54 protein-coding genes, 1 tRNA gene and 1 pseudogene are annotated in these 51,026 nt (G+C 63.1%); 18 read left to right on the top strand and 38 right to left on the bottom strand.

The features are described from left to right. Positions 1-1,820: hypothetical protein (locus VMR39_RS26455; protein WP_325420854.1), on the top strand; the 1,820-nt coding region annotated here is incomplete at its 5' end. Here the strand turns inward: VMR39_RS26455 and VMR39_RS26450 are convergent. Beyond that, positions 1,805-2,263 carry a hypothetical protein gene (locus VMR39_RS26450; protein WP_325420852.1) on the bottom strand — a complete coding sequence of 153 codons (459 nt, stop codon included), beginning with the start codon at positions 2,261-2,263 and terminating at the stop codon, positions 1,805-1,807. The two genes, VMR39_RS26455 and VMR39_RS26450, sit on opposite strands and share 16 nt — an antisense overlap. Before the next feature lie 171 nt (positions 2,264-2,434). Between VMR39_RS26450 and VMR39_RS26445 the strand changes: the two genes are divergently transcribed. The 3 genes from VMR39_RS26445 (at position 2,435) to VMR39_RS26435 (ending at position 5,622) form a co-directional block, all read left to right on the top strand. Next, positions 2,435-3,106, top strand: coding sequence for a spermidine synthase (locus VMR39_RS26445; RefSeq protein ID WP_325420850.1), 672 nt, complete (start codon positions 2,435-2,437; stop codon positions 3,104-3,106). A gap of 78 nt (positions 3,107-3,184) precedes the next feature. Then, on the top strand, positions 3,185-4,813 hold the full coding sequence (locus VMR39_RS26440) for an alpha-D-glucose phosphate-specific phosphoglucomutase (RefSeq protein WP_325420848.1): 1,629 nt from the start codon (positions 3,185-3,187) through the stop codon (positions 4,811-4,813). Positions 4,814-4,938: 125 nt separating this feature from the next. Beyond that, positions 4,939-5,622, top strand: coding sequence for a DUF2490 domain-containing protein (locus VMR39_RS26435; RefSeq protein WP_325420846.1), 684 nt, complete (start codon positions 4,939-4,941; stop codon positions 5,620-5,622). A 49-nt stretch (positions 5,623-5,671) separates the two neighbouring features. Here the strand turns inward: VMR39_RS26435 and purQ are convergent, their stop codons facing one another. Together purQ and purS are read right to left on the bottom strand one after the other, a co-directional pair. Continuing rightward, positions 5,672-6,346: a phosphoribosylformylglycinamidine synthase subunit PurQ gene (gene purQ, locus VMR39_RS26430; RefSeq protein ID WP_325420844.1), complete on the bottom strand. Its 675-nt coding sequence runs from the start codon at positions 6,344-6,346 to the stop codon at positions 5,672-5,674. Between the two features lie 3 nt (positions 6,347-6,349). Next, positions 6,350-6,583 (bottom strand): phosphoribosylformylglycinamidine synthase subunit PurS, encoded by a 234-nt coding sequence (gene purS / locus VMR39_RS26425; RefSeq protein ID WP_325420842.1) that lies wholly within the window; start codon positions 6,581-6,583, stop codon positions 6,350-6,352. A 162-nt stretch (positions 6,584-6,745) separates the two neighbouring features. Between purS and VMR39_RS26420 the strand changes: the two genes are divergently transcribed. Further along, a complete protein-coding gene (locus VMR39_RS26420; protein ID WP_325420840.1) occupies positions 6,746-6,895 on the top strand; it encodes a hypothetical protein in 150 nt (49 codons plus the stop codon). 132 nt (positions 6,896-7,027) lie between these two features. Then, a complete protein-coding gene (locus VMR39_RS26415; RefSeq protein ID WP_325420864.1) occupies positions 7,028-7,387 on the top strand; it encodes a cytochrome-c peroxidase in 360 nt (119 codons plus the stop codon). 157 nt (positions 7,388-7,544) lie between these two features. On the opposite strand, the gene ettA is transcribed toward VMR39_RS26415, so the two are convergent. Further along, positions 7,545-9,230, bottom strand: a complete 1,686-nt coding sequence (ettA, locus tag VMR39_RS26410) for an energy-dependent translational throttle protein EttA (protein ID WP_325420837.1) — start codon at positions 9,228-9,230, stop codon at positions 7,545-7,547. A gap of 102 nt (positions 9,231-9,332) precedes the next feature. Between ettA and VMR39_RS26405 the strand changes: the two genes are divergently transcribed. Both VMR39_RS26405 and VMR39_RS26400 read left to right on the top strand, forming a co-directional pair. Beyond that, positions 9,333-10,706 (top strand): M20/M25/M40 family metallo-hydrolase, encoded by a 1,374-nt coding sequence (locus VMR39_RS26405; protein WP_325420835.1) that lies wholly within the window; start codon positions 9,333-9,335, stop codon positions 10,704-10,706. A gap of 156 nt (positions 10,707-10,862) precedes the next feature. Beyond that, positions 10,863-11,075, top strand: a complete 213-nt coding sequence (locus tag VMR39_RS26400; protein ID WP_325420833.1) for a hypothetical protein — start codon at positions 10,863-10,865, stop codon at positions 11,073-11,075. Positions 11,076-11,365: 290 nt separating this feature from the next. On the opposite strand, the gene VMR39_RS26395 is transcribed toward VMR39_RS26400, so the two are convergent. The 15 genes from VMR39_RS26395 to VMR39_RS26325 all read right to left on the bottom strand — a co-directional run bounded on the left by VMR39_RS26395 (position 11,366) and on the right by VMR39_RS26325 (position 24,472). Next, entirely contained in the window at positions 11,366-11,839 is a 474-nt protein-coding gene (locus VMR39_RS26395) for a hypothetical protein (RefSeq protein WP_325420831.1), read from the bottom strand. 128 nt (positions 11,840-11,967) lie between these two features. Beyond that, positions 11,968-13,170: a M48 family metalloprotease gene (locus VMR39_RS26390; protein ID WP_325420829.1), complete on the bottom strand. Its 1,203-nt coding sequence runs from the start codon at positions 13,168-13,170 to the stop codon at positions 11,968-11,970. Continuing rightward, positions 13,167-13,922: a hypothetical protein gene (locus VMR39_RS26385; protein ID WP_325420826.1), complete on the bottom strand. Its 756-nt coding sequence runs from the start codon at positions 13,920-13,922 to the stop codon at positions 13,167-13,169. The genes VMR39_RS26390 and VMR39_RS26385 overlap by 4 nt, the downstream gene beginning before the upstream one ends. Positions 13,923-14,341: 419 nt before the next feature. Then, positions 14,342-15,586: an FAD-dependent oxidoreductase gene (locus VMR39_RS26380; protein WP_325420862.1), complete on the bottom strand. Its 1,245-nt coding sequence runs from the start codon at positions 15,584-15,586 to the stop codon at positions 14,342-14,344. 5 nt (positions 15,587-15,591) lie between these two features. Further along, positions 15,592-16,794, bottom strand: a complete 1,203-nt coding sequence (gene pcaF / locus VMR39_RS26375) for a 3-oxoadipyl-CoA thiolase (protein ID WP_325420824.1) — start codon at positions 16,792-16,794, stop codon at positions 15,592-15,594. A gap of 4 nt (positions 16,795-16,798) precedes the next feature. After that, positions 16,799-17,569: a 3-oxoadipate enol-lactonase gene (gene pcaD / locus VMR39_RS26370; RefSeq protein ID WP_325420822.1), complete on the bottom strand. Its 771-nt coding sequence runs from the start codon at positions 17,567-17,569 to the stop codon at positions 16,799-16,801. Positions 17,570-17,571: 2 nt separating this feature from the next. Further along, positions 17,572-17,889, bottom strand: a complete 318-nt coding sequence (locus tag VMR39_RS26365; protein ID WP_325420820.1) for a 2Fe-2S iron-sulfur cluster-binding protein — start codon at positions 17,887-17,889, stop codon at positions 17,572-17,574. Between the two features lie 109 nt (positions 17,890-17,998). Next, the gene (locus tag VMR39_RS26360; RefSeq protein ID WP_325420818.1) at positions 17,999-18,646 is read right to left on the bottom strand and encodes a 3-oxoacid CoA-transferase subunit B; all 648 of its coding nucleotides are present in this window, start codon (positions 18,644-18,646) and stop codon (positions 17,999-18,001) included. Next, the gene (locus VMR39_RS26355) at positions 18,646-19,353 is read right to left on the bottom strand and encodes a CoA transferase subunit A (RefSeq protein ID WP_325420816.1); all 708 of its coding nucleotides are present in this window, start codon (positions 19,351-19,353) and stop codon (positions 18,646-18,648) included. Before VMR39_RS26355 ends, VMR39_RS26360 begins: the two co-directional genes overlap by 1 nt. Positions 19,354-19,364: 11 nt before the next feature. After that, positions 19,365-20,150, bottom strand: a complete 786-nt coding sequence (gene benD / locus VMR39_RS26350) for a benzoate diol dehydrogenase BenD (RefSeq protein ID WP_325420814.1) — start codon at positions 20,148-20,150, stop codon at positions 19,365-19,367. An 11-nt stretch (positions 20,151-20,161) separates the two neighbouring features. Then, a complete protein-coding gene (gene benB, locus VMR39_RS26345) occupies positions 20,162-20,677 on the bottom strand; it encodes a benzoate 1,2-dioxygenase small subunit (RefSeq protein WP_325420812.1) in 516 nt (171 codons plus the stop codon). Beyond that, on the bottom strand, positions 20,674-22,029 hold the full coding sequence (locus VMR39_RS26340) for a Rieske 2Fe-2S domain-containing protein (protein ID WP_325420810.1): 1,356 nt from the start codon (positions 22,027-22,029) through the stop codon (positions 20,674-20,676). Before VMR39_RS26340 ends, benB begins: the two co-directional genes overlap by 4 nt. A 24-nt stretch (positions 22,030-22,053) precedes the next feature. Continuing rightward, the gene (locus tag VMR39_RS26335) at positions 22,054-22,974 is read right to left on the bottom strand and encodes a dioxygenase (RefSeq protein WP_325420807.1); all 921 of its coding nucleotides are present in this window, start codon (positions 22,972-22,974) and stop codon (positions 22,054-22,056) included. 30 nt (positions 22,975-23,004) lie between these two features. Further along, on the bottom strand, positions 23,005-23,295 hold the full coding sequence (gene catC / locus VMR39_RS26330) for a muconolactone Delta-isomerase (protein WP_325420805.1): 291 nt from the start codon (positions 23,293-23,295) through the stop codon (positions 23,005-23,007). Positions 23,296-23,299: 4 nt separating this feature from the next. Further along, positions 23,300-24,472 (bottom strand): muconate/chloromuconate family cycloisomerase, encoded by a 1,173-nt coding sequence (locus VMR39_RS26325; RefSeq protein WP_325420803.1) that lies wholly within the window; start codon positions 24,470-24,472, stop codon positions 23,300-23,302. A 110-nt stretch (positions 24,473-24,582) separates the two neighbouring features. Here VMR39_RS26325 and VMR39_RS26320 point away from each other — a divergent pair, with 110 nt between their 5' ends. The 4 genes from VMR39_RS26320 (at position 24,583) to VMR39_RS26305 (ending at position 29,636) form a co-directional block, all read left to right on the top strand. After that, on the top strand, positions 24,583-25,506 hold the full coding sequence (locus tag VMR39_RS26320; protein ID WP_325420860.1) for a LysR family transcriptional regulator: 924 nt from the start codon (positions 24,583-24,585) through the stop codon (positions 25,504-25,506). Positions 25,507-25,632: 126 nt separating this feature from the next. Next, positions 25,633-26,961: an MFS transporter gene (locus VMR39_RS26315; protein ID WP_325420801.1), complete on the top strand. Its 1,329-nt coding sequence runs from the start codon at positions 25,633-25,635 to the stop codon at positions 26,959-26,961. Between the two features lie 11 nt (positions 26,962-26,972). Then, a complete protein-coding gene (locus VMR39_RS26310; protein WP_325420799.1) occupies positions 26,973-28,157 on the top strand; it encodes a benzoate/H(+) symporter BenE family transporter in 1,185 nt (394 codons plus the stop codon). Between the two features lie 39 nt (positions 28,158-28,196). Further along, the gene (locus tag VMR39_RS26305; protein ID WP_325420797.1) at positions 28,197-29,636 is read left to right on the top strand and encodes an alginate export family protein; all 1,440 of its coding nucleotides are present in this window, start codon (positions 28,197-28,199) and stop codon (positions 29,634-29,636) included. A gap of 22 nt (positions 29,637-29,658) precedes the next feature. Here VMR39_RS26305 and VMR39_RS26300 read toward each other — a convergent pair whose 3' ends face one another. Beyond that, positions 29,659-29,814 carry a hypothetical protein gene (locus VMR39_RS26300; RefSeq protein ID WP_325420795.1) on the bottom strand — a complete coding sequence of 52 codons (156 nt, stop codon included), beginning with the start codon at positions 29,812-29,814 and terminating at the stop codon, positions 29,659-29,661. A 237-nt stretch (positions 29,815-30,051) separates the two neighbouring features. On the opposite strand from VMR39_RS26300, the gene VMR39_RS26295 reads away from it, so the two are divergent. Beyond that, positions 30,052-30,128: transfer RNA gene (locus VMR39_RS26295), tRNA-Pro, on the top strand. 229 nt (positions 30,129-30,357) lie between these two features. On the opposite strand, the gene VMR39_RS26290 is transcribed toward VMR39_RS26295, so the two are convergent. The 7 genes and pseudogenes from VMR39_RS26290 to VMR39_RS26260 all read right to left on the bottom strand — a co-directional run bounded on the left by VMR39_RS26290 (position 30,358) and on the right by VMR39_RS26260 (position 39,690). Beyond that, positions 30,358-31,038 (bottom strand): hypothetical protein, encoded by a 681-nt coding sequence (locus tag VMR39_RS26290; protein WP_325420793.1) that lies wholly within the window; start codon positions 31,036-31,038, stop codon positions 30,358-30,360. 242 nt (positions 31,039-31,280) lie between these two features. Further along, on the bottom strand, positions 31,281-31,424 hold the full coding sequence (locus tag VMR39_RS26285; RefSeq protein WP_325420792.1) for a hypothetical protein: 144 nt from the start codon (positions 31,422-31,424) through the stop codon (positions 31,281-31,283). A 13-nt stretch (positions 31,425-31,437) separates the two neighbouring features. Further along, positions 31,438-32,049, bottom strand: a complete 612-nt coding sequence (locus tag VMR39_RS26280; protein WP_325420790.1) for an alpha/beta hydrolase — start codon at positions 32,047-32,049, stop codon at positions 31,438-31,440. A gap of 199 nt (positions 32,050-32,248) precedes the next feature. After that, positions 32,249-34,615, bottom strand: coding sequence for a glycoside hydrolase family 3 N-terminal domain-containing protein (locus VMR39_RS26275; protein WP_414712600.1), 2,367 nt, complete (start codon positions 34,613-34,615; stop codon positions 32,249-32,251). 31 nt (positions 34,616-34,646) lie between these two features. After that, complete coding sequence (locus VMR39_RS26270; RefSeq protein WP_325420786.1) at positions 34,647-37,838, bottom strand: family 78 glycoside hydrolase catalytic domain; 3,192 nt, start codon at positions 37,836-37,838, stop codon at positions 34,647-34,649. 294 nt (positions 37,839-38,132) lie between these two features. Next, positions 38,133-38,752: pseudogene (locus tag VMR39_RS26265) on the bottom strand (tyrosine-type recombinase/integrase). Between the two features lie 185 nt (positions 38,753-38,937). Next, entirely contained in the window at positions 38,938-39,690 is a 753-nt protein-coding gene (locus tag VMR39_RS26260) for an SDR family NAD(P)-dependent oxidoreductase (protein WP_325420784.1), read from the bottom strand. Positions 39,691-39,805: 115 nt separating this feature from the next. Here VMR39_RS26260 and VMR39_RS26255 point away from each other — a divergent pair, with 115 nt between their 5' ends. After that, on the top strand, positions 39,806-40,711 hold the full coding sequence (locus VMR39_RS26255; protein ID WP_325420782.1) for a LysR family transcriptional regulator: 906 nt from the start codon (positions 39,806-39,808) through the stop codon (positions 40,709-40,711). A 93-nt stretch (positions 40,712-40,804) separates the two neighbouring features. Here VMR39_RS26255 and VMR39_RS26250 read toward each other — a convergent pair whose 3' ends face one another. After that, entirely contained in the window at positions 40,805-41,254 is a 450-nt protein-coding gene (locus VMR39_RS26250) for an Rrf2 family transcriptional regulator (protein ID WP_325420780.1), read from the bottom strand. A gap of 87 nt (positions 41,255-41,341) precedes the next feature. Here VMR39_RS26250 and VMR39_RS26245 point away from each other — a divergent pair, with 87 nt between their 5' ends. After that, a complete protein-coding gene (locus VMR39_RS26245; RefSeq protein ID WP_325420778.1) occupies positions 41,342-42,121 on the top strand; it encodes a class I SAM-dependent methyltransferase in 780 nt (259 codons plus the stop codon). Positions 42,122-42,243: 122 nt separating this feature from the next. Further along, positions 42,244-42,570 (top strand): hypothetical protein, encoded by a 327-nt coding sequence (locus tag VMR39_RS26240; protein WP_325420776.1) that lies wholly within the window; start codon positions 42,244-42,246, stop codon positions 42,568-42,570. A gap of 423 nt (positions 42,571-42,993) precedes the next feature. Here the strand turns inward: VMR39_RS26240 and VMR39_RS26235 are convergent, their stop codons facing one another. Further along, the gene (locus VMR39_RS26235; protein ID WP_414712599.1) at positions 42,994-43,410 is read right to left on the bottom strand and encodes a DUF1905 domain-containing protein; all 417 of its coding nucleotides are present in this window, start codon (positions 43,408-43,410) and stop codon (positions 42,994-42,996) included. A gap of 217 nt (positions 43,411-43,627) precedes the next feature. On the opposite strand from VMR39_RS26235, the gene VMR39_RS26230 reads away from it, so the two are divergent. Both VMR39_RS26230 and VMR39_RS26225 read left to right on the top strand, forming a co-directional pair. Further along, on the top strand, positions 43,628-44,302 hold the full coding sequence (locus tag VMR39_RS26230; protein WP_325420772.1) for a hypothetical protein: 675 nt from the start codon (positions 43,628-43,630) through the stop codon (positions 44,300-44,302). Positions 44,303-44,431: 129 nt separating this feature from the next. Continuing rightward, on the top strand, positions 44,432-44,647 hold the full coding sequence (locus VMR39_RS26225; RefSeq protein WP_325420770.1) for a prolyl oligopeptidase family serine peptidase: 216 nt from the start codon (positions 44,432-44,434) through the stop codon (positions 44,645-44,647). Here VMR39_RS26225 and VMR39_RS26220 read toward each other — a convergent pair. From VMR39_RS26220 to gspG, 9 genes are all read right to left on the bottom strand, one after another. Next, positions 44,633-45,376 (bottom strand): A24 family peptidase, encoded by a 744-nt coding sequence (locus VMR39_RS26220; RefSeq protein WP_325420768.1) that lies wholly within the window; start codon positions 45,374-45,376, stop codon positions 44,633-44,635. The genes VMR39_RS26225 and VMR39_RS26220 overlap by 15 nt on opposite strands. Then, positions 45,373-46,095, bottom strand: coding sequence for a type II secretion system protein N (locus tag VMR39_RS26215; protein ID WP_325420765.1), 723 nt, complete (start codon positions 46,093-46,095; stop codon positions 45,373-45,375). The genes VMR39_RS26220 and VMR39_RS26215 overlap by 4 nt, the downstream gene beginning before the upstream one ends. Continuing rightward, entirely contained in the window at positions 46,092-46,580 is a 489-nt protein-coding gene (locus VMR39_RS26210) for a type II secretion system protein M (protein ID WP_325420763.1), read from the bottom strand. The genes VMR39_RS26215 and VMR39_RS26210 overlap by 4 nt, the downstream gene beginning before the upstream one ends. Next, positions 46,577-47,698 carry a type II secretion system protein GspL gene (gene gspL, locus VMR39_RS26205; protein ID WP_325420761.1) on the bottom strand — a complete coding sequence of 374 codons (1,122 nt, stop codon included), beginning with the start codon at positions 47,696-47,698 and terminating at the stop codon, positions 46,577-46,579. Before gspL ends, VMR39_RS26210 begins: the two co-directional genes overlap by 4 nt. Further along, positions 47,695-48,684, bottom strand: a complete 990-nt coding sequence (gene gspK / locus VMR39_RS26200) for a type II secretion system minor pseudopilin GspK (protein ID WP_325420759.1) — start codon at positions 48,682-48,684, stop codon at positions 47,695-47,697. The genes gspL and gspK overlap by 4 nt, the downstream gene beginning before the upstream one ends. Then, positions 48,677-49,390 (bottom strand): type II secretion system minor pseudopilin GspJ, encoded by a 714-nt coding sequence (gspJ, locus tag VMR39_RS26195; protein WP_414712598.1) that lies wholly within the window; start codon positions 49,388-49,390, stop codon positions 48,677-48,679. The genes gspK and gspJ overlap by 8 nt, the downstream gene beginning before the upstream one ends. A 5-nt stretch (positions 49,391-49,395) precedes the next feature. Next, the gene (gspI, locus tag VMR39_RS26190; RefSeq protein ID WP_325420755.1) at positions 49,396-49,794 is read right to left on the bottom strand and encodes a type II secretion system minor pseudopilin GspI; all 399 of its coding nucleotides are present in this window, start codon (positions 49,792-49,794) and stop codon (positions 49,396-49,398) included. A gap of 100 nt (positions 49,795-49,894) precedes the next feature. Then, positions 49,895-50,344, bottom strand: a complete 450-nt coding sequence (gspH, locus tag VMR39_RS26185; protein WP_325420858.1) for a type II secretion system minor pseudopilin GspH — start codon at positions 50,342-50,344, stop codon at positions 49,895-49,897. A gap of 198 nt (positions 50,345-50,542) precedes the next feature. Further along, the gene (gspG, locus tag VMR39_RS26180; protein ID WP_325420856.1) at positions 50,543-50,986 is read right to left on the bottom strand and encodes a type II secretion system major pseudopilin GspG; all 444 of its coding nucleotides are present in this window, start codon (positions 50,984-50,986) and stop codon (positions 50,543-50,545) included. Positions 50,987-51,026 lie beyond the last annotated feature (40 nt).

Below are 51,026 nucleotides of genomic sequence, written 5' to 3'. Positions count from 1 at the left end.
GCCGGCACGCGCTATCTCCGCGCGATCGAGGGGGGCGGCTCATGACCATGCGCCTGATCGTCGCTGCTATCCTCACCCTCACGGTGCTGCTGGCTGCGGTCCGCCTCATCCTCTGGCACCGCGCCACCGGCGAGCAGGCCTCGTCACTCCGCCTGACCTTGCTCCTGCTGCTCCAGCCGATCTGCGCCGGACTACTCTTTCTTGGACTCTTTCCGCCCGCCACCATCGGCGGCGGCGGCACGCTGCGCATCGCGACGGCCGGGACGCCCCGCCTGGCCGCTGCCGGCGCGCCGTTGATCGTTCTGCCCGAAGCCAGCACCATCTCCGGTGAAGCGGCACCCGACCTCGCCACCGCGCTGCGCCGCTATCCCGCCGCCAACAGCATCGAGATCGTAGGTCAGGGTCTCACGCCCCGCGATCTGGATGCTGCGCGCAGCGTCGCCGTCCGCTTCGCCCCGCCGCCATCGCCCAAAGGCGTCACTCATCTGGCACCACCTATGCCGACCGCACCGGGCGCAAGCTTCACGGCAGGCGCCACGCTCTCCGGTCTGCCCCATGCGACCGTCGAACTGCTCGACCCCGCCGGCCGCGTCACTGACAGCGCGACGCCGGACCAGGACGGTCATGTCCTCCTCAGCGGCACCAGCCGTACTGCCGGCACCGCCGACTTTACCCTGCGCGTCCGCGACGGCAACCGCACCATCGAACAGGTCAGCCTGCCCGTCATCACGCAAGAGGGCGCCAGACCGCGCCTGCTGATCCTGGCCGGTGCGCCGGGTCCGGAGGTCAAATATCTGCGCCGCTGGGCCACCGACGCAGGCTTTACGGTTTCCACCCAGATGAGCGCAGGCGGCGGCATCCAGTTGGGCGACGCACCCGTATCGATCGACGATGCGACTCTGCGCCGGTTCGACGCCGTGCTGGCCGATGACCGCAGTTGGGCCACACTCGGCAGCAGGCGCGGCGCCCTGCTTGGCGCGGTGCGTGACGGCCTCGGCCTCATCCTGCGCGCCAGCGGCCCGCTCGACAACGCCACCCGCAACCAGTGGCAGGCGCTCGGCTTTGCGCTCAAGGGCGGGAACGACATTGCCGCGCTCGCCCTGCCAAAGCCGCCCGCCGCCGCCATCACCCGCACGCGACAGGGCATAGCCGACCCCGACCGCCCCGACGACATGGCGCTCCCCGATGAGATGCTCCCCCAAGTCAGCCGTCTCGCCGCGACGCCATCAGGAGGTGATATGGTGCCGCTCATCCGGGATGCCGGCGGCGCGACGCTCGCGGCCTGGCGCGCATCGGTAACGGGTCGAATCGCGCTCTTCACTGGAGTCGACAGCTATGCGCTGACGCTGACCGGACACCAGCCGCTCTATGACCAGTGGTGGCGCAGCGTCCTTGGGGCCGTCGCCCGTCCGGCTCCTTCCACGACCATGATCGAAGGCGTCCACTGGGCAGGCGAACGCATGACGCTATGTGGTCTGACCGGAGAAGCGCAGGTCGTCCGTCCCGACGGCAACCCCGCCCGCCTGCTTCCCATCAATAGATGCGCCGCCTTCTGGCCAGCCGGCGCGGGCTGGCACATGCTAAGGGGCGAGGAAGGCGTAATACCCTTCCACGTTCAGGCAGCAGATGCACTGCCAGCCATGCGCGCCGCCCGCGATCGCACTGCGACGCTGATGCTGCGCGGCGAGGTTGCCGCCACGACGCAAGGCGAACCACGCCCCGGCCCGTCCTGGCCCTGGCTGCTCGGCTGGCTCGCGACCAGTGCCTTGCTCTGGTGGTTGGAACGCAGCCGGATCGGCCGCCGTCAGTCGGCTCTGTAAGCCATGTAGAAGTCGCGCAGCGCCCGCGCATCATGCAGGGCGTTATGCGGCACCCGGCTGTTCGCCGCCGCGCTGAATCCCGCCGCGTTGATCAGTTCCAGCCGCAGACCGAAGTCCACGCCCGCCATCTTTCCCGGCCCCGTCACCAGCAGAGCGCAGAAATGGGCCAAATCTTCCGGCCAGTCGGCGATGATCACCGGATCGCTGTCTCCCGCCAGATAGGCCGCGACCATGTCCGCCCCGTCCTCGCGCCCCAGTTCATGGTCGATCCCCGGAGGCACATGGCGCAGATAGGGGATGACGTTGTTCGCAACCCATGGTTCAATCTTATCCGGCAGCGGCAGGGAGAAATACAGTTCCTGGTCGCCATCCTCCGGCACCAGGGCCACGCTGATCAGCGTCCCGCCAAAGCCATTGAATTCGGTATCGAGAAAATAACGCATGGAGAAGAAGGCTACCTGTCCAGATTCGGGTCGCGGTCGGCAGGCCGATAGCATCCGCCGGGCGGATCGGCCAAGCGTCGGCCGATGCGCGCGACCGCCTGTAGCATTTGCGCGATGGAAGCCAAGCTGCCATGCGCCACATTGCCGATCGTTTATGTATGAAGGGGCAATATGACGCCGCGCGAATATCTGGGGTCCGCCGCCGTGCCGGGTGGGCAGGAACTGAAACTCTACCGGCGTGGCGGCGATTATATGATCGTCCTCGACCGCAACGAGCTGATGAGCAGCCGCATGAGCGGATCGGAAAAACAGCTTGCGCTGATGACGATCGAGCGGCTGCGGGGGCGCAAGGCCCCGCATCTGCTGATCGGCGGCTATGGCATGGGCTTCACCCTGCGCGCGGCGCTGGGCGCGCTCGATGCATCGGCCCAGATCACCGTCGCCGAACTGGTTCCCGAGATCATCGAATGGGCGCGCGGTCCGATGACGGAACTGGCCGACGGTTGTCTCGACGATCCGCGCGTACGGCTGGTGCTGGACGATGTCGTCAATGTGATCGCGGCGGGCCATGGCAGCTATGATGCGATCCTGCTCGATGTGGACAATGGCCCGGACGGCCTGACCGCCGCCGCCAATGACCGGCTTTACAATCGCAAGGGGCTGGACGCCGCCCGCGCCGCGCTGAAGCCCGGCGGCATCCTCGCCGTCTGGTCGGCCGGTTCCGACGACGCTTTCACCCGTCGCCTGCGCAGCGCCGGCTTCCTGGTCGAGGAGGTCGCCGTGCGCGCTCGCGACAATGGCAAGGGGCCGCGCCATGTCATCTGGTTTGCACAAAAACGCTGAACATGCTGCACTGCGATATAACGCCCGTCCGGGCGCTGTGAGATTTCCACCGACACGCTCTTTCAAAAGGATGCCGGAGTGATCCAGACCATCACCACCACCCCCTTCACCGACCAGAAGCCCGGCACGTCCGGGCTGCGCAAGAAGGTGCGGGTGTTCGCCCAGCCCCACTATGCGGAAAATTTCATCCAGTCGGTGTTCGACAGTCTGGACGGGTTTGCGGGCAAGACGCTGGTGGTGGGCGGCGACGGCCGCTATCTCAATCGCGAAGTCATCCAGACGGTGCTCAGGATGGCGGCGGCCAACGGCTTTGGCCGCGTGCTGGTGGGGGCCGGCGGCATCCTTTCTACCCCCGCCGCCTCGCACCTGATCCGATCGTCGGGCGCGTTCGGTGGCCTGGTCCTCTCTGCCAGCCATAATCCCGGCGGCCCTGACGAGGATTTCGGCATCAAATATAATATCGGCAATGGCGGCCCTGCGCCGGAAAAGGTGACGGATGCGATCAACGCCCGCACGCTGACGATCGACAGCTATCGGACTCTGGACGCTGCCGATGTCGACATCGACAGGATCGGCACCAGCCAGCTTGGCGACATGACCGTCGAGGTGGTCGATCCCGTCGCCCTTTATGCCGAGTTGATGGAAAGCCTGTTCGATTTCGCCGCGATCCGCGCGATGATCGCGGATGGCTTCACGCTCGCCTTCGATAGCATGAGCGCCGTTACCGGCCCCTATGCGGTCGAGATTTTCGAAGAACGCCTCGGCGCGCCCGCCGGCACGGTGATGAACGGCACGCCACTCCCCGATTTCGGCCATCATCATCCCGATCCGAACCTGGTCCATGCCAAGGAACTGTACGACCGGCTGATGGCTCCGGATGCGCCCGATTTCGGCGCGGCGTCGGACGGCGACGGCGATCGCAACCTCATCATCGGCCGCCATTGCTATGTCACGCCCTCGGATTCGCTCGCTGTGCTGGCGGCCAACGCGCATCTTGCGCCCGGCTATGCAGCGGGCCTCAAGGGCATTGCCCGTTCCATGCCGACCAGCGGCGCGGCCGACCGGGTCGCGCAGAAGCTGGGCCTGCCGCTCTACGAGACGCCGACTGGCTGGAAATTCTTCGGCAACCTGCTGGACGCCGGCATGGCGACCATCTGCGGCGAGGAAAGCGCCGGCACCGGTTCCGACCATGTACGCGAGAAGGACGGCATCTGGGCCGTGCTGCTGTGGCTCAACGTCCTTGCCGTCCGCAAGCAGAGTGTCGCCGATATCATGGCAGACCATTGGGCAACCTATGGCCGCAACTATTATGCCCGCCACGATTATGAAGCCATCGCCAAGGACAAGGCCGACGCGCTGATGGCAGCGCTGCGCGGCAAGCTCGCCAGCCTGCCCGGCACGTCCAACAGCGGCGGCACCGTGACGAGCGCCGACGATTTCGCCTATACCGACCCGACCGACCAGTCGGTGAGCCGCAATCAGGGCGTCCGCATCCTGTTCGAGGATGGATCGCGCATCGTGTTCCGCCTGTCGGGCACGGGCACAGAAGGCGCGACGCTGCGCGTCTATATCGAGCGCTATGTCGGCCCGGACGGCAACCTTGCCCTCGAAACCGCGACCGCGCTCGCTCCGCTGATCGCCGCTGCGCAGGAGGTCGCCGACATCAGCGGCTTCACTGGCATGGACAAGCCCAGCGTCATCACCTGACGCAATTCACGCTTGCGCGGGACACAAACTAACAGCCGGGAAACAGGATAGAAACGCACCGACCCTAGGAAGGACAGGTCGCCGCATCAGTCGGCACCTGTCCTTTTCCATTTCCAGGGAACTCCATGCGCCGCCTCGCTCTCTGCCTGTTCGCCTGCCTCGCCCTGCTCTCCGCTCCAGCCCGTGCCGCCACCAGCGAGGATGAGCAATTCTGGCTCAACCTGACTGCCATGGGATCGATCAAGGACGAACTGGTCTATTTCGCAGAGGTCCAGCCGCGCATCGGTGACGGTATCTCGCGCGTCGATCAGGCGCTGTTCCGCGGCGCGATTGGCTGGAAATTATCACCCTCGCTCACCCTCTATCAGGGCTTCGCCCATGTCGTCGTGCCGATCGAGGCCGGCAAGGACGCGAACGAGGAACGCAGCTTCCAGCAGATCAGCTGGACAATGGGCAAGCCCTGGGGCGGCGAATTATCCTCACGCACGCGGCTCGAACAGCGCTGGCGATCAGACGGCGACGACATGGGCTGGCGTCTGCGCGAGATGCTTCGGTACGAAAAGCCTCTCAAGGCGAACAGCGATGCAATCAACGCGCTGGTCTATGCTGAAGGTTTTGCGGCGCTCAACGACACCGATTGGGGCGCTCGCAGCGGCTTCGACCAGCTGCGCAGTTTCGTCGGCGCGGAACTGGGCCTGCCCGGCGCATCGACATTGGAGGTCGGCTATCTGAACCAGCTGATCAACCAGCGCGCCGGTAACACGCGCGTCAACCACGTCGCGTCGGTGACGCTCTTCTTCCGGCACTGAATCAAGAAACGATCAGGCCCCGATCATAGACGGGGCCTGACGAACATCCTCATGCGCGTGCGAGCAATCCTTCGACAAGGCCCTGGAACAGGCGCTTGCCATCGGTCGAGCCGTGCGCGGCTTCGATCACGCGCTCGGGGTGGGGCATCATGCCCAACACATTGCCGGCCTCGTTGAGGATGCCAGCGATGTTGCGAGCGGAACCGTTGACGCTTTCCGCATAGCGCAGTGCGACGCGACCTTCGCCTTCCAGCCGGTCGAGCGTGGCATCGTCGGCGAAATAATTGCCGTCATGATGCGCAACCGGATAGGAGATCGCCTCACCCGCCTCATAACGGCTGGTGAAGGCGCTCTGCGCGTTCTCCACCGTCAGGGCGACGTCGCGGCAGACGAAATGACCGCCGGCATTGCGCAGCAGCGCGCCGGGCAGCAGGCCGCTTTCGGTCAGTACCTGGAAGCCGTTGCAGATGCCGAGGACATAAGCGCCACGGTCGGCGGCCTTCGCCACTGCCTGCATCACCGGCGACCGTGCGGCCATCGCGCCGGAACGCAGATAGTCGCCATAGGAAAAGCCGCCCGGCACGCCGATCAGGTCGATGTCGTCGGGCAGTTCGGTGTCGCGATGCCAGATCATGGCAGGCTTGGTACCGGTCGCAGCATCGAACGCCACCGCCAGGTCGCGGTCGCAATTGCTGCCCGGAAAGACGATGACGGCGCTCTTCATGGCTCAGGCGACCTTTTCGATGCGATAGTTTTCGATCACCGTGTTGGCGAGCAACTTGCGGCACATGGTGTCGATATCCTCGTCGCTGGTGCCGTCGGCCAGATCCAGTTCGATCAGTTTGCCGGCGCGCACGTCATTCACGCCGCTGAAACCCAGGCCATCGAGCGCATGCTGGATTGCCCGGCCCTGCGGATCGAGGACACCGCCCTTGAGGGTGACGAAGATGCGGGCTTTCATGGGGTGCGGACTCCTTGGAATCGACGAATGCCGCGCTTCATGCGCGGGGGGATTGCGTTGCCGCACCCCCTAGGCGCGGTGGCGCGCGGAGGCAAGCCATTATGACTTTCTTAGCCGCTATTGCGCTATCGTGACAGCAAGGGACGCGGAGCGGGGTGAAACATGTCCGGGCTGGCATTGGCAATGTTCGTCGCTCTATTCGCCTGGGGACAACAGATCGTCGGTTATGATGACCCGCATGGGAAGGTTCAACTCGCCCTGCTCGCGACCTTCTGCTTCGGCCTGCTGATCGGCTATCGCGCCAATCGGTGACGGGCTAGCATAGCGACGATCATCGGTGGAGCGGCATCACTGGCGACGGGCGTGGTCGCCGGTGCGCCGGAATGGCCATGGCCCGCCTTTCCGGCAGGCATATCGGCACCACCCTCGCCCGCCGACAAAGGCATGAGCGCGGCGAAGGTCGCGCTTGGCCGCCGCCTTTTCTATGATCGCGCCTTGTCGCAGGATCGCAGCATGGCCTGCGCCGATTGCCACCAGCAGGCGCACGGCTTCAGCGATGGCCAGCAGGCCCATGTCGGCGTGACCGGCGAGATGCGCATGCGCAGTGTCGCAGTGACCGGCCCGTGGCTGCTTGATGGCCAGAGCGACAGTGTCGAGTCGGCGATTCGCCGTCACGCCGCGGCGCAATTGCCGGGCATCGACATGGCCGCGCTTTTGGCCTTCCTCGCTTCTCTTACCGATCAGGATTTCCTGAAAAACAGGGCATTTGGCCCGCCTCCAGCCACCTGTCCGACCGAAACTTGACCAAAAAAAGGACCGATCCGTGAGGACCAGCCCTGAAAGTTTTTAGGAGAGGATGCCTGAAAGGCACGCCCTCTATGAAATGTTAGCGCCACCATCGCAAGCGCGAAATAGCTGCTCGCGGTTGCAAAGATTGCAACCGCGTTTCGCTTCGATGTCGTTACCGGGTCAGTTTCTTGTAGGCCAGACGCGTCGGACGATCGGCCGCATCGCCCAGACGACGGCGCTTGTCTTCCTCATAGGCCTCGAAATTGCCCTCGAACCATTCGACATGGCTGTCGCCCTCAAAGGCGAGGATGTGGGTGGCGAGACGATCGAGGAAGAAGCGGTCATGGCTGATGACCACGGCGCAGCCCGCGAAATTCTCGATCGCTTCTTCGAGTGCCGCAAGCGTTTCGACGTCGAGGTCGTTGGTCGGTTCGTCGAGCAGCAGCACGTTGCCGCCACGCTTCAGCATCTTGGCGATGTGGACGCGGTTGCGCTCACCACCCGACAGCTTGCCGACATTCTTCTGCTGGTCCTGCCCCTTGAAGTTGAAGGCGCCGACATAGGCACGGGTCGACATGTCATGGCCATTGACCTTGACGTAATCGAGACCGTCCGAGACTTCTTCCCAGACATTCTTCGATGCATCGAGATGGTCGCGGCTCTGGTCGACGAAGCCGAGACGCACGGTGGTGCCGATATCGATTTCACCCGAATCCGGCTTTTCCTGGCCAGTGATAAGCTTGAACAACGTGGACTTGCCCGCGCCGTTCGGCCCGATCACGCCGACGATGCCGCCCGGCGGCAGCAGGAAGGACAGATCCTCGAACAACAGCTTGTCGCCAAACGCCTTGGATATGCCCTTGAACTCGATCACCTTGCCGCCCAGCCGCTCGGGCACCTGGATGACGATCTGCGCCTTGCCCGGGGTGCGGTTGTTCTGGCCGGCGACCAGTTCCTCAAACTTCTTGATGCGCGCCTTCGACTTGGTCTGGCGCCCCTTGGTCCCGGCGCGAATCCATTCCAGTTCGTCGTTGATCGCCTTCTGGCGGCCAGTAGCCTCGCGGTCTTCCTGCTCCAGGCGCTTGGCCTTCTTCTCCAGATATGTGGAGTAGTTGCCTTCGTAGGGGAAATATTTCCCGCGATCGAGTTCCAAGATCCAGCCCACGACATTGTCGAGGAAGTAGCGGTCGTGGGTGATCATCAGCACCGAACCGGCATATTCTTTCAGATGGTTCTCCAGCCAGGTGACGCTTTCGGCGTCGAGATGGTTGGTCGGTTCGTCGAGCAGCAGGATGTCCGGCTTCTGGATCAGCAGGCGGGTCAGCGCGATGCGGCGCTTTTCGCCACCCGACAGGCTTTCCACCGACCAGTCGGACGGCGGGCAGCGCAGCGCTTCCATCGCGATTTCCAGCTGGTTGTCGAGCGTCCAGCCATCGACCGCGTCGATCTGCTCCTGAAGCGTGCCCATTTCCTCCATCAGGGCGTCGAAATCGACGTCCTCCGGCGGATCGGCCATGATCATGCTGATCTCGTTGAAACGGTCCATCTTGTCCGCGATCTCGCGGGCGCCGTCCTTGACGTTTTCAAGCACCGTCTTGTTCGGGTCGAGTTGCGGTTCCTGTGGCAGATAGCCGACCGTGATGTTCTCGCCCGGCCAGGCCTCACCGGAAAAATCCGTGTCGATGCCGGCCATGATCTTCATCAGCGTCGATTTACCGGCGCCGTTGGGGCCGACGATACCGATCTTGGAACCGCGATAGAATTGCAGGTTGATGTTGCCCAACACCGGCTTCGCCGCGCCGGGAAAGGTCTTGGTCATGCTCTTCATGACGTAGGCATATTGCGAGGAAGCGGACATGGGTTCGCGCAGCTCCGAAAAAGTCAGGTAGGAAAATCCGCGTCGGGTTAGCGGAGGCGGAAGCCATTGGCAAATGGGTGATCGCTCGATAAGCCTTCACTCATGCACAAAATCCGATCGGGCCAGCTTGCCGCCCTGCTCCTTGGCAGCATTCTTACTACTAACGTCGTCCATGCAGCCCCCGCTGACAGCGGCGCGATTCGGGATGCCGCGCTCAAGGACGATGTTGCCTGGGACTTCACCGAAGGGCTGACGACCGAAGTCGGCCCCCGCCCTGCCGGCACGCCGCAAGAGGCGCGTGCCCGCGACTGGGCGGTGGCGAAGCTCAAAGCGCTCGGCTTCTCCAACGTGCGTGCCGAACCCTATACGATGCCGGTCTGGGTGCGCGGCAAGGACGAGGCGCGCATCCTCTCCCCCTTCCCACAGAATCTGGTTCTCGCCGCGCTCGGCAATAGCGGATCGACCAGCGACAAGGGGATCGAGGGCGACGTCGTCTATTTCCCCAGCATCGCCGATCTGGAGGCCGCGCCCGAAGCGAGCCTCAAGGGCAAGATCGCCTTTGTCGACCATGGCATGAAGGCGACCCAGGACGGCTCCTCCTATGGCTATTTCGGTGCCGCGCGACGACAGGGACCGAGCATCGCGTCGAAGAAGGGCGCTATCGCCATCCTGATCCGGTCGATCGGCACCGATCATCATCGCGTACCCCATACCGGCGTGCAGATGTGGGCAGACGGTGTGACGCCGATCCCGGCGGCCGCGCTTTCCGTGCCTGACGCAGAGCAGCTCGCCCGCGTCGTGAGGCGCGGACAGCCGGTGAAGCTGCACCTCACCCTGACCTCGAAGATGCTGAAAGACCAGCCGTCCGGCAATGTCATTGCCGAAATCTCCGGAAGCGATCCGGCGGCAGGTGTGGTCGTGGCTGCCTGTCACCTCGACAGCTGGGATCAGGGCACCGGCGCGATAGACGATGCCACAGGCTGCGGGATCGCCGCCGCTTCGGCGCTTCAGGTCGCCAAGGCGGGCCAGCCCCGTCGCACCATTCGCGTGCTGATGGCGGGCGCGGAGGAGGTCGGCGGCGACGGCGCGCGCGCCTATTATAAGGCACATGGGTCGGAGAAACATGCGCTGGCGATCGAATCGGACTTCGGCGCCGACCGGATCTGGCGCGTGGACTTCAAATTGCCCAAGGGTCATGAGGCACTGTCGAAGCGCGTCGCAGAAGCACTTGCTCCACTCGGCGTGGGGGCCAGCACGCAAGAAGCCGGCGGCGGCGCCGACATCGCACCTCTTGTGAAGGCCGGCGTGCCGGTCATTGATTTGCAGCAGGACGGCACCCGCTATTTCGACCTTCACCACACCCCCGACGACACGCTGGACAAGGTCGATCCCGAGCAATTACGTCAGAATGTCGCCGCCTGGGCGGTCACGCTGAACATTGTTGCCAACGCATCAGAAACAATGAGCGCTAACTGAACTTTTATAGTAGACAACCGCCCGTCGCGTGATTCTGCCGCTTCACCGACGCAGAAAAGCATTGATTTGTGCAGCGCACACGTTAATGCGGGTCGCTCGCGTAGGGTCACATCGTAACGTGCCTGACGCGGCATAATGCTATGGGAGCCGTACACAATGAAGAAGATCGCTGTTGTTTTCGCTTCGGCCAGCCTGATGGCCCTCGCCGCTTGCGGTGAGAAGCCGGCCAACGAGACCGCGAATGCTTCGAACGCCGTCGTCGAGAACGTCGTCGAAAACGCCGTCAACGCTGCGGACAACGCCGCGAACGCTGCTGACAACGCCGCGAACGCCGCGAACGTTGCTGAGAACGCCGCGAACGCGAAGTAATCTTCGCATTAGCGAGATTCGAAGGGCGGGTCCGAAAGGGCCCGCCCTTTTTCGTTGGGCGCGATGTTCGACCGAGGCGGGCAGGAACATCTCCCAGCTTTCAAGGGTTTCTTCTCAACTGAAGGAGAGACTTTATGGGAAAAGGAATATTGCTCTGGCTGCTGGGCGTGCCGATCCCGATCATTCTGCTTTTGTGGCTGTTTTTCCACTGATCATAGATGGGCGGGGCGATTGCGCCAACCTGCCCCGCCCTGTCCTTTACACTGCCAAACCGCTGCCGGGGCGCCTGATCAAAATGCCGCGCTGTCCGTCAGGCTATGAAAATCGTCCAGCGTCGCCTGGAAATAATGCAGCCGCGGCGCATCGAAGGTCGCCATGTAGAGCATGTCCTTGACCAGGGTCGCTCGCGCCTCTCCCTTGCGTGGCAGATTGTCGGCATCGATATAGTCATAGGTGAAACGAATGCCCTCGCCGCCAAGGAAGCGATCGGGGTTGGAACCGGTTACAGTAAATGTTCCGATACCCTTGTTCGTGCGATAGGTGCCTTCTAGCAGTTCGGGAATTTCGACCAGCAGGGTTTGCTTGGTGAATTTCGGCAATGGCTTGTGCTTCTTGCTCCGTTCCCGGATCAGCGCTTCGCCGGGGGCTATGCCACCATAGAAAGTGACATCGTTCAGTTGCTCGCCATCCAGAGTCCAGGTTTCGGCCTTCTTGCCGGGACGGATCGATAGACTGTTCCAGTCGCGGATCGGCGTAACCTTCATCGCGGATTTTGCGACTTCGACCGAAATATTTCTCTCGCGATAACCATTGGCCTGAGCCACTGACACGCAAAGCATAAGAGCGGCGGCGCCAAAGACTGATCCACGCATCCAAAGACTTCCAGTCATCATTATCCCCCTGACGGCGACACCAGCATGTGGATCATGCCCGCGTCCGATGCACTCGGCTTGAGTTCCAGATAGCGACGCAGGGCGACCTGCCCTTCCGTTCGACGCCCGGCCTTGATCAGCGACAATCCGAGGCCGCGATGGGCGTCCGGCAGGGACGGGTCCATCTCGACCGCCTTGCCGTAAAATTCTGCGGCCTGCGCAAGGTCGCGAGGATTGCCGCGCGCCCGATACAGGTCGCCACGGGCGAGCAGCAACGGCGCCGTCCAGCCATATTCGGCGAGCGCCGCGATGATATGATCACTCGCACCGAAATCGTTGAGTTTGATCTGGTCGTCCAGAAAGGTCGACAGCCAGGGGGCCAGAGCCGCCCGGTAGCGATCGACCCCATCCTCTCGCCCGACGCCATCTGGTACTGCCAGCGCCGCCAATATGTTCGCCCGCTCGGCCTCTGGCGGATGAGTGGAGAAAAATGCAATTTTCTCGAAATTGGGTTTCTTCAGGCCGCGCGCCGAAGCGGAGGCGACCTGCTCGGCCATGATATTCTGCCAGACCGTCGATGCCGCCTGCGGACGAAGGCTGCTTCGATTGAGGTAGCCCAGCCCAAGCAGATCGGCTTCGCGTTCCTGATCCCGGTTGAAGCGAAACAGTTGGCCGTAGACGGACAGTTGGATGTTGCTGAAGTTCGAATAGGACTGATACGTGCCGCCCAATGTGGCGAACACCGCTGCCCAACTCAACAGATCAGTGCCCGATCGCTGCGCCTTGAACCTCGCCAGCGAATGCCGACGTTCGAAATGGCCGAACTCATGCCCCAGCACGGCCGCCAGTTCCGCCTCGCTCCTAACGCGAAGGAGCAGGCCACTGAAGACCCTCATCGTTCCGTTCGGTGACATCGTCGCGTTGAAGATCGGCATCCGCAGAATGTAGATCCGGGCAGCGCCACATCGGTCTGCCCCGACCGCCTTGCATAATATATTGCGGACGTAAGCGCTGAGCGCCTCGTCCCTGATCAATATGGGCGAGTTGACGAGAGCCCGTTCGCCTTCATCCTGCTCCCGCCACAGCCCAATCTCGTCAACGCCCCGTGGCTGATATGCGCCCACATAAGGCGGCAACGACGGTGCGATCTCGTTCTGCCCGGAAGCGGCCGGCGCCATGAGGACTGCCGCCGTCGCGATCACCCCCCCAAGACCGCGCCTCATGGCTGGGCCGAAGCCAGCTTCGGCGGCACGCTGCCGGGAAATTCCTCCAGCAACTGGCCGACCCGCTTTTCGGCGCCATCGACTTCCCGGACATCGCCCCCCATGGCGCCATCGGCGTTGAGCCAGAGAAGGTCGCCGGTTTTGAGATCGACGAGACCGGCATAACCGGCATGTTCGCCCGACGTAATTCCCACGCCGCCAAAAGCCGCCGCGACCTGGAGCAGTTTCCGCCCGGTCGAGCCATATGCGTCCTTGTTGTAGATGAACAAGGCATAGTCCGCATCCTTTGCGCCCGGCAGAGCAGCGACACCGCTACCCAGCGACCATTCGAAGACGTCAACCTTGTTGTCGCGCTTCTTGGTCGGCAGGCGGTTGCCGACGAAAAATTGATACTGGATCACCGATTGGGAAACGGCGGCGAACAAGGCCGAATACTCTTCGACCAATCGCGCGTCTTCGCCATAGGATATGGGTGCAGCGACGACCCTGTTGCCCAATACATCCTGACGCCTGGCCAGCGCCTCATCGATGTTCCTTCGTGCTTGGTCCGTCCAGTCGGCGTTCGGTTCGAACATGCCACCCGTCGACTGCGCACCGACCCGAACCGTCGGACGAAACAAAAGGATGGTCTTGCCACTCTGCGATGCGAGCGCGAACCCGCCTTTGATTGCGGTTCGTTCCTGACCTGCGGCTGGCGCAACTACACTCGCTGCAAACAGCGCAGCCGCGACCACGCGACTGATGATCTTCATCCTATCCCCCTGCTGAATCCCCAACAACAGCAGGACATTGCTAATATTGCCGTTCAATTCTGGCAAGATGCCGGATCAGCCGGATTTAAATCATTTTCTGTCATCTTGCTGCACGACTGGATCGCATCTTCCGGGCATCAGGAATTTCACGCCGCGCATGTACGCAATCACATCCAGGCGTCCGACCACGCGCCGATCGCAAGCTAGGCGCCCATCCAGTTCACCGCTATATTAAAATAGTGGAACATTCTGGCTGATACAGGCTGGCCGTCGACATGGCGGGGTTCAGCGCGGTGTCCTTCGCAAATGTTCACGACGAACGGTCCGCCTTGACGAAGAGGGTATGCGCGGGTGGTCGACGCACAGGGGGGACCGTACCGCCCATTACGCGCCACTAGATGAGCGGATGAGACAAGCCGCTAGGCAGCGATCGGGTCGCTGATCGCATCTTTGAGTGCTGCGCCGGGGTCTGAGGCACGGTCGAAATCGATAATAGCGCCGCTTTCGATGAGCTTTCGGCCTTGCACATAGTCCTTGACCATGTTGACGCAATCGATGGCGATGAGCTGCTCCTGCCTGAAATAGAGGATCGAGAAGGTGCGATCAGCCGGGTTTCCACGCAGGATCGTCCTGTCGAAACCGCTGTTGATCCCGGCCGTCTGGAGCTTCAGATCATATTGGTTCGACCAGAACCAGGGGAAGGCATTGTAGGGGTTTTCGTCGCCGCAGATCGCCTTGGCCACGCAGGTCGCCATGTCGTTCGCATTCTGAACCGATTCCACACGCATGACCGCGCCGCCAGCATGATCGCAAGCGAAAGCCGCGCAATCACCGATGGCATGGATATCCGGAAGCGACGTCCGACAATTTGCATCGACATCGACCCCATTTCCACCGCGCGCGCCCGCACGGATCAGCGGGCCTACCGCCGGGACGATACCGATGCCCACGATCACCGCATCCGCCGGGATGAGTTCGCCATCGGTCAGCCGAACGCCCGTGACCCGGCCCTCCTCTCCTTGCAGCAGCTCGACGGCGACGCCGAGACGCACGTCCACGCCATGATCGCGATGTTCCTGCTGATAGAAGGCAGACAGCTCCTCGCCCGCGACGCGCGCCAGCACTCTGGGCAGCGCTTCCAGCAGCGTGACGTTCAGCCCCATTTTCGACAGGACGGCGGCCGCCTCCAGCCCGATAAAGCCGCCGCCGATGACGGCGATCCGCCTCGCGCCAGCGTCGATCTGCGCCATCAGCGCATCACAGTCGGCACGGGTGCGCACGCCATGCACGCCGGTCAGGTCAGCGCCGGCACAGGACAGACGGCGCGGATCACCACCGGTAGCCCAGACCAGCTTGCCATAGCCGAAGGTTGCACCATCGGAGAGAGTCAACTGCTTCGCATCGGGATCGACTTCGATCACTTCGGTAGCCAAGCGGAAATCGATAGTCTTTTCCGCCCAGAAGCCCGGCGGACGGATGTACAGGCGGTCGAAGCTCTTTTCCCGCGCGAAATATTCCTTCGACAGCGGCGGACGCTCGTAAGGATAGTCCGGCTCGCGACCGATCACCATGATGGTGCCGGGGAAGCCGCTCTGGCGCAGGGCGATGGCGCATTGCGCGCCACCATGACCCGCGCCGACGATGACGACATCGGCCCTGTTCATGGCCATCACACCCGCTCCAACAGTAGAGCCAGCCCCTGCCCCACACCAATGCACATGAAAGCCAGTGCGTGACTGCCGCCGGTGCGGTGCAATTCCTCCACCGCCGACAGCGCGATGCGGGCGCCCGACATGCCGAGCGGATGGCCGAGCGCGATAGCGCCGCCATTGGGATTGACGCGCGGGTCGAACGGATCGACCTTCAGATCGCGCAGCGTCGCGATCGCCTGACTGGCAAAGGCCTCGTTAAGTTCGATCACATCGAGCTGATCGACGGTCATGCGGTTGCGCGCCAGCAGCTTGCGCGCCGCCTCGATCGGTCCCGCGCCCATGATCCGGGGCGCGATGCCTGCCGCCGCCATGCCGATTACGCGAGCGCGGGGCGTCAGTCCATGCGCTGCCGCAGCCGCCTCGGACGCGACCAGCATGGCCGCCGCGCCGTCGTTGAGACCGGATGCATTGCCCGCCGTCACGGTTCCATCAGCCTTCACCACCGGCTTGAGCTTCGCCAGCGCCTCCAGGCTGGTGACGCGCAGATGCTCGTCGGCCTCGAACAGAATTGGGTCGCCCTTGCGCTGCGGGATAGACACCGGCACGATCTCGGCAGCAAAGCGACCATTCGCCTGTGCGCGCGCCGCCTTTTCCTGACTGGCCAGTGCGAAGCGATCCTGCTCCTCGCGACTGACGCCCCATTGCTCGGCGACATTCTCACCGGTCTGGGGCATGGTGTCGACGCCATAGGCGGCCTTCATCGCCGGGTTGATGAAACGCCAGCCGAGCGTGGTATCTTCGATCTTCTGGTCACGACCGAAGGCGCTGCCGGCCTTGCCCATCACATAGGGCGCACGGGTCATGCTCTCGACACCGCCCGCGATCAGGAAATCGGCGTCGCCGCTGCGGATCGTCTGCGCCGCCATGCCCAGCGCGTTGAGGCCCGAAGAGCACAGGCGATTGACGGTGACGCCCGGCACGCCTTCCGGCATCCCGGCTAGCAGCACCGCCATACGCGCGACGTTGCGATTATCCTCACCCGCCTGATTGGCGCAGCCCAGGATCACATCGTCCAGCGCCGACCAGTTGGCTCCGCCATTGCGCTCCATCAAGGCCTTGATCGGCAGCGCGGCAAGATCGTCGGCGCGCACGGTCGCGAGCGATCCGTTGAGCTTGCCGATGGGGGTGCGGACGGCGTCGCAGATGAAGGCTTCGGCCATGGGATCAGCTTTCCAGGAAGGTGGTGATGACGCCCGCCAGCGCCTCGGGTGCTTCGAGCGGGGCGAGATGCGCGGCTTCCATCGCCACATGCGCAGCGCCGGGGATGCGGGCGAGCAGGTGGTCGCCATGCCCCTCGAACGGGGTCGATGTGTCGTGGGTGCCGGTAACAACCAGCGTCGGGCAAGCGATGCCCGCGATCCGGTTGGCTAGGTTCATGTCGCGGATCGCTGCGCCGCAACCGGCATAACCTTCCGCATCCATCGCCAGCAACTGGCGCCGCACCGCTTCATGGATGGCCGGTTCGGCAGCATCGGAGAGGAAGCGTCCCATGGCGAGGTCGGCGATGGCGGCCATGCCTTCACCGCGCACCTTGGCGATGCGATCATTCCAGGAGGCGCTGTCCATCGTTGCGGAAGTGCAGATGGGCAGCAGTTTCTCGATCTGATCGGATGCACGCAGCGCCAGTTCCATGCCGATCATGCCGCCCAGCGACACGCCGGCGATCGAGAAGCGGTCGAACCCGGCGGCATCGGCAACTGCCAGCACATCGTCCGCCAGCATCGCAAGCGAATAGTCGCCCGGTTCAGCGATCGACGCACCATGGCCGCGCGTGTCGATCCGCAGCAGTGCGAAACGGCCACGCAGATGCGGCAGCACGCCGTCCCAAATATCCATGTCGGTGCCGATGCTGTTCAGCAGCACCAGTGCGGGGGCGTCGTCCCGCCCGTCGCGCTTCCAATAAAGATGGGTGCCAGGTCGCTGGGTGAAGGCCATGCTCAATCCTCCGGCGCGATCGCGACGCGCAGTCCGTCTAGCGCGGCGGTCATCATGATCTGGCAGGACAGGCGTGAACGGTCGCCGCGATGGTCGGAGGAATCGAGTAGATCATCCTCGTCGCCGCTGGCCGCACCGACCGTGCCGGTCCATTCCTCATCCACGAAGACATGGCAGGTGGCGCAGGAACAGCAGCCGCCACACAGGGCAAGCAGTTCGTCAAAGCCATTGTCGCGAATGGCTTCCATCACGGAGACGCCCTCACGGGCATCGATGCTCGTTTCGTCCCCCGCACGGTTGACGACGATCAGCTTGGGCACGGTAGTTGTCCTGTCTTAGAACATGATCCGACCGGATCATGTTCTGTTGTCTTTTTTGTTTTCCGCATTTTCCAAGTCAGCAGGTGATGCCACCCGCTTCGAAAATGCTTCAGGCGGTTTCGAGGATCGCCAGCGGTGCGCCGGTCTTCTCGATGACTTCGGCTTCGGTCACGCCGGGGGCCAGTTCCATAAGGGTAAGGCCGCCCTTGGCACAATCGACGGCGATCACGGCGAGATCGGTGATGATGAGGTGTACGACCGCCTTGCCGGTTAGCGGCAGCGAGCATTCGGTCAGGATCTTCGGACTGCCATTTTTCGACACATGGTCCATCACCACGACCACGCGCTTAACGCCCGCGACCAGATCCATCGCGCCGCCCATGCCCTTCACCATCTTGCCGGGGATGGTCCAGTTGGCGAGGTCGCCATTGGCGGCGACTTCCATCGCGCCCAGCACCGCCATGTCGATATGGCCGCCCCTGATCATCGCGAAACTGTCCGCCGAGGAAAAGAAGCTGCTGGTCGGCAACGCGGTGATCGTCTGCTTGCCCGCATTGATCAGGTCCGGGTCCGCCTCGCCCGTATAAGGGAAGGGGCCGATGCCGAGCATGCCATTTTCGCTCTGAAGCGTGACGTTGACGCCGTCCGGCACATGGTTCGCCACCAGCGTCGGGATGCCGATGCCAAGGTTCACATAATAGCCGTCGCGCAATTCCTTTGCGGCGCGCGCCGCCATCTCGTCGCGGGTCCAGCTCATCAGACAGTTTCCCTCTCGCGGACGGTCAGCTTCTCGATCCGCTTCTCGTTGATGGTACTCAGCACGATGCGATCGACATAGATGCCCGGCGTATGGATGCAGTCGGGATCGAAGCTGCCTTCAGGCACGATCTCCTCGACCTCGACCACCGTTACCTTGCCGGCCGTCGCCATATTCGGGTTGAAGTTGCGCGCGGTCTTGCGGAACATGAGGTTGCCCGCCTGATCCGCCCGCCATGCCTTGATGATCGACAGGTCGGCGCGCAGCCAGGTTTCGCGGACATAGTCTTCGCCCTCGAACGTCTCGACCGGCTTGCCATCGGCCACGACGGTGCCGACGCCGGTCTTGGTATAGAAGGCAGGGATACCGGCGCCCCCAGCCCGGATACGCTCGGCAAGCGTACCCTGCGGGTTCAGCTCCAGTTCCAGTTCGCCGGAGAGATACTGGCTCTCGAACAGCTTGTTCTCGCCCACATAGGAGGAAATCATCTTCCTGACCTGCCGGCTTTCCAGCAGCATCCACAGGCCAAAGCCGTCAGCGCCGGCATTGTTGGAGATGACAGTCAGATCCTTGACCCCGATCGCGCGGATTTCCGGGATCAGGCTTTCGGGATTGCCCGACAGGCCGAAGCCACCAGACATGATCGTCATGCCGTCGAACAACAGGCCTTCCAGGGCCAGTGCCGGGCTGTCGTAGATTTTTTGCATATTTGTTTCCTTCAGCCGATATCGCCGCCGGCGACGGGCAGGACCGATCCGGTCACATAGCTTGCCTCGTCGGAGGCGAGGAAAAGGATGGGCGCGATCTGTTCGTCCAGCGTGCCGTAGCGCTTCATGAAGGCCGACGCCGTCACCTGCGACACCGCCTCGGCCATCCAGGCCTGCTCCTGCGCGTTGTCGCCCTCGGCGTTACGGGGCACGCGGCGCGGGGGCGCGCTGGTGCCACCCGGCGCGGTGGCAACGACGCGGATGCCGCTTTGCGCATATTCCATCGCCAGCGCCTGCGTCAGGCCGTTGATCCCGCCCTTCGCCGCCGAATAAGGCACGCGATGGATACCGCGCGTGGCGTTGGACGAGAGGTTGACGATGGTGCCCGCCCCCTGCTCCAGCATCGCGGGTAGAACCGCATGGCAGCAATAGAGCGTCGGCATCAGCGAGCGACGGATTTCCGCGTCGATCTGCGCCGGTTCGAACTGCGCATAGGGCCGCATGCGGATCGCGCCGCCGACATTGTTGACGAGGATATCGATGCGCCCCAACGCCTCGACCGCTACCGCCATCGCTTGCCCCGCGCCTTCATAGGTTTCCAGGTCGCAGACCACGGAAACGGCCTTGCCGCCTGCCGCAACGATCGCCTGCTGCACCTCGGTCACGAAGTCGGCCCGGTCGACGAGGACGACGCTGGCGCCCTCTGCCGCCGCGCGGGTGGCGACACCGGCACCGATGCCCTGCGCCGCGCCGGTCACGACCATCACCTTGCCGGTGAAGCGTCCCTGAAAGATCATCGCCCGGCTCCTCAGATATGATAAACGTCGATGACCTGATGAATATAGTCGTCCGTGAGGACGATCTTCTTCTTCAGGATCTTCGGCGCCTCGCCGCTGACGTCCAGCGTCACGAAATTGGTCCCGAAAAACTGCTGCGTCTTCTGGTAACGATGGCTCATCGTATGCCAGTTGTAGCGCAGGTCGATCGCATCGGCGCGCGTGTCGATGATCTCCACATTGGCGATGAAGTGCGACGTGCGCGCTTCCGGCGTGCTCGCCGACGACCGTTCGGTATTCAGCCGATAGACGCGATCCTCCAGCCCCTTGCGGTTGCCATAATAGATCAGCGAGATTTCGCTGTGCGGATTGGTGGTCAGCGCGTCGTCGTCGGTCCAGGCCGGCATCCAATATTCGCACTGCTCGCAATAGCAGTCCAGCCATTCGGTGAAGGCGCGATCGTCCAGCAAACGTGCCTCGCGATAGAGGAAGGCGCAAATGTCCTGATAGGACAGCGCCGGGCGTTGCGTGTCGAGAACCAGTGTCATTCCGCTGCCTCCATCATCGGTGCCGCGCTCGCGTCCTTTGCCATGCCATCGAGCATGATCTGGGCCCAGAATTCATGCTGGCGCACGAACAGCCCTTCATCCTCGCTGCGTTCGCTCGACAGCAACGGTTTCATGCCCATGGCGCTTGCATTGCTGTCCGGCCCGGCGATCCAGCGGGTCGCGCCACGGCTGAGGTCGTTCCACAATTCGCCCGCGCCCTCATAGGCCGACTGGCAGCTGCGGAATTCCTCCAGATCGTCGGGCGTGCCCATGCCGGTGACGTTGAAGAAATCCTCATATTGGCGGATGCGATGGGCGCGATCTTCCGCGCTCTCGCCCCTGGGGGCGTAGCAATAGATGGTGACTTCGGTCGTATGCACGTCGATCGGGCGGACGACGCGAATCTGGGTCGAGAACTGATCCATCAGGAAGACGTTGGGATAGAGCGCAAGATTGCGGGTCTGTTCGAGGATGAACTTCGCCTTGTCCTCGCCCAGCCGCTCGACCAACTGGTCCTTGAGGTTCCAGACCGGCCGGACCTCCGGATTCAGCACCTGCGTCCAGAGCAGGATATGACCATGCTCGAAACCATAGACGCCGCTCGCCGGCGCCTTCGACCAGCCATTTGCGTCGACTGCCTTGGTGCCTCCTTCGGCGCGGCGGCCCATGGTCGACTGGTAATTTTCATGGACCGAACTGACATGATAGCCGTCGCAGCCATTTTCCATCTGCATCTTCCAGTTGCCATGGAAGGTGTAGGTCGAATTGCCGGTCAGCACCTCCAGGCCTTCGGGCGCCTGATCGACCATCTGATCGATGATGACCTTTGCCTCCCCCAGATGCTCTTCCAGCGGCAGGACATCATGATTGAGCGAACCGAAGATGAAGCCGCGATAGCTTTCGACGCGAACCTTGGTCAGGTCGTGCGAGCCTTCATGATCAAAGCTGTCGGGATAGGCGCCGGTGCTGGCATCCTTGACGCGCAGCAGCTTGCCGTCGGTCTTGAAGCTCCAGCCATGGAAGGGGCAGACGAACAGCGGCTGGTTGCCCCGCTTGCGGCGGCACAGCTTGGCGCCGCGATGGGCGCAGGCATTGACCACGCAATTGAGGCCGCCATCCTTGGCGCGGTTCAGGATCACCGGCGTATGGCCGATCCAGGTGGTGAAATAGTCGTTCTTCTTCTCGACCTGGCTTTCATGTGCCAGATAGACCCAATTGTTCTCGAAGATATATTTCATCTCCAGATCGAACAGCTCGGGGTCGGTGAAGACGTCGCGGCGGCAGCGGAAAATCCCGGCTTCCGGTTCGTCGACCACGGCGGTCGCGACACGCTGCATCAGATGCTCATACATGATCTGTCTCCTTGCCTTGCGCGCTCAGGCGGTCTCGACTTCCGGTTCGATCGCCACTTCGGCGCGGGTGCGGGACGAAAAGCCCTCATCGTCCTCGCTGGATGCGCGCTGGAGCTGGAAATCGAAGGCGATATAAGCGGTGTCACCCTGACGGCTGGGCACCGGCAGCAACCCTTCGCGGGTGCCGAAGGCGAAATCGTCGGCTGCGAACGGATCGTCGCCGAAATTGATCTGCGTGGTCAGCGTGCGATAGCCGGGCGCCTCGATGAAGAAATGGACATGGGCCGGACGATTGCCATGACGGCCCAGCGCCTGCATCAGTTGATCGGTCGCGCCGCCGGGCGGCACCGAATAGCCGCTCGGCTGCTTGGAATGGAAGGCATAGCGGCCATCCTTGCCCAGCTTGATGCGACGACGGTTGTTGAACGGCGTCTGCTCGCCCGTCGGGTCGAAATGCGAATACCAGCCCTTGCTGTTGGCGTGCCACACATGGACGATCGCATTCTGCACCGCTTCATCATCGGGGCCGGTGACGGCGCCGCTCATATACAGCGTCTGCGTGCCTTCATCAGGATCGACGCTCAGATTGACGTCGCCCTCCACCAGTGGCGCGCCGGCGACATAGAGCGGGCCTTCGATGGTGCGCGGCGTGCCGCCAGTCAGGCCGGCCTTGGCATCCTTGGCATCCATGTAGAGGTCCAGGAAATGCTCGATGCCTGTGCCCGGCACGATCAGGCCAATCTCAGGAGCGCTGTCCGCCAGATATTTCATGGCCAGCCAGAATTCGCTTTCGGAAATGTCGTGCTTGACGATCAGGTCCATCACGCTTTCGGTGAGGTCGCGCACGATCGTCTTGAGCCGCGGACTGCCGCCGCTTTCATTCACACCCGCGGCGCGGTCGAGCAACTGCTGGATTTCCGGTCTTTGTACGAAGCTGGTACCCATATTTTCTCTCCTAAGCTTGCGGTTGGTCGATCAGCGATCGTCTTCGTGGATGGATGAAGGGTGGCGGCAAAGCGGCGTCACCTTCATGGTCATGAAGGGATAGAGCGGCAGCGCCATGAGCGTGTCGTGCAGCGCCGCATTGCTTTCGACGTCGAAGATCGAGACGTTCGAATACAGCCCGACCTTGCGCCAGATATGACGCCAGATGCCGGCGGTCTGAAGCTTCTGGAAATAGGCCTTTTCCGCGGCCTTGATCCGGGCAGCTTCCTCCGCATCGAAATCCAGCGGAATGTTGACGTCCATTTCGACCATGAACAACATGGATTCAGGCTCCTGCGGTATCGGGATGAAGGACCGGCCCACCGACAACCGATTTTGAGCGGTCGCGCCGGAAGAAGGCGAGCTTGTCCTCGTCGAAAGCGATGCCCAGCCCCGGCCCCGTCGGCACGGCGAGCGAAAAGTCGCCATAGCCAAGCGGCTCGCTCAGAATTTCCTCGGTCTGGAGCAGCGGGCCGAACAATTCGGTGCCCCAGGCCAGTTCCGGTAGCGTCGCGAAGACATGGGCCGACGCGACCGTGCCAACCCCGCCCTCCAACATCGTGCCGCCATAAAGGCCCATGCCGGCGGCCGCACCGATTGCGGCTACCTGCGCGGTTGCGAACAGGCCGCCCGACTGCGCGATCTTGAGCGCGAAGACACCGGCGGCATGGGCGGAAGCGATCCGCATCGCGCTGCGCGGGCCGTTGAGCGCCTCGTCCGCCATCAGCGGCACCGGCTGGCCCTTCGACAGCCGCGCCATGGCGGCGATCGCGTCACCCGCGATCGGCTGTTCGACCAGATCGCAACCGACATCATGGAGCATCGCCATGCCGATCTTGGCCTGCGCCTCCGACCAGTTCTGATTGACGTCGACACGCACGCTGGCGCGGTCGCCCAGCGCCTGGCAGATGGCGCCGACATGGGCGACGTCGTCGCGGACCTCGCGCTTGCCGATCTTCAGCTTGAAGATGCGGTGACGGCGGCGATCGAGCATTTCCTCGCCCTCCGCAATGTCGCGGGCGGTATCGCCGCTGGCCAGCGTCCAGGCCACCGGCAGGCTGTCGCGCACCCGGCCGCCACCGATCAGTTCGGACACGGCTATACCCAGCCGCTTGCCCGCCATGTCGAGCAGCGCGGTTTCGACCGCACATTTGGCGAAATGATTGCCGCGCACGCAGCGAGCGACCTTCGCCATGGTCGCACCGACCTGCGTCAGATCGCAGGTTTCCAGCACGGGAATGATATAGGTGTCGATCGCCGACTTGATACTCTCAGGGCTTTCCTCGCCATAGCTGAGGCCGCCGATCGTCGTACCTTCGCCAATGCCTTCCACACCGTCGGCGTCGACCAGGCGGACGATCACCATCGATTGGGCATGCATGGTGGCCATCGCCAGAACGTGCGGGCGGATCGTCGGCACATCGACGATGAAGGTATCGGCCCTGCTCAATACAGCCATTGCAGCGACTCTCCTGAATGCCTAGCTTTCGCAAGACAGATATGCCTCGACAGCGGATCGATCAAAGATCAATGTAGTCAAGGCTCCATACTTTGGAGGTATGATAGGTGATCGATCTGCGCCTTCTGCGCTATTTTGTGGCGGTGGCGGATAAGGGCAATTTCAACCGCGCCGCCGAACGGCTGCACATTGCCCAGCCGCCGCTGTCCCGCGCCATCCAGCAACTGGAGGCTCATGTCGGCGCGCCGCTGCTGGATCGTGCGAGCCGGCCGCTGCGGCTGACCGATGTGGGACGGCTGCTCCATGCGCAGGCATTGCAACTTCTGGCGCGCATGGAAGATGTCGAAGCGATGGTGAAGACGGCCGCCACCAGCCGGCGGCGACGCCTGGTGATCGGCTTCGTCGCCTCGACCATCTATGCGCGCCTGCCCGAACTGATCCGCGAATTTCGCAAGGTCGCAGCAAATGTCGAACTGGTCATGGTCGAAAGCACCACGCTCGAACAGATTGCCGCGCTCAAGGACGGCCGCATCGATGTCGGCTTTGGCCGCATAAGGTTCGAGGATCCAGCCGTGCGCCGCATCATCCTGCGCAACGAAAAGCTGGTCGCCGCCTTTCCGGTCGATCATCCGCTGGCGCAAGGCGACGGCCCGATCTCGCTGCGCGATCTTGCCGACGAACCGCAGATCATCTATCCGCGCGCGCCTCGGCCCAGCTATGCCGACCAGGTCATATCCCTGTTCCGCGACCATGCGATCGAACCGCGCATCGTCCATGAAGCCCGCGAACTCCAGATCGCTATCGGCCTGGTCGCCGCGGAGGAAGGGATGGCGATCGTCCCGGAATCGGTGCACCGGGCGCGCAGCCATGACGTCGCCTTCCGTGACCTGGTGGAGCCAGCGACATCCCCTATCATCATGAGTCACCGACCCGGCGACCGCTCGCCCGAACTGGCGCTTATGGCCGCGGTCATCGCCCGCCAATATGCCGACTGGGGCTATGAGGTGCCGACGGCGCTCAACGAGGAATTATAATCACCCGACAGCGCCGTCCATACCCATTGCGTATTTCAATCGGACTTAAACGGTATTTGGCGCGCCCCTGCATATCCTTCACTTTTCCGGGAAATCATGCCCATCAAATAAGGGAGAGGAATCGATATGCAGGGTATCGATATAAGTCGTCACATCGACGAATCCAGGTTCGGAAGTCTTCATCTCAAGATCATAATAGCCTGCGCGATCCTGCTGATCGTCGATGGATATGATGTCTTTATTTACGGCGTCGTCCTGCCACAACTCATGGACCAATGGCAACTTACCGCGCCACAGGCTGGCTCGCTGGCAAGTTGGGCCTTGTTCGGCATGATGTCGGGCGCATTGTTCTTCGGCCCGCTGGGCGATCGGATCGGCCGCAAGACCTGCATCGCCATCTGCTTTGTCCTGTTTAGTACCGCCACCTTCGTCAATGGCTTCGCGACGACGCCCACCATGTTCGGCGCGCTTCGCTTCCTCGCCGGCCTCGGCTGCGGCGGGCTGATGCCCAACGCCGTTGCGCTGACCAATGAATATGCACCCAAGCGGATGCGCAGCACGCTCGTCGCGCTGATGTTCAGTGGCTACGCGGTAGGCGGCATGGTGGCGGCGGGCCTCGGCATCTGGTTGCTGCCGCTATTCGGCTGGCAGGCCATGTTCTTCGCCGCAGCGGTTCCGCTTTTACTACTGCCGCTGGTCCTGCGCGGCCTGCCGGAATCAGCCGGCTTCCTCATCCGCAAGGGCGAACAGGCAAAGGCCCGCGCCATCCTGCAACGCCTGTCGACACAACCGATCGGTGATGGGCCGCTCGTCTATCAGGAGGCGACCTCGGATCGCGCATCGGTCGCCGAACTGTTCCGGCACAACCGGACGGTCGGCACCCTGTCCATGTGGCTCTGCTTCTTCTGCTGCCTGCTGATGGTCTATGCGCTGGGTTCCTGGCTGCCGCAGTTGATGCGCAGCGCGGGCTATAGCCTCGGCTCCAGCCTGTCCTTCCTGCTGGCGCTCAATTTCGGCGGCATGTTCGGGGCGATTGTGGGCGGACGTCTCGCCGACCGGTTCGGACTGCCGCGCGTGGTCATGGCCTATTTCCTGCTGGGCGCAGCGTGCATCACCTTGCTCGGCCTGAACGGTCCGATGCCGATCCTCTATCTGCTGATCTTCATCGCCGGAGCCGGCACTACGGGGACACAGATCCTGCTCTACGCCAGCGTGGCGGAGTTCTACAGCCTCTCGGTACGCTCTACGGGCCTCGGCTGGGCGTCGGGGATGGGCCGGGTCGGCGCGATCGTCGGACCGATGCTGGGCGGACTGCTGCTCGCCGCGCAATTGCCGATGGCACTCAATTTCGTCGCCTTTGCCATTCCCGGCCTCGTCTCGGTACTGGCCACGGCGGTCTTCATGATGAGCCGCCGCCAGCAGGTCGCTCAGGACAATTACGCCCTCGCGGCGTGATCGGGACCATCATGACCGTTCGGCAGACATCGTGGATCCCGGCCATTGTCGCCGGGATCATCGCCACCACCATATCCTTTGCGGGACCGCTGGTGATCATATTCCAGGCCGCTCAGGGGCTGGAACCAACGCTTGTTGCATCCTGGATATGGGCAATCTCGATCGGCAGCGGCATCCTTGGCATCATGCTGAGCTGGCGCTGGCGCGTGCCGATCGTGGTCGCCTGGTCGGCGCCGGGATCTGCGTTGCTGGTGACGATGCTGCCGCAAACCGATTTCGCCACTGCGATCGGCGCCTATATCGTCGCCAATCTCGCGGTGCTGCTGGTAGGGCTGTCCGGCGCCTTCGACCGGCTGATGCGGCTGCTCCCGGCAGCGATCACCGCCGCGATGCTGGCGGGCATATTGTTCCGCTTCGTGATCGACATGATCGGCGCCGTCCCGACTGCTCCGGTGATGGTGATAGCGATGATCGCCGCCTTCTTCGCCGGACGCGTTATCGCGCCGCGCTACGCCGTTGTGGCCGTATTGGTGACGGGTCTGGCGCTGACAGCCATGATCGGTGGCCTGTCCGGCAACATCGGGGCGCCCCGGCTCACCGTGCCAGTATGGACGACGCCGCATTTTGACTGGGCGGCCCTGGCCAGCATCGCGCTGCCGCTGGCGGTCGTCGCTCTCACCGGCCAATTTCTTCCCGGCATCGCCGTTCTGCGTGCAGCGGGCTATGAAAAGCCCGCCGCCCGGCCGATCGTCTCGGCCAGCGCGCTCGCCTCGATCGCGCTTGCGCCTTTCGGCTGCCACGGCCTCAATCTCGCGGCATTCACCGCCGCCATCTGCCTTGGTCCCGATGCCCATCCCGATCCGGCACGCCGCTATGTCGCCGGCATATCGGGCGGCGTGACCTATCTGGTCTTCGGCGCATTCGCCGCCACCGTGCTGGCACTGTTCGCAACCTTGCCCAAGCCGCTGATCGCAGCGCTCGCCGGCCTTGCCCTGTTCCCGGTCGTCGCCGGCTCGCTCAGCACCGCGCTGCGCACCGAACAGGGTCGCGACGGGGCGCTCGTCACCTTCGCGGTGAGTGCGTCAGGCATGACGCTGGCCGGCCTTGGCTCCGCCTTCTGGGGACTGATCTTCGGCATCGCAGTCCATCTGCTCCAGTCCGCCATGGCGCGGTCCGCACGCACTGCAACCGCCTGATCGACCTTCAAAAATAACCGACATTTCGGGAGAGTATCTATGTTCACCATCATGGCGCACACCCTGTCCGCCGCCGCCTTGCAGGCCGCACCTGCCGCGACGCTGCCGGCGACGCAGGCCGAAGAGGCGCAAAAGCCGGCGGAACTGCCGGCCTCGCAGAACAGCGATCGGCCCAAGCCCCCCAAGCCCGCCTTCCGTCCGATCAATCATGACGAGGATTATTCGGGCTTCCGCGACATACGTGACGCCAATCTGTGGACGCGCCTCAAATATCTGCCGATCGTCGGCAAGACCTATGCGACGCTGGGTGGCGAACTGCGCCTGCGCCCCGAACTACGGCTGGGCGAACGGTGGGGACGCGGTCCGCAGGACGATGACGGCAATTTTCAGCAGCGCACCCGTATCTGGGGCGATCTTCAGGTCGAAGGCCTGTTTCGCGCCTTCGTTGACCTCGAACATGCGACCAGCACCGGGCTGGATTCGGTCGTCGCCCCGATCGAGGAAGGCCGCCTCGATTTCAACCAGGCCTTCGTCGAAGCGCATGTGCCCGTCGGCCCGGCCCGGATAACCGCCCGGCTCGGCCGTCAGGAAATCGGCATAGGCAACCAGACCGTCTTCGACATGCGCGAAGGCGCCAATACGCGGCGCTCGCTCGACCTGCTACGTGTGATGGGGACCATGGGCAAATGGGACGGCGGTTTCCTGACCGGCCATGCCGTGCTGGAGAAGCTGGGCACATTCGATGACGAAACCAACCATGATTATGACCTGACCGGCTTTCATGCCGGGCGCAGCTTCGGCGGCGATACACGCACCGGACGGGCCGAAGCATTGTTCGTATCGTCGGATCGCGCCAGCCTGGCCTTCGACAGCGAACCCGCCGCGCGCGACCGGCGCCACACCCTGTCGCTGCGCTATGCGGGGAAACGCGACGCCTGGAGCATCGATGTCGAGACGATCCGCCAATGGGGCGCATTCGGCGATCTCGACATCGACGCCTATTATGTCACCGGTACACTTGCCCACGGCTGGCAGGGCGGATGGAAACCCAAACTCGCACTGCGGGTCGATGTGGGGTCCGGCGACAAGAATCCGAATGACGGAAAGATCGGTACCTATGCACCGCTCTTTCCAAAGCCGCTGACCTATAATGGCGACCTTGGCCCGCACAACCTGACCATCATCCAGCCGATGCTGTCGCTCCAGCCGACCACGCGGCTGAAACTCGACTTTTCCGCGGCGGGCCTGTGGCGCACCTCCATCCATGACGGCGTCTATTCGCTCGGCGGTCAGGTCTTGCGGCGCGGCAACGAAAGCGACAGTCGCTTTTTCGGCAAGCGCGTAACCGCCGCCGGGCAATATGCCCTCAATCCCTTCATGACGCTGGGCTTCTACACCATCTACGGCGACGTGTCGGAAAAGTTCAAGCCGGGTCGGGATCTTGTCTACGCAGCCAGCTATCTGACCTTCAGATTCTGACGGTAGCGACAACGGCGCGCGCCTAGTGGGGCCAGATAAACAATTCGCCCTCTTGAGCGGAAGGCTCATCCCAGAGCGCCATGTTGTAGTCGATAATGCATCCACCCCAGGACGGTATCGTCAAAGACGACGGGCCACCCAAGAGCATCCCGCCGTGCTGCTGGTTGAGTTCATCCATCCGTCATCGCCAACCGGTCGTGCAATCGACGCCTCGCCGATGTCGAAGGGAATTCCTGTCCCATACCCTGCCCGGGGAGCGGCACAAAACCGGCAGAAGATGAGGAGAGCGAAGCAAAATCTGTTCGGGAGTATTTCGTTCCCCCTGCACCGTTTACAATTTGTTTAATCGTTCTTTGCCGCGAAGACGAATTTCGCTTGCGCTTTGTCCCGGCAGAAAGCTAAGGGCTGCGGCGGCCGGGGAGTAGCGCAGTCTGGTAGCGCGCCTGCTTTGGGAGCAGGATGTCGCAGGTTCGAATCCTGTCTCCCCGACCACTTTTTACCTCAAAACAACTCATATGTACCCATGAGGTCCAGGGTGAAAATCTACTGTTTTCAGTGGGTTGGATGTGTCACCATAGAACGCCACCAGGATTCGAGGTGGAATGGTGAAACAACACATTTTTGGCGGAAATGTTGTTCGTCTCGCCGCGTCAAACGCGGAGATGAAGGACTATGCTTTCCGACGGCGTGCTGACCTCACTAAAGGCTCACGACAAACCGATTAAAAAATCTGATGGCGGTGGCCTCCTCGTCCGGGTCGAGCCACAGGATGATGCTGCCCAATCCGGCGCTGGCGCCGCGCGGCCAGATAATCCGTCCCGTTGATGACGCTCGCTGTCCGCTTGGAGGAAACCAGCGTCGCCTTCGGTGCGGACCAGGGCCTGCCGGTTTCGTTATGATACACCGCTGCGGCATGGTCCCGCATGCAGGCCAGTGCGTCCGATGCCTCGTCGAGAAATGCCAGTTCCTCGTGCGCGCGCTCCAGCTCTACGGCGTGGATTTCGCTTCCATCAGCCTGCCGGAGAAGGTCACGCATCTGCCTTGCTGCGCCGTCGGCTTGTCCCGCTGCCTGATCGCTCACGCGGTGAAAACTGTGGACGATGCCCCATGCGATGCGTCCCGCGACTTTCTCCAGCCTGCTGTCCCGCAGAACATCGAAAAGCGTCGTGACGATCAACTCGACCGCGAGCTGAACCTCGGTCGCATCAGGCGTTTGGCCGGTGCGCTCCTCGTCGTCGCGGCTGACCCTGACGCCATCGAGGTCCGTTTCAAATGCGGTGAGAAAGCTGTCGGACGTGACCGCGCTTTCTTCGGCAATGAGGGCTGCAATCTCAGTGAAGCTGCGGACGGAACGGAATGCCTTGGTTTTTCGTTCCAAGGTGCAGTTCGTCTGCTTTCCCATTCTGGATGCCCAAGATGGCCGATTGCAGACCGTGATGTCGAACTCCTAAGATGCCGACGAAGCCTTTGAGCCGAACTGAGCCCCTCGGTGATAAGCCTCTATTCGGCAGTTCCGGACCATTAAATCGCGATTTTGATACAAACTTCTATCCAGCCGGTGACCAGTCTGGGGCCCAAACTCCGACGCCTGGTTGATGGAGTAACCGCTTGCGCCAGCCTTCATTCCTTAGATTTGGCCCGGCCTTATGGGGCGACCGCTGCACCGGCGCGGATGAAGTCATGGGTCATGAGCCATGTCTCGAACGCCGTCGTCCAGCCGTCGCTGGGCAGATTCTGCGGCCGCAGGCCAAAGCCTTGGCCGCCCTTCTCGTAAAGATGCAGTTCCACCGGCAGATTGGCGTCATACCATTTTTGGAAGAGGTCGACGCTCTTGGTGGCGGTTGTCGTCCTGTGCGGCGGCGACGAACAGCGGCGGCGCATCAGCGCCGGGCGCCTTGTTTTCCATCCCGCCATAGATTGACGCGGCGAAATCGGGATGGGTCGGCCCCCTGCCTTCCAGCACGACCGCCATCGTCGTCATCGCGCCGGCCGAAAAGCCCATGATCCCGATCTTGTCGGGCGCCACGCTATAGCGGGGGGCATTTTCGCGCACGAAGCGCACCGCCTGAAGACCGTCGGCCATCGCGATGTGACGATAGGGGGCCAGCGCCTTGGTGGTCTTTTCAAAATCGGCACCCTTGGGACGCGGTGCGCCCGCGCCGGGGTTGGGCAGGGTCATGTTCGGCCGCACGCGATATTTGAGGACGAAGGCTGTGATCCCGCGGTCGGCCAGCCATTGGCCCACTTCCAGCCCTTCCAGATCCCAGGCGAGGATCTGGAACCCGCCGCCGGGACATACGATCACCGCCGTTCCGTTCGCCTTGCCCGCCGCCGGACGAATGACCGTCAGCGTGGGATCGGTGACATTGGTGACTATGCGTGCCGCTTTGCCGTTCTTGTCCTTGAACGGCACATTGATTTCCTTGATCTTCCAGTCCGACGTTCTAGGCGCAGCGCTTGGCCAGATACGCACCACTTCCGGTGCTGGTAGCGTGACCGGTTCAACGCTGTGGGCTTGACCCTGCAGGCCCGCGAATAGGAGCGAAAGGAGCAGAACAGATCGGATCATCTTCATGTCGGCATACCTCTCTTTCATTTTTATGGCCGACCCATCAGGCGACGGTCAGCTTCACCTGACTGAGTTTTTCCGAGCTGTTGCCTGTAGAGATGGTGAAAATGCCCGGTTCGACGGTCCAGTTCATCTCGCTGTCCCAGAAGGCCAGGCTGTCGGGCGTTAGGTCGAACCGCACGGTCCGCTTTTCGCCCGGTTTGAGGGTGATCCGGCGGAAGGCCTTGAGTTCCAGCATCGGCCGCGGTACCGAGCTGACCTCGTCGCGGACATAAAGCTGCACCACCTCATCTCCAGCTCTGGCCCCGCTGTTGGTCAGGTCCAGCTCGACGAAAAAGGGGTCGTTCCTTCCGATCTTCGGCTGCGACAGTCGGGGCTCTGACAGGGTGAAGCTGGTGTAGCTGAGACCATAGCCAAAGGGGAAGAGCGGCTGCCGCTTCCCCTCCACATAGGGATAGGGATCGGCGGTCGGTTGACGGTCATACCATGCGGGCAGTTCGCCTGCGGAGCGGGGAAAGCTGACGGTCAGCTTGCCGCCCGGATTGACCCGGCCAAACAGCATGTCGGCGACAGCATGGCCGCCTTGCTCGCCCGGATACCAGCCCTCGACCAGCGCATTGGCCGCCTCCGCCAGCCTGTTCACCGCCAGCGGGCGGCCGTTGAGCAATAGCCCGATTACCGGCTTGCCCAGTGCCAACATTGCTTCGACGAGCGCGTCCTGATCGCCGAACAGAGACAAGGTGCTGCGATCGCCCGGCAATGCTGATACGACTGCTTCGCGCGTGATCTGCTCATTATCGCCCACAACCAGCATGATGACGTCAGACCGGCGCGCCACTTCAACGGCCTCGGCAATCCGCGCCTTGTTGTCGCTGTCCTTCACCCGGCGGATCGGCGCGGTTTCCGGCCGCCAACCCGGCTTCACCGGCATGTCGATCCAAACGCCGTCCGCCTGTTCGATCGTGACCGCCTTGCCAGATCCAGCACGCAGCCCTTCGACAATGCTGACCGTATGTTTTGGCGCTCCGGCATAGCCGCCACGCAGCGCCTGCGCCGAATTGGGGCCAATCACGGCAAGTTTCAGCGGCTTTTGCGGATCGAGCGGCAATATGCCGTCATTCTTGAGCAGCACGAGCGCCTTTTCCGCCGTCTTGCGCGCCAGCGCAGCCGCCGCCGGATCATCCAGCACGCGCGCGGCGCGCTTTGGATCGGCATAGGGTTGCTCGAACAGCCCGGCCTCAAACTTCAGCGCGAGGACTCGCGCCACCGCCGCGTCGATACTGGCCTCCGGCACGCGCCCGGCGCGCACCAGAGCGGCCAGCCCGCCATAGCAACTGCCGTCGGGCAGATCGACGTCGACCCCGGCCTTGATCGCCAGGATCGCAGCCTCGTCCTTGTCGGCGGCGACATGGTGCGCGCTCGCCAGCCGTTCGATGCCATGATAGTCGCTGAAATAGCTGCCCTGGAAACCCATCAGCTTGCGGCCGTCATCCTGCAGCAGCGCCCGGTCCATATGCGCCGGGACGCCCGCCACCTCATTATAGGATGGCATGATAAGCGCGGCGCCCGCCTTGATCGCGGCCTTGAACGGCGGCAGATAGGTGGTACGCAGCGTGCGTTTCGACATGTCGGCGGGCGCGATATTGATGCCCCCCTGCGGCGTGCCATGCACATAATGTTTGAGTGTCGCGAAGATCCGATCCTTGCCGATCGGGCGCGTGCGACCCTGCAATCCTCGCACCGCCGCCGTGCCCATCTCGCCCACCAGATAGGGGTCTTCGCCGAAAAATTCCTCGCTGCGGCCCCAGCGCGGATCGCGCATCAGGTCGACCACCGGGCTGAGGCCAACGGTCACGCCGCGCATCCGCGCCTGCCGCGCAATGACGGTGAATACCTGCTCAACCAGATCCGGGTCCCATGTGCTACCCAGCGCGGGAGGAATCGGGAAATTGGTGGCGTCCTGCACGGCTAACCCGTGCGCCGTTTCTTCATGGAACAGCAGCGGGATGCCGAGCCGGGTCTGCTCCACCGCATAATTCTGCACCGCGTTCATGAAGGCGACCGCATCCTCCGGGGTGCGATAGGGATCGGTCATGAACCGCGTCGTGCCCATCGTGTCCGACGGCCGCGACATCTGGCCGATGCCGTGCGGAATGGCCGCGGCCGCCTTTTCAGGCGAGAAGGCGCCGGTCTCCGGATCCATGATCTTCGACTTGGTCATCCACAGCGCACAGAGTTGCGCAACTTTTTCCTCCAGGATCATACGCCCCAGAAGATCGGCCACCCGGTCGGCCACAGGCGCGCGCGCATCGCGATAACGCGGCCCGGATGCGCCCCAGGCTGGTGCCACCGGGGCCAACATGGTGGCCGATGCCAGCACCGCGCGGCGTGAAAAACGAACCACCTTCATTCTCCCGGTTTCACAAATGGATTGGCAGCGATCATGCCGCGACCGTGAACTGATATTGCCCCGGCCCGACGACGATCCGGGTCAGGCCCTTCTCCTCCGTGACCCGCCGCGATGCCGCCAGCGGCCTGCGGTTCATGCGGATCTGACGGCGCGCGCCGGGCAGCACCACCTCGCCCTGCACATTGGGCGGCAGTTCGACCGAGAGGGTCAGCACCTCGCCCTCATAGCGCCAGTCGGTCTTGATGAGGCCCGCGATCGAGCCATAGTCCGCGCCGCCATTCCCCAGCCTGCGGTCGAACACCGGCGCCACGCGCACCCGGCGGAAACCCGGCTCGATCGGGGCGATGCCTGCGATCCGGCGGAACAGGAAGTCGGTGATCGCGCCGAAGGCATAATGGTTAAAGCTGTTCATCGTCCGGTCGCCGCCGTCGCTGTTCCAGCGTTCCCACATGGTCGTCGCGCCATTCTCCACCATATAGCCCCAGCTGGGATAGGAGCGCTGGAGCAGCAGCGCCACCGCCGTCTCCTGCTGTCCCGTGTCGGCCAACGCGTCGAGGATATGGGGCGTGCCCAGGAACCCCGTCGACAGCTTGCCGCCCCGCGCCGCGATATTGGCGGCCAGCCTGCGCCCCGCCTCCATCCGCAGCGGCGGCGGCAGCAGGTCGAAGCGGATCGGCAGAATATAGCTGGTCTGGCTACCATTGCCGATCTGGCCGTCGGGCTGGACATATTCCTTGAGGAAGGCGTCGCGGATCGCCCCGAACAGCGCGCGATAGCGATCCGCGTCCGCCGTCTTGCCGATCGCGGCCGCCATGTCGGCCATCATCCGCGCATCCGCCGCCCAGAAGGCGGTGCCGATCAGCGCTTTCGGCGTGGTCGCGTCGCCGGGCTGCTTGGCGTCCACCGCCAGCCAGTCGGCATAATCCGACCCGCGCGCCTTCTTCCAGAGATGATCCGGGTTCCGCTCCAATATATAGGCCATGTAGCGGTTCATGGCCTCCCAATTCTCGGCGATGATCCCGGTGTCGCCATAATGCATCCAGGCGGTGTGGGGCAGGATCACCCCGGCATCGGCCCAGCCGGGCGAACTGCTCTGGCTGTTGGGCATGAAGGGCGGGATCACGTCCGGAAAGCCACCCGCCCTGGTCTGGCCATGGCGGACATCCTGCATGAAGCGGCGGGTATAGGCGCCGACGTCCATATTATAGGCGGCCGCGGGCCAGAAGACGGCGGCATCGCCCATCCACCCCAGGCGCTCGTCGCGTTGCGGGCAGTCGGTGGGCAGGCCGAAAAAGTTGGACCGCTGGCTCCAGGTGGAATTGCGCCAGAATTTCGCGATCACCGGATCACCGATGCGGAAGGCGCCGGTGACAGGCAGATCATTATGGCCGACCAGCCCCGTCAGCGTCTCCTGCGTCGGCGCATGGGGCAGGCCGTGCAGCTCGACATAGCGGAAGCCATGATAGGTGAAGCGCGGTTCCCAGACCTCCTCACCCACGCCCTTCAAGATATAGGTGTCACGGGCGAAGGCGGTGCGCAGGTTGGACTGGTCGACCTCGCCGCTCGGCAGCAATATCTCGGCAAAGCGCATCTCGACCTTCGTGCCCGCCGCGCCCTGCGTCCGCAGCCGTGCCCATCCGGCGAAATTCTGACCGAAATCGACGACGTGGACGCCCGGCTTGGGCTGGGTGATGGTGACCGGCGCGATGGTCTGGGTGACGCGGATCGGCGGCGCCACCTGCGGCTCGACCGGGATATCGGGCACCGGCGCGCGCTCGGCGGCGCGCCAGCCCTCCACCGATGCGCCCGGCAGCGCCCAGCCGCTTTGCTCGCGTCGGGCGTCATAGACTTCGCCGTCATAGATTTCCGACGACAGGATCGCGGAAGGCGCGGTGGTCCAGCCATCGCCCGTGCCGATCGTCTCGGTCGGACCGTCGGCATAGGTCAGTTCCAGCTGCGCCAGCACGCGACAGGGCGCGGGCCCGAAGACGAAGCGCGCCCCTTCGGTGAACTCGCTGCCATACCAGCCATCCCCAACCCAAAGGCCCAGCATGTTCCCGCCCGGCTTCACCAGGCTGGTGACATCATAGGCCTGATAGAGGATGCGCTTGCTGGTGTCGGTCGATTCCGGCGCCATCCGCCGGTCGCTGATCTTCCCGCCGTTCAACCAGGGTTCGTAGCAGCCCAGCGCGGTGGCGTAGAGGCGGGCGCTCTGCACGGGCTTGGCGGCATCGAAGCCGCGCCGCAAATGCATGGCCGGATAGGCGGGCCAGGGTTCGCCCACCGGCTTTTTCTTCGCTTCCACCGCGGCAGGCCAGGCGCTGTCGTCGAAGGCGGTGGCCGCCCAGTCATCGGGTGCTGAGAGGCTGGCCTTCCACCCCGTCGCACTGGTCAGGCGGCGGCTGTTCCCGCGCGCGTCGGTAATACGGACGATGGCGGCGAGCAGCGATCCGGGCACATTATAGCTGACATAGCGGCCCTGCGACACGCCGATCACATTGCGCCCCGGCCGCAGCGCCAGACGGTAGGTCGCCATGGTCGTCCAGCTGACCGGATCGGCATCTTCGGCCTTGACCGGCCTGCCGTTCAGCCAAACCCCCTTCAACCCCGGACAGCTGAGCAGCAGCACGCCGCCCTCGCCCCGGGTGGCACTCAGCACCGTCCGGTAAAAGCGCATGCCGTCCGCCGGGATGCGGTCTGTCCCGTCGATCCAATGCAATCCCGCCTGCCGGTCCAGCGCGGCATCTGCATCCTCGCTCGCCAGCCATTGGGCGGACCAGTCGGCCGGATCGGCAAGGCCGGTCTCCCACATGGCGGGGCTGCTGCGAACGCTGCGCTTGCCGTCCGCATCCCATGCCTCGACCGACCACCAGAAACGTGAGCGCGAGGTCGCGGCCGGGCCGTCAAAGGGAATGTCGAAGGTGCTGGCCGACGGGACGCGCCCGCTATCCCAGACCAGATTGCGCCCGGCGGTCAGCTGCTCTTCGGACCGCGCCACCATGATGCGGTAGGCGCCCTGCGTCAGGGTTGCGTCATTGCTGACCAATTGCCAGGAAAAGCGCGGTTGAAGCCGCCCGATCGCCAGCGGCGCGGTGAGACCGCACACGCGCAGGTCCATGAGACCGAATCCGGCGGCCTCCGCTGCCCTGGCGCCACCCGGAGCGGCCAGACCCGCCAATGCGAGCGCGCTGCCCTTCATCATGTCCCGACGCTGAACGCGCATGGCCTGCTCTCCCCCTCCTATATAATGGCGGCATAATAGAACGGCGGAGTACTTTTTCTAGTATTTTCTCGACCATATGCCTCGTGGGTGGGAAGGCGAACGGCGCTGACAGCACACCAGCCTCCGCGCAGCTTTGATTCCTTGGAGCTGTGCGAGTGGTTCGTCTCATCCAACACATGATGTACGAACGTCCGGTTTCTGGAAGTGCAAATGGCACCACTCGCGGCAAGAAATGGCGCGTAGCAGCCGCAAAATAGGTCCTGGCTCCTCGCATCGGCGAGGAGCCAGGCAACCTCAGATTTCCGTGCCCTCCGCCAATGTCAGTGCGTCCTCTACATCCACTCCGAGATATCTGACCGTGCTTTCAATCTTTGTGTGCCCCAGTAGGATCTGGACCGCGCGAAGATTTCCCGTTGCCTTGTAGATGATCGATGCCATGGTCCGCCGCAGCGAATGGGTACCATAATCTTCACTGGGCAAGCCAATTCCTGTAACCCACTCGTCGACAAGGCGGGCATATTGTCTCGTGCTTATGTGGGCAGCATGATCGGTGCGGCTGGGGAAAGCCAAATCCTCTAAAGAGCCCCCTCTCAGTTCGAGCCATTTGAGGAGGCTAGCGCGAGCATCGTCCATCAATTCGAACTGGACTGGCCTTCCGGTCTTTTGCTGAACGACCGTGGCTCGCGTACGATTTTTCCGATCACAAACGATGTCGCTGATCCTGATCTTCATCAGGTCGCAGCCGCGCAGTTTGCTATCGATGGAGAGATCGAAGAGAGCCCGCCATGTTGATCCAGGAAGAAGCGGATGGCCCAAATCTGACAGGGTTTGAGCGCTCGCTTCGCACCTACCTTGCGTCCTGCATTCCACGACACTCGATCACGAGCGGCAGGATCGAATTCTGACAATCCCATGACACGTCTCCAGTTGGCCGTAATGGCCGCGGGGAAAACGCTTCATGGTGGGTCCGCCCCTTCCCGGTCGTTCAGCGCGCAATATCTCGCTCTTAGATGCGGACCGGCGGCTATTCTGTTCGTTCTGTGGGAGGTTAGGCGGAAACCGGATGGACGCATGCCCATCCGACCTCGGTTAACGCTGATCAGATCTGGACCTGCCCGCCATCGACAAACAACTCCACACCGTTGACGAAGCTGGCATCCGCCGAGGCCAGGAACAGTACGGCCCTGGCGATCTCTTCGGGCTGACCGACGCGACCCGCGGGGATCAGGCTGGCGAGATAATCCTTCGTACCCTCGGCCTGCTCACCGCCGCCAAACAGTTCGTTGAGGCCGGCAGTGTCGGTGACGCCAGGACTCACCGCATTCACGCGTATGCGGCGATCCTTGAGGTCGAGGATCCAGTTGCGAGCGAAGCTGCGCACCGCCGCCTTCGTCGCGGAATAGACGCTGAAGGCTGGCGTGCCGGAGACACTCGTGGTCGAACTGGTCAGGATCACAGATGCTCCATCCTTCAGCAACGGCAGCGCCTTCTGCACTGTAAACAGTACGCCCTTCACATTGGTGTCGAACGTGCTTTGATAATGCTCTTCGGTAATCGACCCGAGCGCCACCATCTCGCCGCCGCCGGCATTGGCGAACACGACATCGATCTGGCTGTGCTTCTGCTGGACCGCGTCATACAGTTGGTCGATGTCGGCGAGATTGGACATGTCGCCACGGACACCCGTGATGCGACCGCCGATCTGCTTGACCGCCGCGTCCAGAGCCTCCTGCCGGCGCCCGGTGATGAACACCGATGCTCCTTCGGCTGCGAAGGCCTTCGCGGTGGCAAGGCCGATGCCGCTGGTCCCGCCGGTTACCACCACCACCTGGTTGTCAAATCTGTTCGTCATCGTCTGTCTCCTTGAGTTTTCCGGCTGAGCGCCGGTGCCCCTCTTAGATGCAGCGAGAACGATGATGCCTGTAGTCAGCAAATATGGCACTGAGCGTTCCACAGGAGGAACGCTGATGCGGATCGATCTCAACGACTATGCCTATTTTGCCGAGGTGGTGGCCCACGGCGGCTTCGCGGCGGCGGGCCGTGCGCTGCGCGAACCCAAGTCGAAGCTGAGCCGTCGCATTGCAGGGCTGGAGGAACGTCTGGGCCTCCGCCTAATCGAGCGATCCAGCCGGCGCTTTCGTGTGACCGACACGGGGCAAGCCTTTTATGAGCGATGCCGCGCAATGTTGGCGGAAGCGGAACAGGCGGAGGCACTGGTCATGCAGGCGCAGGCTGAGCCCCATGGTCGCATTCGCTTCAGCTGCCCGACCGGCATGCTGGAGCCTATTTCTGACCTAATCTCTTCCTTTCTGGACCGGTATCCGAAAGTGCGGCTCCAGCTTGTTGCCACGGACCGTCCGGTGGATCTTATCGAGGAGAGGATCGACGTCGCCCTTCGCGTGCGGGCCAGCTTCACCAGCGACGCCGCACTGACCATGCGATCGCTCGGGATATCGACCCGCATCCTCGTCTCGGCTCCTCAAATAGCAAACCAGATAGGCAGCATCGAGAATTTGACATCGCTCCCGGCCCTTGCCACCCATGACGCCGCCGACGATCTGGAATGGCATCTCGAGACCGACGACGGTCGCAGCCATGTCCTCCGGGTCCAGCCGCGCATCGGGTGCGAGGACATGGCTACCGTCCGCAAAGCCGCCGTTGATGGGCTGGGGGTAGCGATCCTTCCGGATCATGTCTGTCGGGCGGCTCTCGATGCGGGAACACTGGTGCGCGTCTTGCCGGCCTGGCGCGGACAGCGGGGCATCGTGCATCTGGTCTTTACCACACGGCGAGGCCTGCCACCGGCCGTCCGGGCGCTCATCGATCATCTCGCAGCAGGTTTTTCGCGCGATGCCGGGGGGAAAGGCGCGTGAAGCAACGAGATTCATCACCGACCCAAATCGGCCATTCAGCGCTAAATTATGGATCCCAATGACCAGACCGTCCGCTTGCGCAAAGGGGGGCGGTCAACCCAAGGGCGCACCTTCCCTCTCCATTGCGCATCGCGCATCGAAGTTTCGGGCCAGTTCAGCGAGTTTCAACGCCCCTAACCGGGCGACCAGTAGCGCCTCTGCATCCGCCAGCACATCCGCCAATGCCTCGTTGACAGTCTGCTCGACTGCACATTCAGGATGAGAATGCTCATTGCCGATAGCGAAGATACGTGGGCCACCGACCGCCCGATGCACGTCTAGGAGCGAGACTGTCTCCAGATCCACTGCGATAACCCAGCCGCCGCCATGCCCTTTTTCGGAGCGCACATATCCTGCGTCCCGCAGCCCGGCCATGGTGCGGCGGACAACCACCGGATTAGTGCCTAGCATCCCCGCAATCGTCTCGGACGTCATAGCCCCTTCATGCCGCGCCATATGGAGCAGCACATGAAGCATCCGCGAGAGACGACTATCGTTACGCACGACCCGATCTTTTGCATGACCGCCCCGATTGGCAAGTCCGATATTTCACGATACTCATAATGTTACATGATTCGCGGAGCATAGGAAATGCGAGAGTTCGAGAACCCTGACCATTGGAACATGGCGGCGCAGCATTATGAAAAGACGGCCCATCCCTTCACCGCGCGCTATGCCGAGGCCGCGCTGGACCGGATAAGGTTGGGGCCTGGCAGTCGTGTCTTGGACGTCGCGGCCGGCACCGGGGCGCTAGCGCTGGCGGCCGCCCGAACAGGCGCACAGGTGCTAGCGACCGACTTTTCGCCGGGGATGGTGGCCCGTATCGCGGCAGCGGAGCTACCCAATGTCGAAGCCCGTGCCATGGATGGACAGGCGCTCGCGCTGCCGGACGGGGTGTTCGACGCCGTCTTTTCGATTTTCGGTGTCATCATGTTCCCCGACTGGCGCAAGGGGCTAGCCGAAATGGCACGGGTTACGCGTCCAGGCGGGCATGGCATTGTCGCGACCTGGCAGGGACGTGGCGCAGCAACCTTCCTGCTGCTGGGTAATATTCGCCGGGACCTTTTCCCCGGTCGCGACAGCATGGCAATGCCGGAAGCGGTTGGAGCTTTGAGCGACCCAGACGACTTCGCCCGCGAGATGATCGCCGCCGGCTATCGCGATCCAGACATCGAGCGCGTCACCCATGACTATGCACTCGAGGTCACGGCCCTAGATGATCCTGACACATTGTTCGGCATGTCACCCGACTGGACCAGTCTTAGCGATGAGGAAAAAGCAGATGTTGTCGCCGAGGTTCGGCGAATGGCGGCGGGGCGCCCTATCCTGTCCGTCCCATCAACCGCGCTGATCGGAGTGGCCCGACGCTAATATGCTCCGACCCATCCAAAATATTCAGCCGGAGATTTCTCAATCCCAAGTGCAGACAGGCAGTAACCGATACCGTCATTGGCCGCTTGTACTCACCCCAACCCGCTTTAACAGGTTGGACCATGATCGCTAACCACACAGATGAAATTCGTCAGGGCTTAAGCGCTCATCGTGCGCTAACCATCCTCCAGCTACTTGATGGCCCCCTGCGCGGCGGAACAAACGAGCGCTTGCTCACAGCATTATTTGAGATGATCCAACTCCGCACGTCTAGAGCAGAGTTGCGATCAATCTTGGATTTCCTTGAGAGTGAGGGCGCGATTAGCACCACCGTGGTTGAGGGCCTGACTGTCATCGTCTTGAAATACCATGGTCATGAGATCGCGACAGGTCTGGTTTCTATAGAGGGTATCGAGAAGCCGAAGCCGGACGCCTCATATTTGGAATGACGACCCACGCCGGACGCTCAGAGCCAGATTTTCGATCCCCGACTGCAGCGGGTCTGCTTTTCAAGCGCGTGTTGACCGATAGTGTTGAAAAACTCCGTCGAGCCATTTGCCGCGGGCATGCGTGGCAACATTATTCCGTAAAACCATTCAGAATAGGCGCATCGTTACGTACGGCCTGCACAAATTACCTGAGTGGTGCGTGCTCCACATCGCCTGAGGCCGTCCCGCGAGTTTTTCAACACTATCGACCAACTTGCGCCGTTCTGGAGCAATGCTGGCAATGTCGGATCACGCCGAAACAAACCATCTTCGCGCATCGCGACTGTCGAGCAGCGAAGCGCGCGGATGGAGCCGTCTAGAGAAGTTGTCACCAAGCTGATAAGAACTGCGCGGACCAACTTCCCTCAGGCCGAGCGCTCATTTCTAGCGTGATGGTCCCTTGGATAGGGTAATGCGTACCGTGATCACGTCGCCCTCGGCCAGCTTTTCTGCTTTTCTCACACTCGCCTTGATGGGCAGCATGTAGCCTTGCCGGGCCTTGCTCGGAAAGACCGATGTGCGCCAACACGTTTTGCCGATACCAGCCTCTACGTAGACCGATCCCCAAGCCGCTGAGTGGCCAGACGATGCTACACGGATGGCTTCGCCGACGTCTCCGTCGATCGTCAGAAAATGCCACGACATCGATGAGGGCTGGCCATCCTTGCCTTCCCCGCGCCACAACCAGATAGGGCCCACATGCTCCCAAGCTGCTTCGTCAGGTGAGACGTCTCCGCCCAGTTCCTCGCGCAGGAAGCGGATGAGCTCGGGGTCTGTTGGGCCATCGTTCGTTTGCACCACGGGATCATTGGCTGTGCGCTCGTTTGATGCAACCCGATCTTGAGCTATCGTTTGCGTCTACGTTCTCTTTGGTTGGGTGCCGCAGTCGACCCTTTTAGGACGCTCAGCCATCGATTTAAGTTCACGAGGTGCGAACGGTCCGCAATTCGATGGTCAGCCATGGATCACGCCATCGGACCGGATTCGCTATGTTCGCCGGGAAGGCTGGGCCCGCAGCATGACCGCAATTTATGAATGGAAAGGCGGCGAGGATAAGCCTGTCCGTCTGTTCGCAACGCCCGACGTTCTCATGGGATGTACAGGTCTGGGTGACGATGTCGCATGTGGGCGGGAAGCCTCTAATCGTCCCCGTTTTATTGATCGGATCAATCTGGCAAAGGGTACGGCCCAGAGCATTTTCGACCCCAACCCCACTTATCGATCGATCAAGCTGGGTCGGGTTGAACGGCTGCAATGGACCAACGCCATGGGCATCGACGGCTTCGGTGATCTCATCTATCCGCCCGATTTCAAAGCTGGCCGCCGCTATCCGCTAATTGTCACGCAATATGCGACCCGGGGCTTCCTCCGCGGAGGCACGGGCGACGAGTTTCCCATCCAATTGTTCGCGCGCGCTGGCTATCTTGTCCTGAGCATCGAGCGACCGCGATCTCCATTCCCAACTAAGGGTTTGACGCCGCTCGAATGGCAAAGGCGTGACAATGAGGGCTTCGTCACAAGACGCAGCATGTTGTCGACCATCGAAACCAAGGTTGCGCAGCTTATTACGGCAGGCCTGGTCGATACTGACAAGGTAGGCATTACCGGCCTCAGCGACGGAGCGACGACAACCCAGTTTGCCGCCGTGCACAGCAAGATGTTCAAGGCTGCCTCCATCAGCGGCTGCCGCTGAGAGCCCTCACAAACTTGGCTTCTGGGTACAGCCATTCAAAAGCAACATGAGCGCGTAGGCTGGCCGACATCGCCGGAAACAGGTTCGAACATTTGGGCTGCGATCTCCTATTCCCGCAACGCCGAGCGCGTGGCCTTTCCCCCGCTGATTCAATCAGCAGACGGGGAGCTCATCCCTGCTCTCGAGGCCGTTTATGCGCTGCGCTCTGCGAATAGCCCCGTCGACGTTTTCGTGTTTCCAGACGAAGAACATATCACAAGACAACCGGCCCATCGGCTGAACGTCTATCAGCGCAATCTGCGCTGGTTTGATTTCTGTCTCCCCGACCATTTACCCCATAAATAGCGAAGCGGTCAGCCATCCCGGCAAGGCCGCCAACGCCAGGAAGGTGCCAAGCGGAACGCGCGCGGTCCGTTGTCGCGCCTGTCCGGTCGCCAGCATGGCCGTCAGCCCGACTGTAGACGCGATCAGCAGGATGAAAGGTAGTGCCTGCCAGCCGAACCAGGCGCCCAGTGCGCCCAGCAGCTTGGCATCGCCCAATCCCAGCCCTTCTCGTCCGCGTAACGCCCGATAGCCGATCGCGATTGCCAGCAGCGCGCCATAGCCGATCGCCGCGCCGATGATCCGGTCCGCCAACGGGATGTCGGTCGTCCACAAGCCTACGGTCAGTCCCATAAAGGCCAGCGGCAGCGTCAGCGCATCGGGTAGCCAGAAATGCCGCCAGTCGAGCACTGCCAGCGTCAGCAGCGACCATCCAAGCAGCATCCAGCCTGCACCACCCAAATCGGCCCGGAAGCCCAACGCCAGCGCGCCAATGATCGCGCATCCGGCCTCAACCCGACCATGCAACGGATCGATCCGCGCGCCGCAGGTACGGCACCGCCCCCGGCTCAGCAGGGAACTCACCATTGGGACGAGATCCCGCGCCGTCAACGTCCGGCCGCATCCATCGCAGGCCGACCGGCCGCGCATGACGCTGCGTCCCTGCGGCCAGCGCAGGATCAGCGTTGCCAGGAAACTGCCGATGATCGCGCCGGCCAGCGCACCGATCAGCGCCGCAACCGGCAGGATCACAGCGTTCCTTCGACCTTCAGCACCTGGGCATTGTCGATGCCGGCAAAACCCGCCTGTGCCAAAGCGCCGGTAAGTGTCGGGTCCGCTGTCTCGACACGCATTTCCGCGACATATCGACCAGAGCGCCATATGCGCAGATTGATCTTCTCAAGGCCCGACTGGCTGACCAGGGGCAACAGCAGCGCATCGCCGTCGCAGGCGATCGCGCCCGACAAACCCTGCGACAGGTTCAGCCCCGGAAACTGCCCGGCCATCCGTGCCCGCACCCGCCCTTCGGCATGACCGCAGCGATCGCCACTATAGTAGGCGCTGACATCTTCCAGCGTCAGGCTGCCCACCGGCAACGGCGCGAAGCTGCGACCGAGCGGCACGGCACCCGTCACGTCATCGACCCCAAGGCGGCCAAAACCGACAGTTAGCGCACCCGTGACATCGTCCGCCACGCTTCTGGTCCGGACGATGTCGAAACGGGCGCGCCCCATGAGCAAGGAGATAGGCGACAGCCCTGCCCGCACGCTGCCCAGCGGCATATTGCCCAGCATCAACTGGTCGATCCGGCCGCTCCACACCGTGCCACGCACCTCTCGCGCGGCAATTCCCAGCCTCTCCAACCCGGCTAGGCCGAGCGCAACACGCATCGGGAAAAAAAGCAGCAAACCGACGAACAGGACAAGGATCAGCGCGATCCGGCTGCGGCGTGACAGATGCAGGCTCATCATTGCCCTTCGCCCCGCACCAGCACCGCCTGTACTGACACGCTGCCTGCCGTGGGCGACGGCCGCGCGCTCATCGTCTCGACACGTACGCCCTGCGCCTCCAGTTGCGCCAACCAGGAAAATAGCGCGATCGGGCGGACCGAGGCGATGGCGATATCCATCCGGTCATTGCCCTGCGCCTGCGCCCGCTCCAGCGTCAGCCCGGCCTCGCCTGCGCCCTGCCCGACAAACTGGTCGAGCGGCACTGCGGGGCCGCTCGACGTTGGCGTGCGCGGCAGCGATTTCAGTTGCTTCACCGCCGATCGGATGGCGGCATTGCGGTCGGTCGCCTCGATCAGCGCTTCGCGCGCGCTGTTCTGCGCCCTGTCGAGCGGCATGGCGATGCCGAACCAGAGGATCACCCCGGCGAGCAGCGCGAACATAACGCCCAGCATATATTGTTCGCGGACGGATCGCTCCGCCCAATAGGTGGCTATCCGTTCCATCATGACCGCACCGTGATATCCGCCAGAGTCCGCCCACCCGGATCCTGGGATGGGGTCGCCGTAATCGTGAAGCCTGCCGCCTGTACGGCCAGCAGGACCGTGTTGATGTCGTCCGCCTTGGCCGCCGCCAGTGTCGCGCGGACCATGCCGTCGGGATCGCGCGACAGGCTGATCAGCGCCACGCCCGGTGCATCCTGCATCGCGGCGAGCAGGCCGGAAACCGGCGCGGTGAAGGCTCGGCCACCCGCGCCGCGCGCCGCCAGTCGCCCTTCCATCTCCACCTGCGCCTGCACGGCGTCGCCGGCATTGGGCAAAACCTGCTGCGCCAGCGCCAGGCTGTCGTGATCGAGCCGGCTCGCCTCCATATTCTGGCGAACAATCGTCACCAGCGCGATCAGCAGGCTGATCAACAGGATCAGCCCGGTCCACAGCACGATGCGACCGACCGCCTGCTTGTCGATGGCGCGCCGCACCCGCTTGGCAAAATCGCCCTGGCGCATGTCCAGCGGCGCCTTGTCCAGCGCAGCGATGGCGCGCCCTTCGATGGCGCCCGGCGCCGCATCGATGATGGCTGCATCCTCGACCAGTTGAACCAATGCCATGTCCCCCGTCAGCGCCATATCGGCACTGCGAAGCACCGCATCGCCGCCGATCGAACCGCGAACGAAGCAGCCGCTTTCCGGCTCCGGCAACAACAGGGCGGCGGGCACGATGATGTCAGGATCCAGCCCATGATGTTGCGCCCAGAGCAGCCAGTGCTGCATGTCCGCGCGGCTCGCGATCGCGACGATATGGGGCTTTGTCGGATCGTCATTCTCGTCGCTCGCGGCGAAAAGCCGATCCGCGGGAAGCAATCCGGCGGCCAGCGCGGAAAGGCGCGAGGCCGCTCGCGCCTGCCGCACCGGCAGGTCGGGATGCATGATCCAGTGAAGCGTCACCAATGCGGCCGGCGGAACCAGCAGCACGCGCGCCTGTTCCGGCAGCGCGACGATCCCGCAGGCCGCGAGCCAGTTGGCGCCTTCGCCCGACCGAACCGACGCGCCATCGATCACGCGCATCCAGCGCGCGGACGTCTCCTCCCTTTCGGGCAGGAAGATGATCAGGGCGTCACGGCTGCTCATGCGCCTGCTCCCCAATTGCGGCGCACCAATGTCGCCGGGCTTTGCCGCGCGTCGATCAGCGCCCGCTCCACCAGTTGCGTTCCCCCAACGTCCACCGAAACGTCCACTCCAAAAAATCCTGTCGTCAACTTCACCTGTTCCGAAACCTCGGTCATCGGCGACAGGCCGGCGAGCGAAGGCAAGGCCCAGAATTGCACCGTGCTGCCGTAGCCGTCCGCAGGCCTCTGCGCCAGCAATTGCCTCGCCTGCGCGACGCTCAGTTCGTCCGGCAGAAGCATGGCGAACAGCGGAGCCTGATCGGGCAGCAGCGTATTGATGTTGATCGGCGACAGATCCGTGACCGGCAGTGCGCAGATCCATGGCTTCACCAGATCATAAATGGCGGGCGTGATCCCGGCCACCGCGCGCAATTCGCTGGGATCGACCATCATGCGGTTCGCCGCGCGATAGGGGCGCTCGCCCTTGGCATAATAGTCATCCTCGGCGCCGCCGGGTTGCGGCACGCTGTCGCTGTCAATCCAGTCGGCAAGGCTGGCCGCCGCCGCCTGCGCCTGCCGCACATCGACGCCCAGCACCTGAAGCAATCCCTGAAATTGGGAGACGCCGACGGGGCGCACCTTGAGCGCCGCCTCGCTCTGGCCGCTCACGACGCTGTTGAGGTTGAAGCAGTTGCCCGCATCGATGACACGCGCGGTCGCGACGCCGCCGGGCACCGGAATGGCCTGCGGCGCCCCCAGCCATCCGCCGGCCAGCGTCATCCGGGCCGGATTGGATGCGACCAGATCGCCGATCCGCAATCGCGCGATCTCGGTCCCGGCATCGGCATAGGCGCGTGCCTGATCGACCGCACCGCCATTACCCGTCATCCGCGTCGCCAGCGCCAGCCGCTCCAGCGCGCCGGCGGCAACCACCGCCATCACCGCTACCAGCAGCAATACGGTCAGCAGCGCCGCACCCTGTTCACTCGATTTGCGTGGATCAGGCACCTGTCCCCCCCTCCCCTTCGAGAGGTTTTTCCGCAGGTCCGGGCGCGACGAGAAAGCGCAAAGTCACCGGCGGCTCGCCTGTCCGCGTCACCGTCATCTCGACCGCCCGTGGCAGCAGGTCGGGCTGGCTGGGCGTCCATTCCTCGCGCCACTCGCCCTGTATGTCACGGAAGCGCAGCTTCACCGCCTCGACATGCTCCAGCAGCGCCGCCGGATCATCGCCCGCCGCGCCGTCCAGTTGCGCATAGGTACGTCGTTCCAGTCGGCCCTGCCGCACCCAATATTCGACCTTCTGCAAGGAAGGACGCGGCAGATCGCCCAGATTGTCCCAACCGCCGCGCACGAACTGCATCACCGGCTGTTCCTCGCCATCATCATGCGCCCAGAAGGCCGGCGCCAGCGTTCCCGCTTCGGTCCGGGTGATGCGCGATACCGCCTGCCCCAGATCGCCGGCCAGTGCGCCGCCGGCGCGCTGTACCGCCGCCATGTCGTCCAGCCGCGCCTTGACCTGCGCCTGCGCAGACACGCTGTTGCCGAGCAACAGCACCCCCGCCGCCGCCAACATGGCAAAAATCATCAGCGCGACGAGGAGTTCGACCAACGTGAAGCCGTGTTCGACGGAACGTTCAGAAAACGTGAAGCCGTGTTCGGCGGAACGCTGCGAAGGCTCCAAGCCTTTTCCGCTTCCTCCGTGGGAGTGATCCATATCCATCACTCCGTCACCCGCACGAAACTCAGCACCACCGGGGAAGCGCCGGGCTGGCCGTCGACGGTGAGGTCGATCTGCAACAGCCGCTTGTCGTCGGTCGCCCGGACGGTGCGACTCCAGTGCCAGCGGCGCCCGCCATTCTCGACCTCGCCGTCCTCCTCGCCGATCGAGGGCGGTGCTGGATCGGTCTGCGTTTCGACCATGAGATTGCGTGCAACGATCTGGCCCATCGCCTTGCTGTCGAGATCGGCTGCGGTGTGGAGCGTCACCCCCTGCAAGCGGACAAGTGCCAGCGCGGCCAGGCTGAACACCGCCAGCGCGACCAGCATTTCCAGCAGCGTGAAGCCGTTTTCGGCGGAATGCTCCAAAGGCGTGAAGCCCTGTTGGGCGGAACGCCCCAAAGACGTGAAGCCCTGTTGGGCGGAACGCCCCAAAGACCTGAAGCCCTGTCGGGCGGAACGCTCCGAAAACATGAAGCCTGCCTCGCTTCGGCCCGATCCACTAGCCACCGACCATGACCTTCCCCGCCATGTCGACGGTCACAGACACGCGCTCGCCTTCGCGAGCGAGGGTCACGGTCAATGGATCGGTCGGCAGGCCGGTGCCGTCGAAGGCGATCTGCTGGCGGCCATCCTTGCCCACCAGCGCACGCGTACCGCTCTTCCAGTTGGCGGTGACGAAGGGCTTGTCCTCCAGCGGCGTCCATTGGCTGCCCTCGCGGCGCTGGAAACCATATCCGGAAGCCGACACCCAAAGGCCCATCGGCCGTGACGTAACGACCGCTTCGTCGCGCGCGGCGGCAACGCGCGCGGCGAAGCGGTCGGCGTCCTCGATCACCCGGCCGCGCGGGTCGGGAATGGCAAGCACGACGGCAGCGGAAATGAAGCCGATGATCGTCAGCACGACCATCAGTTCCAACAGCGTGAAGCCCTGTTGGGCGGAACGCTCCAAAGAAGTGAAGCCCTGTTGGGCGGAACGCTCCACAGAAGTGAAGCCCTGTTGGGCAGAACGCCTCATGACTGTGAAGCCCTGTTGGGCGGAACCCTTCATGACTGTGAAGCCGCTTCCCCACGACCGTTCGTTTCGAGCGAAGTCGAGAAACGGTGACGCAACCGCGTTTCGACACGCTCGAAGCGAACGGAGAGCAAGTCAAAGCTCGCTGGAGAAGATATCCGCATTCTCATTCTCGCCACCCGGCTGGCCATCGGCGCCCAGCGAACTGATGTCGAACGCGCCCCGGCGACCCGGCACGGTGTAGAGATAGGCGCGTCCCCACGGATCCTGCGGCAGTTTCTTGATATAGCCGCCACGGCGATAACGCTGCGGCTGCGCCAGCGACGCGGGCGGGTTCAGCAGCGCCTGAAGACCATCGGTCGCCGACGGATAGGTCAGATTGTCGAGCCGATATTGCTCCAGCGCCTGCTCGATGGTCGAGACATCGGCCTTGGCCTTTTCGACGCGGGCGGTGTCGGTCGCCGGAATCACGTTGATCGCCACGATCGTCGCCAGCAGGCCGATGATGACGATGACGACCATCAGTTCGACCAGCGTGAAGCCGTGTTCGGCGGAACGCCCAACCGGTTTAAAACCTATGTCACGCGACCTCGCCTCGTTCGGGCTGAGCCTGTCGAAG

It is taken from the genome of Sphingobium sp., from assembly GCF_035511395.1.
Lineage (GTDB): Bacteria > Pseudomonadota > Alphaproteobacteria > Sphingomonadales > Sphingomonadaceae > Sphingobium.
The sequence above is the reverse complement of the archived record's forward strand: the minus strand, read 5'-3'. Positions and strand labels throughout refer to the sequence as shown.

Coding starts and splice junctions, on each gene's coding strand:
- VMR39_RS26300 (WP_325420795.1), bottom strand. CDS start 29,814: ATGGATGAACTCAACCAGCAGCACGGCGGGATGCTCTTGGGTGGCCCG.
- VMR39_RS26450 (WP_325420852.1), bottom strand. CDS start 2,263: ATGCGTTATTTTCTCGATACCGAATTCAATGGCTTTGGCGGGACGCTG.
- VMR39_RS26215 (WP_325420765.1), bottom strand. CDS start 46,095: ATGATGAGCCTGCATCTGTCACGCCGCAGCCGGATCGCGCTGATCCTT.
- VMR39_RS26405 (WP_325420835.1), top strand. CDS start 9,333: ATGCACAAAATCCGATCGGGCCAGCTTGCCGCCCTGCTCCTTGGCAGC.
- gspJ (WP_414712598.1), bottom strand. CDS start 49,390: ATGGATCACTCCCACGGAGGAAGCGGAAAAGGCTTGGAGCCTTCGCAG.
- VMR39_RS26415 (WP_325420864.1), top strand. CDS start 7,028: ATGAGCGCGGCGAAGGTCGCGCTTGGCCGCCGCCTTTTCTATGATCGC.
- catC (WP_325420805.1), bottom strand. CDS start 23,295: ATGTTGTTCATGGTCGAAATGGACGTCAACATTCCGCTGGATTTCGAT.
- VMR39_RS26445 (WP_325420850.1), top strand. CDS start 2,435: ATGACGCCGCGCGAATATCTGGGGTCCGCCGCCGTGCCGGGTGGGCAG.
- pcaD (WP_325420822.1), bottom strand. CDS start 17,569: ATGGCCTTCACCCAGCGACCTGGCACCCATCTTTATTGGAAGCGCGAC.
- VMR39_RS26310 (WP_325420799.1), top strand. CDS start 26,973: ATGACCGTTCGGCAGACATCGTGGATCCCGGCCATTGTCGCCGGGATC.
- VMR39_RS26245 (WP_325420778.1), top strand. CDS start 41,342: ATGCGAGAGTTCGAGAACCCTGACCATTGGAACATGGCGGCGCAGCAT.
- VMR39_RS26255 (WP_325420782.1), top strand. CDS start 39,806: ATGCGGATCGATCTCAACGACTATGCCTATTTTGCCGAGGTGGTGGCC.
- VMR39_RS26395 (WP_325420831.1), bottom strand. CDS start 11,839: ATGAAGGTTACGCCGATCCGCGACTGGAACAGTCTATCGATCCGTCCC.
- VMR39_RS26230 (WP_325420772.1), top strand. CDS start 43,628: ATGACCGCAATTTATGAATGGAAAGGCGGCGAGGATAAGCCTGTCCGT.
- gspL (WP_325420761.1), bottom strand. CDS start 47,698: ATGAGCAGCCGTGACGCCCTGATCATCTTCCTGCCCGAAAGGGAGGAG.
- purS (WP_325420842.1), bottom strand. CDS start 6,583: ATGAAAGCCCGCATCTTCGTCACCCTCAAGGGCGGTGTCCTCGATCCG.
- VMR39_RS26360 (WP_325420818.1), bottom strand. CDS start 18,646: ATGAGCTGGACCCGCGACGAGATGGCGGCGCGCGCCGCAAAGGAATTG.
- VMR39_RS26435 (WP_325420846.1), top strand. CDS start 4,939: ATGCGCCGCCTCGCTCTCTGCCTGTTCGCCTGCCTCGCCCTGCTCTCC.
- pcaF (WP_325420824.1), bottom strand. CDS start 16,794: ATGGCCGAAGCCTTCATCTGCGACGCCGTCCGCACCCCCATCGGCAAG.
- VMR39_RS26400 (WP_325420833.1), top strand. CDS start 10,863: ATGAAGAAGATCGCTGTTGTTTTCGCTTCGGCCAGCCTGATGGCCCTC.
- VMR39_RS26315 (WP_325420801.1), top strand. CDS start 25,633: ATGCAGGGTATCGATATAAGTCGTCACATCGACGAATCCAGGTTCGGA.
- purQ (WP_325420844.1), bottom strand. CDS start 6,346: ATGAAGAGCGCCGTCATCGTCTTTCCGGGCAGCAATTGCGACCGCGAC.
- VMR39_RS26380 (WP_325420862.1), bottom strand. CDS start 15,586: ATGAACAGGGCCGATGTCGTCATCGTCGGCGCGGGTCATGGTGGCGCG.
- VMR39_RS26270 (WP_325420786.1), bottom strand. CDS start 37,838: ATGCGCGTTCAGCGTCGGGACATGATGAAGGGCAGCGCGCTCGCATTG.
- VMR39_RS26335 (WP_325420807.1), bottom strand. CDS start 22,974: ATGGGTACCAGCTTCGTACAAAGACCGGAAATCCAGCAGTTGCTCGAC.
- benD (WP_325420814.1), bottom strand. CDS start 20,150: ATGATCTTTCAGGGACGCTTCACCGGCAAGGTGATGGTCGTGACCGGC.
- VMR39_RS26355 (WP_325420816.1), bottom strand. CDS start 19,353: ATGCAAAAAATCTACGACAGCCCGGCACTGGCCCTGGAAGGCCTGTTG.
- VMR39_RS26275 (WP_414712600.1), bottom strand. CDS start 34,615: ATGAAGGTGGTTCGTTTTTCACGCCGCGCGGTGCTGGCATCGGCCACC.
- VMR39_RS26240 (WP_325420776.1), top strand. CDS start 42,244: ATGATCGCTAACCACACAGATGAAATTCGTCAGGGCTTAAGCGCTCAT.
- VMR39_RS26325 (WP_325420803.1), bottom strand. CDS start 24,472: ATGGCTGTATTGAGCAGGGCCGATACCTTCATCGTCGATGTGCCGACG.
- VMR39_RS26290 (WP_325420793.1), bottom strand. CDS start 31,038: ATGGGAAAGCAGACGAACTGCACCTTGGAACGAAAAACCAAGGCATTC.
- VMR39_RS26210 (WP_325420763.1), bottom strand. CDS start 46,580: ATGATGGAACGGATAGCCACCTATTGGGCGGAGCGATCCGTCCGCGAA.
- VMR39_RS26260 (WP_325420784.1), bottom strand. CDS start 39,690: ATGACGAACAGATTTGACAACCAGGTGGTGGTGGTAACCGGCGGGACC.
- VMR39_RS26420 (WP_325420840.1), top strand. CDS start 6,746: ATGTCCGGGCTGGCATTGGCAATGTTCGTCGCTCTATTCGCCTGGGGA.
- benB (WP_325420812.1), bottom strand. CDS start 20,677: ATGACACTGGTTCTCGACACGCAACGCCCGGCGCTGTCCTATCAGGAC.
- VMR39_RS26385 (WP_325420826.1), bottom strand. CDS start 13,922: ATGAAGATCATCAGTCGCGTGGTCGCGGCTGCGCTGTTTGCAGCGAGT.
- VMR39_RS26305 (WP_325420797.1), top strand. CDS start 28,197: ATGTTCACCATCATGGCGCACACCCTGTCCGCCGCCGCCTTGCAGGCC.
- VMR39_RS26390 (WP_325420829.1), bottom strand. CDS start 13,170: ATGAGGCGCGGTCTTGGGGGGGTGATCGCGACGGCGGCAGTCCTCATG.
- ettA (WP_325420837.1), bottom strand. CDS start 9,230: ATGTCCGCTTCCTCGCAATATGCCTACGTCATGAAGAGCATGACCAAG.
- VMR39_RS26340 (WP_325420810.1), bottom strand. CDS start 22,029: ATGTATGAGCATCTGATGCAGCGTGTCGCGACCGCCGTGGTCGACGAA.